The 46640-nt window shown below is 58.7% G+C and carries 38 protein-coding genes (1 of these 38 cut by a window edge); 19 read left to right on the top strand and 19 right to left on the bottom strand.

Annotation, left to right across the window (positions count from 1 at the left end):
* Positions 1–186: 186 nt before the first annotated feature.
* Positions 187–2853: a bifunctional acetaldehyde-CoA/alcohol dehydrogenase gene (adhE, locus tag G5287_RS10385; RefSeq protein WP_019446648.1), complete on the bottom strand. Its 2667-nt coding sequence runs from the start codon at positions 2851–2853 to the stop codon at positions 187–189.
* Positions 2854–3693: 840 nt separating this feature from the next.
* On the opposite strand from adhE, the gene G5287_RS10380 reads away from it, so the two are divergent.
* The 7 genes from G5287_RS10380 (at position 3694) to G5287_RS10350 (ending at position 11450) form a co-directional block, all read left to right on the top strand.
* Positions 3694–4329, top strand: a complete 636-nt coding sequence (locus G5287_RS10380) for a YchE family NAAT transporter (RefSeq protein WP_005337678.1) — start codon at positions 3694–3696, stop codon at positions 4327–4329.
* Positions 4330–4607: 278 nt separating this feature from the next.
* Positions 4608–6227, top strand: a complete 1620-nt coding sequence (locus G5287_RS10375) for an ABC transporter substrate-binding protein (protein ID WP_227342374.1) — start codon at positions 4608–4610, stop codon at positions 6225–6227.
* Between the two features lie 98 nt (positions 6228–6325).
* On the top strand, positions 6326–7246 hold the full coding sequence (gene oppB / locus G5287_RS10370; RefSeq protein WP_005337672.1) for an oligopeptide ABC transporter permease OppB: 921 nt from the start codon (positions 6326–6328) through the stop codon (positions 7244–7246).
* A 14-nt stretch (positions 7247–7260) separates the two neighbouring features.
* The gene (oppC, locus tag G5287_RS10365; protein WP_139407229.1) at positions 7261–8172 is read left to right on the top strand and encodes an oligopeptide ABC transporter permease OppC; all 912 of its coding nucleotides are present in this window, start codon (positions 7261–7263) and stop codon (positions 8170–8172) included.
* A gap of 54 nt (positions 8173–8226) precedes the next feature.
* Positions 8227–9207, top strand: a complete 981-nt coding sequence (locus tag G5287_RS10360) for an ABC transporter ATP-binding protein (protein ID WP_005337668.1) — start codon at positions 8227–8229, stop codon at positions 9205–9207.
* Positions 9208–10203: a murein tripeptide/oligopeptide ABC transporter ATP binding protein OppF gene (oppF, locus tag G5287_RS10355; RefSeq protein WP_005337666.1), complete on the top strand. Its 996-nt coding sequence runs from the start codon at positions 9208–9210 to the stop codon at positions 10201–10203.
* 302 nt (positions 10204–10505) lie between these two features.
* Entirely contained in the window at positions 10506–11450 is a 945-nt protein-coding gene (locus tag G5287_RS10350; protein ID WP_227342375.1) for a TerC family protein, read from the top strand.
* A gap of 64 nt (positions 11451–11514) precedes the next feature.
* Here the strand turns inward: G5287_RS10350 and alr are convergent, their stop codons facing one another.
* A complete protein-coding gene (alr, locus tag G5287_RS10345) occupies positions 11515–12741 on the bottom strand; it encodes an alanine racemase (RefSeq protein ID WP_103422279.1) in 1227 nt (408 codons plus the stop codon).
* A 173-nt stretch (positions 12742–12914) separates the two neighbouring features.
* Between alr and G5287_RS10340 the strand changes: the two genes are divergently transcribed.
* On the top strand, positions 12915–13364 hold the full coding sequence (locus G5287_RS10340) for a methyltransferase family protein (RefSeq protein ID WP_421231252.1): 450 nt from the start codon (positions 12915–12917) through the stop codon (positions 13362–13364).
* A 77-nt stretch (positions 13365–13441) separates the two neighbouring features.
* On the opposite strand, the gene tapW is transcribed toward G5287_RS10340, so the two are convergent.
* Together tapW and G5287_RS10330 are read right to left on the bottom strand one after the other, a co-directional pair.
* Positions 13442–14581, bottom strand: coding sequence for a type IVa pilus ATPase TapW (gene tapW / locus G5287_RS10335; RefSeq protein ID WP_421231251.1), 1140 nt, complete (start codon positions 14579–14581; stop codon positions 13442–13444).
* Positions 14582–14639: 58 nt separating this feature from the next.
* The gene (locus G5287_RS10330) at positions 14640–14996 is read right to left on the bottom strand and encodes a DMT family protein (protein ID WP_005337656.1); all 357 of its coding nucleotides are present in this window, start codon (positions 14994–14996) and stop codon (positions 14640–14642) included.
* Between the two features lie 112 nt (positions 14997–15108).
* On the opposite strand from G5287_RS10330, the gene G5287_RS10325 reads away from it, so the two are divergent.
* From G5287_RS10325 to G5287_RS10315, 3 genes are all read left to right on the top strand, one after another.
* The gene (locus G5287_RS10325) at positions 15109–15840 is read left to right on the top strand and encodes a substrate-binding periplasmic protein (RefSeq protein ID WP_421231250.1); all 732 of its coding nucleotides are present in this window, start codon (positions 15109–15111) and stop codon (positions 15838–15840) included.
* Positions 15841–15936: 96 nt separating this feature from the next.
* Entirely contained in the window at positions 15937–16944 is a 1008-nt protein-coding gene (gene btuC / locus G5287_RS10320) for a vitamin B12 ABC transporter permease BtuC (protein WP_227342376.1), read from the top strand.
* Positions 16945–16997: 53 nt separating this feature from the next.
* Positions 16998–17795, top strand: coding sequence for an ATP-binding cassette domain-containing protein (locus G5287_RS10315; protein ID WP_421231249.1), 798 nt, complete (start codon positions 16998–17000; stop codon positions 17793–17795).
* Between the two features lie 116 nt (positions 17796–17911).
* Here the strand turns inward: G5287_RS10315 and G5287_RS10310 are convergent, their stop codons facing one another.
* A complete protein-coding gene (locus G5287_RS10310; protein WP_421231253.1) occupies positions 17912–18112 on the bottom strand; it encodes a hypothetical protein in 201 nt (66 codons plus the stop codon).
* A 49-nt stretch (positions 18113–18161) separates the two neighbouring features.
* Entirely contained in the window at positions 18162–19229 is a 1068-nt protein-coding gene (locus G5287_RS10305; protein WP_139406994.1) for a 3-deoxy-7-phosphoheptulonate synthase, read from the bottom strand.
* 144 nt (positions 19230–19373) lie between these two features.
* Here G5287_RS10305 and G5287_RS10300 point away from each other — a divergent pair, with 144 nt between their 5' ends.
* Complete coding sequence (locus G5287_RS10300; RefSeq protein ID WP_005337641.1) at positions 19374–19754, top strand: diacylglycerol kinase; 381 nt, start codon at positions 19374–19376, stop codon at positions 19752–19754.
* A gap of 83 nt (positions 19755–19837) precedes the next feature.
* Here the strand turns inward: G5287_RS10300 and serA are convergent, their stop codons facing one another.
* The 4 genes from serA to G5287_RS10280 all read right to left on the bottom strand — a co-directional run bounded on the left by serA (position 19838) and on the right by G5287_RS10280 (position 24336).
* Positions 19838–21070 (bottom strand): phosphoglycerate dehydrogenase, encoded by a 1233-nt coding sequence (gene serA / locus G5287_RS10295; protein ID WP_005337639.1) that lies wholly within the window; start codon positions 21068–21070, stop codon positions 19838–19840.
* A gap of 324 nt (positions 21071–21394) precedes the next feature.
* Positions 21395–22048, bottom strand: coding sequence for a ribose-5-phosphate isomerase RpiA (gene rpiA, locus G5287_RS10290; protein ID WP_005353106.1), 654 nt, complete (start codon positions 22046–22048; stop codon positions 21395–21397).
* 161 nt (positions 22049–22209) lie between these two features.
* A complete protein-coding gene (locus G5287_RS10285; RefSeq protein WP_058059524.1) occupies positions 22210–22806 on the bottom strand; it encodes a 5-formyltetrahydrofolate cyclo-ligase in 597 nt (198 codons plus the stop codon).
* A 195-nt stretch (positions 22807–23001) separates the two neighbouring features.
* The gene (locus G5287_RS10280) at positions 23002–24336 is read right to left on the bottom strand and encodes a Na+/H+ antiporter NhaC family protein (protein ID WP_266135091.1); all 1335 of its coding nucleotides are present in this window, start codon (positions 24334–24336) and stop codon (positions 23002–23004) included.
* A gap of 333 nt (positions 24337–24669) precedes the next feature.
* On the opposite strand from G5287_RS10280, the gene dapB reads away from it, so the two are divergent.
* The 4 genes from dapB to G5287_RS10260 all read left to right on the top strand — a co-directional run bounded on the left by dapB (position 24670) and on the right by G5287_RS10260 (position 31988).
* Complete coding sequence (gene dapB, locus G5287_RS10275) at positions 24670–25482, top strand: 4-hydroxy-tetrahydrodipicolinate reductase (RefSeq protein WP_005347132.1); 813 nt, start codon at positions 24670–24672, stop codon at positions 25480–25482.
* A gap of 671 nt (positions 25483–26153) precedes the next feature.
* Positions 26154–27290: a glutamine-hydrolyzing carbamoyl-phosphate synthase small subunit gene (gene carA / locus G5287_RS10270; RefSeq protein WP_421231248.1), complete on the top strand. Its 1137-nt coding sequence runs from the start codon at positions 26154–26156 to the stop codon at positions 27288–27290.
* A gap of 20 nt (positions 27291–27310) precedes the next feature.
* The gene (gene carB, locus G5287_RS10265; RefSeq protein ID WP_005337626.1) at positions 27311–30535 is read left to right on the top strand and encodes a carbamoyl-phosphate synthase large subunit; all 3225 of its coding nucleotides are present in this window, start codon (positions 27311–27313) and stop codon (positions 30533–30535) included.
* A 301-nt stretch (positions 30536–30836) separates the two neighbouring features.
* Positions 30837–31988 carry a DUF1615 domain-containing protein gene (locus G5287_RS10260; RefSeq protein WP_421231247.1) on the top strand — a complete coding sequence of 384 codons (1152 nt, stop codon included), beginning with the start codon at positions 30837–30839 and terminating at the stop codon, positions 31986–31988.
* A 65-nt stretch (positions 31989–32053) separates the two neighbouring features.
* On the opposite strand, the gene G5287_RS10255 is transcribed toward G5287_RS10260, so the two are convergent.
* Positions 32054–32926, bottom strand: a complete 873-nt coding sequence (locus G5287_RS10255; protein ID WP_421231246.1) for an NERD domain-containing protein — start codon at positions 32924–32926, stop codon at positions 32054–32056.
* A gap of 257 nt (positions 32927–33183) precedes the next feature.
* Between G5287_RS10255 and katG the strand changes: the two genes are divergently transcribed.
* The gene (katG, locus tag G5287_RS10250) at positions 33184–35370 is read left to right on the top strand and encodes a catalase/peroxidase HPI (protein ID WP_421231245.1); all 2187 of its coding nucleotides are present in this window, start codon (positions 33184–33186) and stop codon (positions 35368–35370) included.
* Positions 35371–35476: 106 nt separating this feature from the next.
* Here katG and G5287_RS10245 read toward each other — a convergent pair whose 3' ends face one another.
* The gene (locus tag G5287_RS10245) at positions 35477–36394 is read right to left on the bottom strand and encodes an autotransporter domain-containing protein (RefSeq protein WP_227343024.1); all 918 of its coding nucleotides are present in this window, start codon (positions 36392–36394) and stop codon (positions 35477–35479) included.
* 292 nt (positions 36395–36686) lie between these two features.
* Between G5287_RS10245 and G5287_RS10240 the strand changes: the two genes are divergently transcribed.
* Positions 36687–38660 carry a methyl-accepting chemotaxis protein gene (locus G5287_RS10240; protein WP_421231244.1) on the top strand — a complete coding sequence of 658 codons (1974 nt, stop codon included), beginning with the start codon at positions 36687–36689 and terminating at the stop codon, positions 38658–38660.
* Between the two features lie 68 nt (positions 38661–38728).
* Positions 38729–39604 (top strand): flagellar protein MotY, encoded by an 876-nt coding sequence (locus G5287_RS10235; RefSeq protein WP_005337611.1) that lies wholly within the window; start codon positions 38729–38731, stop codon positions 39602–39604.
* An 85-nt stretch (positions 39605–39689) separates the two neighbouring features.
* Here G5287_RS10235 and gloA read toward each other — a convergent pair whose 3' ends face one another.
* The 7 genes in view from gloA to rsxB are tightly spaced (at most 56 nt apart) and all read right to left on the bottom strand, a layout consistent with a single transcriptional unit that may run on beyond the window.
* Positions 39690–40103 (bottom strand): lactoylglutathione lyase, encoded by a 414-nt coding sequence (gene gloA, locus G5287_RS10230; RefSeq protein ID WP_005337610.1) that lies wholly within the window; start codon positions 40101–40103, stop codon positions 39690–39692.
* 56 nt (positions 40104–40159) lie between these two features.
* Complete coding sequence (gene nth, locus G5287_RS10225) at positions 40160–40801, bottom strand: endonuclease III (protein ID WP_227342383.1); 642 nt, start codon at positions 40799–40801, stop codon at positions 40160–40162.
* Between the two features lie 13 nt (positions 40802–40814).
* Positions 40815–41576, bottom strand: a complete 762-nt coding sequence (locus tag G5287_RS10220) for an electron transport complex subunit E (RefSeq protein ID WP_374835452.1) — start codon at positions 41574–41576, stop codon at positions 40815–40817.
* A gap of 15 nt (positions 41577–41591) precedes the next feature.
* Positions 41592–42224 carry an electron transport complex subunit RsxG gene (gene rsxG, locus G5287_RS10215; RefSeq protein ID WP_005359614.1) on the bottom strand — a complete coding sequence of 211 codons (633 nt, stop codon included), beginning with the start codon at positions 42222–42224 and terminating at the stop codon, positions 41592–41594.
* Between the two features lie 43 nt (positions 42225–42267).
* Positions 42268–43320, bottom strand: a complete 1053-nt coding sequence (rsxD, locus tag G5287_RS10210) for an electron transport complex subunit RsxD (RefSeq protein ID WP_144712554.1) — start codon at positions 43318–43320, stop codon at positions 42268–42270.
* 11 nt (positions 43321–43331) lie between these two features.
* Complete coding sequence (rsxC, locus tag G5287_RS10205; protein WP_216953277.1) at positions 43332–46082, bottom strand: electron transport complex subunit RsxC; 2751 nt, start codon at positions 46080–46082, stop codon at positions 43332–43334.
* Between the two features lie 14 nt (positions 46083–46096).
* Positions 46097–46640, bottom strand: the 3' portion of a protein-coding gene (gene rsxB / locus G5287_RS10200) for an electron transport complex subunit RsxB (protein ID WP_005350799.1). It continues 35 nt past the right edge of the window; 544 of the gene's 579 nt are visible here — the last part of the coding sequence; its start codon lies beyond the right edge, outside the window; its stop codon occupies positions 46097–46099.

Genomic DNA, 46640 nt, shown 5'->3' with positions numbered 1-46640 from the left:
GTTGGTTGGTTGGTTGGTTGGTTGGTTGGTTGGTTGGTTGGTTGGTTGGTTGGTTGGTTGGTTGGTTGGTTGGTTGGGAAGTTAGGGGCTGCACTACCGCAATCGGCTGGAGAGAGGAGCTCTGTGATAAGTGGCAGATAAAAAAAGCCCGCGCAGTGCGCGGGCTTGTTATCTCAGGACTGGTTATCAGGCCTTGGATTTCTTCTTGCCTTCAACCTTGGCTTCAACCGGGGCAGCAGTTACCGGAGCGGCTTCGGTGAACGGACGACCGTAGTAGGAGTCCAGCAGAACCTGCTTCAGCTCGCTGATCAGCGGGTAGCGCGGGTTGGCGCCGGTGCACTGGTCATCGAAAGCTTCGATAGCCAGCTGGTCAACCTTGGCCAGGAAGTCAGCTTCAGTCACGCCAGCTTCGCGGATAGAGGCCGGGATACCCAAGGTAGCCTTCAGCTCGTCCAGCCAGGTCAGCAGCTTCTCGATCTTGGCGGCGGTGCGGTCACCGGCAGCAGTCAGACCCAGGTGGTCAGCGACTTCGGCGTAACGACGACGAGCCTGCGGGCGGTCGTACTGGGAGAACGCAGTCTGCTTGGTCGGGTTGTCGTTCGCGTTGTAGCGGATGACGTTGCTGATCAGCAGGGCGTTAGCCAGACCGTGCGGAATGTGGAACTCGGCACCCAGTTTGTGAGCCATGGAGTGGCACACACCCAGGAAGGCGTTGGCGAACGCGATACCGGCGATGGTGGCTGCATTGTGCACCTTCTCACGAGCGATCGGGTCGTTGGCACCGTTCTGGTAGCTGGACGGCAGGTACTCTTTCAGCATTTTCAGGGCTTGCAGCGCCTGACCGTCGGAGTACTCGTTAGCCAGTACGGAAACATAGGCTTCCATGGCGTGAGTCACGGCATCGATACCACCGAAGGCACACAGGGACTTCGGCATACCCATGACCAGGTTGGCATCAACGATGGCCATGTTCGGGGTCAGCTCGTAGTCAGCCAGCGGATACTTCTGACCAGACACTTCATCGGTTACTACCGCAAACGGAGTGACTTCAGAGCCGGTACCGGAAGTGGTGGTGATACAGACCAGTTCGGCCTTCACGCCCATTTTCGGGAATTTGTAGATACGCTTGCGGATGTCCATGAAGCGCATGGCCAGATCTTCGAACGCAGTGTTCGGGTGCTCGTACATCACCCACATGATCTTGGCTGCATCCATCGGTGAACCACCGCCCAGCGCCAGGATAACGTCCGGTTTGAAGGAGTTGGCCATCTCGGCACCCTTGCGAACCACAGCCAGGGTCGGGTCAGCTTCTACTTCGTAGAACACTTCCACTTCCATATTCTGTGCTTTCAGCAGGCTGACCAGTTCATCGGCGTAGCCGTTGTTGAACAGGAAGCGGTCAGTTACGACCATGGCACGCTTTTTACCTTCCAGGTCGCTCAGAGCGATCGGCAGGGAACCACGACGGAAGTAGATGGATTTCGGAAGTTTGTGCCACAGCATGTTTTCTGCCCGTTTTGCGACTGTCTTCTTGTTGATCAGGTGCTTCGGACCCACGTTTTCGGAGATGGAGTTACCGCTCCAGGAGCCGCAACCCAGGGTCAGGGACGGAGCCATTGCGAAGTTGTACAGGTCACCGATACCGCCTTGGGTAGACGGAGTGTTGATCAGGATACGCGCGGTCTTCATCTTGTCGCCGAAGTACTTGATGCGGTCAGCGTTGCGGTCCTGGTCGGTGTACAGACCTGAGGTGTGGCCGATACCACCGATGTTGACCATGTCACAGGCCATATCAACGGCGTTTTCGAAGCTGCTTGCACGGAACATACCGAGCAGCGGGGACAATTTCTCGTGAGCAAACTCATCTTCTGCACACAGCTTGACGCCTTCACCAATCAGGATCTTGGTATCAGCCGGTACAGTCACGCCTGCCATCTCGGCAATCTTGGTGGCTGGCTGGCCAACGATGTTGGCGTTCAGGGCACCGTTGATCAGGATGACTTTACGTACCTTGTCAGCATCTTCTTTGGAGAGCACATGGCCCTTGTGGGATGCAAAGCGCTCTTTAACCTGGTCGTAGATGGCATCAACAACGATGACTGCCTGCTCGGAAGCACAGACCACGCCGTTATCGAAAGTCTTGGACATCAGGATGGAGGCAACGGCACGCTTAACATCGGCGGTTTCGTCGATAACGATAGGCACGTTACCGGCACCGACACCGATAGCAGGCTTACCGGAAGAGTAGGCTGCTTTCACCATGCCCGGGCCACCGGTGGCCAGGATCAGGTTGATGTCTTCGTGCTTCATCAGGGCGTTGGAGAGCTCAACAGACGGTTGGTCGATCCAGCCGATGATGTCTTTCGGCGCACCGGCGGCAACAGCGGCATCCAGTACCAGCTTGGCAGCGGTATTGGTGGAGTTCTTGGCGCGGGGGTGCGGGGAGAAGATGATGGCGTTGCGGGTCTTGAGCGCGATCATGGATTTGAAGATCGCAGTGGAGGTCGGGTTGGTGGTCGGAACGATACCACAGATGATACCTACCGGCTCGGCGATGGTGATGGTACCCATCTGATCATCTTCGCTCAGAATGCCGCAGGTCTTCTCGTCTTTGTACTTGTTGTAGATGTATTCGGAGGCGAAGTGGTTCTTGATAACCTTGTCTTCGATGATACCCATACCGGATTCTTCCACGGCCATCTGGGCCAGGGGGATACGGGCGTTGTTGGCGGCCAGGGCGGCGGCACGGAAGATCTTGTCTACCTGCTCTTGAGAGAAGCTGGCGAATTCACGCTGGGCTTCCTTAACGCGGGCGACCAGTGCATCCAGTTCAGCCAAATTGGTTACTGCCATGTTTATCTCCTGATTATTTGAAAACTGTTTAGTAAGACGTTGGCAATGCCCGGCAATTATAGTCGCCCTGTCAAGACGGTATCGTTGCAACAGCTTTTTCACATGCCTTACTAAATCGCTTTCTGAGTCGATTATAGAGCGGGGCTGACTCAGAAAAACTTGATCTGGATCATGTGTAACAAAAGAACAAAAGAAATTTTATTTCACAATCCTTGTTTGACTGATGTTATCGGAATGTGCATCAAAGGGAAAGGTGAGAGACTTGTTAATGCGGAGTAATAAACCACATTTATCAAGTGGTTAATTGCACTCGGCCATAGTATTACAGAGCTATTTTGGCGGTATAGGTTAGCAAATATGAGTGAATTGGTTTCAAAATCACCGACAAACGCACTTTATTCCAGCGTTTGTTGCAAAAATGATTGTTGTTTTAATCCATGGCTAATCCGCTTTATTCCCCAAGGGGGCCATTTCTGCCCCCTTTCCCGGTTTTTGCATTGTGGCTCTCTTGCCGAGTCAATGAAGTGATGTCTGGCCTGAAATAGTGGGAAGGCAAAGCCTGGATCCTCTCGAGTCGCTTGGTCATTCGGTCAGTCATCGTCGTACTCTCCGGTTATGATTAAGCAGGTTTGCGCTCACTTTTCTAACGCGTGTCGGGCGGTAGAAAGGGCTTTTGGCATCGGTTTATGCCAGTTAGCGCGGATGCATTAGATGAACTAACTAAAAAACCCTCAAAATGGTGAGATTATTTGATTGGTGCCCGCTCTGGCTATGATGTAAATTTACGCACGAAATTAATGGACTGGCCCGCTGGGCCCGAAACTCTATTGGAAGGCGCCTATGGCAGCAATTGACGTCTCGTTGTATCTGAAGTTTTTTGTCGGTTTGTTCGCAATTATCAACCCGCTTGGTTTGTTGCCGGTGTTTGTCAGTCTGACCAGCCACCATACCCAGGCCGAGCGGATGAAAACCAATACCACCGCCAATATCGCGGTGATGGTGATCCTGCTGGTCTCCATGTATATGGGGCAGCTGATCCTCGATGGGTTTGGCATCTCGCTGGCGTCGTTCCGGATCGCCGGTGGGTCGCTGATTACCCTGATTGCCTGGTCGATGCTGCAGGGCAAGCTGGGCGAGGTGAAGCACAACAAACAGGAAAAGGGCGAACTGGCAGTGCGCGAGTCTATCGCCGTGGTACCGCTGGCGCTGCCGCTGATGGCGGGCCCCGGTGCCATCTCCTCGGTGATTGTCTATGCCAGCCAGAGCCACTGGCAGCAGCTGCTCGGCATGTCAGTGGTTGTCGTGGTCTTCTCCTTCTGCTCTTGGCTCATCTTCCGCGCCGCGCCGCTGCTGTTCAAGATCATGGGCAACACCGGCATCAACGTGGTGACCCGTATCATGGGTCTTATCATGATGTCGCTGGGTATCGAGATCATGGTGGCCGGTATCAAGGGGGTTTTCCCCAGCCTGATGTGAGCCAGCTCCGCTTTATGAAAGCCGGTCCTCGTGACCGGCTTTTTATTGGTTGCTTTTTGCCCGGTCTTTTCTAGAATCGGTCGTTTGTGTGAAAAATGAGCGTTTTGTTGGTGTTTTAATACTGAAAAAGCGCACCTCAGCTGATTTTTTGACCAGAAAATGACGATTACCCTGACAATATCTGTTGCATTATCGGAATTGGCAGGGAATTATGCTGGGAGCGGGTTTTAACCCCGTCACTTTAAAAACGCATGGAATGTTCTTGTTGGAGTAGGGAAATGACTCATAAAAAAACAATGATTAACACATTGCTGGTGGCTGCACTGTTTGGTGGCGTCAATGTGGCTCAGGCTGCCGATGTCCCGGCGGGAACCAAGCTGGCTGAAGTCCAGCAACTGGTAAAAGGCAACGGTTCCGAGCCTGCGACCTTGGACCCACAGAAAGTTGAAGGAACGCCTGAGTCTGCAATTTTGCGCGACCTCTTTGAAGGTCTCGTGACATCCGGTTCGAAAGGGGAAGTTGTTCCTGGTGTCGCAGAGTCTTGGGAAACCAAGGATAACAAGCACTACGTCTTCCACCTGCGCAAAGATGCCAAGTGGTCCAACGGTGAACCTGTCACCGCACATGATTTTGTATATGCCTTCCAGCGTGCAGTTGACCCCAAGACAGCCTCTCCTTACTCCTGGTATCTGGAGATGCCAACTATTGCCAATGCTACAGAGATCATTGCTGGCAAGAAGCCGGCTGATACGCTGGGCGTGAAGGCGACCGACGACTACACCTTCGAAGTGCAGCTCGAGAAGGCTATCCCTTATTTCGTAACCATGCTCTCTCACACCACCACCTACCCGGTACCGAAGAAGGTCATCGAGAAGTATGGTGAAAAATGGACCCAGCCGGGCAATATGGTAGGTAATGGTGCCTACGTATTGAAGGAGTGGGTTGTTAATGAGCGAATTGGCTTGGAGCGTAATAAAAACTACTGGAATGATGCGAAAACGGTGATCAACAAGGTTACCTATCTTCCGATTCAGTCCACCAACGCGGAGCTAAATCGCTTCTTGGCTGGTGAAATTGATATGACATGGAACGTGCCTATCGAACGTTTCAAGCAACTCAAGAAAGATTACCCGGCTGATTTGAAGGTTGAAGGTCTGGTTTCTACTTATTACTACCAGTTCAACATCAAGAAAAAGCCGTTTGATGACGTGCGAGTGCGAACTGCTCTTTCTTATGCGGTCAATCGTGACGTGATTGCAGATAAAGTCATGGGGCAAGGGCAAAAACCCGCATATGGGTTGACGCCTGACTATGTCGATGGTTTTAAACCGGTTGCCCCAGAGTGGTCAAAAATGACCCAGGCCGAGCGTGATGCCAAGGCCAAGGCGCTGCTTGAAGAGGCAGGTTTCGATGCCAGCAAGCCGTTGAAGTTCGAGCTGCTCTACAACACCGATGACAACCACAAGAAAGTGGCTGTGGCCGTTGCTTCCATGTGGAAAAAACTGGGTGCAGAGGTCAGTTTAGTGAACCAGGAGTGGAAAACTTACCTGGAAACCAAGAAGCAGGGCCAGTTTGACGTGGGTCGTGCCGGCTGGAGCGCCGACTACAACGAAGCCTCATCCATGCTGGATCTGATGCAGACCACTCACGGCAACAACGATGGCAAGTACTCCAATCCAGCGTTTGACAAGTTGATGACCGACTCTCGTGATCAGGTTGATGCGGACGCTCGCAACAAGCTCTATGTCCAGGCGGAAGAGATCCTGGCCAAGGACATGCCGATCATCCCGATATACCAATATGTTCAACCTCGGATGGTCAAAGCTTATGTTGGGGGTTACCCAAGCAACCCGCTGGATAACCTCTACAGCAAAGATATGTACATCATTGCTCACTGATTTAAAGCAACAAGTCGCATAACAAGCAGGGCCCGCCAGACGGTGGGCCTTTATTACAACCGCGACCCTTTGGAAGCAGTACAGGACAGGAAATGTCTATGTTGAAATTCATTTTTAAACGGCTATTGGAAGCGATCCCGACTCTGCTGGTCTTGATCACCGTATCTTTCTTCATGATGCGTTTCGCCCCGGGTAACCCCTTTACCAGCGAGCGTTCACTGCCCCCCGAAGTCATCGCCAACATCGAGGCCAAATATGGGCTCGACAAACCCATTGGCATGCAATATCTCACCTACCTGGGCAACCTGGTGCAGGGTGATTTGGGCCCCTCTTTCAAATACAAGGATTTCACCGTCAATGATCTGGTGAGCCAGGCGCTGCCTGTTTCCGCCAAGATCGGGACCACGGCCTTCTTCTTCGCCGTGCTGCTGGGGGTCACTTTCGGCACCATAGCGGCACTGAAACAGAACACCATCATCGACTATCTGCTGATGTCGTCGGCCATGGCCGGGGTGGTGATCCCGGGCTTTGTGCTGGCGCCCTTGCTGGTGCTGTTTTTCAGTATTCATCTGGGTTGGTTCCCTGCCGGTGGCTGGCAGGGTGGTGGCATCCAGTTTATGGTGCTGCCGGTGTTCGGCATGATGATGTACTACATCTCCGCCATCTCGCGGATCATGCGGGGCAGTATGATCGAGACCATGAACTCCAACTTCATCCGTACCGCCCGTGCCAAGGGCTTGCCGCTGCGCCATATCATCCTGAAACACGCGCTGCGTCCGGCTATGCTGCCAGTGGTCTCCTATCTGGGCCCGGCCTTTGTCGGCATCATCACAGGTTCCGTGGTGATCGAGACCATCTTCGGCCTGCCGGGGATCGGTCAGCTGTTCGTCAACGGTGCCCTTAACCGTGATTACTCCATGGTGCTCGGTCTGACCATTCTGGTCGGCGCCCTCACCATCACCTTTAACGCTGTGGTCGATATTCTCTACGCCTTTATCGATCCCAAGATCCGTTACTAATTCGGGAGTTCATCATGGTTGTTTCAACTGAAAAACGCGATGCCGTCGAGGCGTTCGCGCAAAAAGTGGAAGTGGTGGAGGGACGCTCCCTGTGGAAGGATGCCCGTCGCCGTTTCCTGCGCAACAAGGCGGCCCTGACCAGCCTGATCATTCTGACCATCATCGGTCTGGCGGTCATCTTTGGCCCCCATTTGTCCCAATACACCTTTGACGATCCGGACTGGGGCGCCATGCAGTCGCCGCCCGATATGGAAGCGGGTCACTACTTCGGTACCGACAGCCTGGGGCGCGATCTGTTCGTGCGCACTCTGCTGGGTGGCCGGATTTCCCTGATGGTCGGTATCATGGGCGCCATGGTGGCGGTCATCATCGGCACCCTGTATGGCGCGGCCTCCGGCTTTATCGGCGGGCGGGTCGACAGCCTGATGATGCGGGTACTGGAGATCCTCAACGCCTTCCCCTTCATGTTCTTTGTCATCATGCTGGTCACCTTCTTTGGCCGCAATCTGGCACTCATCTTTATTGCTATCGGGGCGGTGAGCTGGCTCGACATGGCGCGTATCGTGCGCGGCCAGACTCTCAGCCTCAAGAGCAAGGAGTTTATCGAGGCGGCCCACGTCTGTGGCGTCTCCAAGTGGAAGATCATCACTCGTCACATCGTACCGAACGTACTCGGTATCGTGGCCGTTTACGCCACCTTGCTGGTGCCGGGGATGATCATGTTTGAATCCTTCCTGAGTTTCCTGGGCCTTGGGGTTCAGGAACCGATGACCAGCTGGGGTGCCCTGCTGGATGAAGGCTCCAAGTCGATGGAAGTGGCCATCTGGCAACTGCTGTTCCCCGCCGGTTTTATGGTGGTGACCCTGTTTTGCTTCAACTTCCTCGGGGATGGTCTGCGTGACGCCCTCGATCCGAAAGATCGTTAATCGAGCATCGGGTCGACAGGAAAGCATCACGAAAGATCGATAAGGAGTTTTTATATGAAGTTACTGGATGTGAAAGATCTGCGGGTCGAGTTCAAGACCCCGGATGGCAATGTGGTGGCGGTCAACGACCTCAATTTTTCTCTCTCTGCGGGTGAAACCCTGGGGATCGTCGGCGAGTCCGGCTCCGGTAAATCCCAGACGGCCTTTGCCATCATGGGGCTGCTGGCCAAGAACGGCATTATTACCGGTTCCGCCAAGTTTCAGGGGGAGGAGATCCTCAACCTGCCGGAGTCCAAGCTCAACAAGATCCGCTCCGAGAAGATCGCCATGATCTTCCAGGACCCCATGACCTCGCTCAACCCCTACATGAAGGTGCAGGATCAGCTGATGGAAGTGCTGATGTTGCATAAGGGCGTCAGCAAGGCGGAAGCGTTCGAAGAGTCGGTGCGGATGCTCGATGCGGTGAAAATTCCCGAAGCGCGCAAGCGGATGGGGATGTATCCCCACGAGTTCTCCGGCGGCATGCGTCAGCGGGTGATGATCGCCATGGCACTGCTCTGCCGGCCGCAACTGCTGATCGCCGACGAACCGACTACCGCACTCGACGTGACCGTACAGGCCCAGATCATGACTCTGATGAATGAGCTCAAGCGCGAGTTCAACACCGCCATCATCATGATCACCCATGACCTTGGCGTGGTCGCCGGTATCTGCAACAAGGTGCTGGTGATGTATGCCGGTCGTACCATGGAGTACGGCAAGGTAGACGATATCTTCTATCGCCCGAGCCACCCCTACACCGAAGGCCTGCTGCGCGCCATTCCTCGTCTCGATACCGAAGGGGAAGTGTTGCCCACCATCCCGGGCAATCCGCCCAACCTGCTGCGTCTGCCGACCGGTTGCCCCTTCCAGGAGCGTTGCCACCGTGTGAGCGAGATTTGCGGCCAGCAGTCACCGATCCTGACCCCGTTCAACGACGGTCGGGAGCGTGCTTGCCACTGGGTTTCGGATGCCATGAACAAGGGGGCCAACTAAATGGGTGCCGACAAAAAATTGCTGTTGGAAGTGTCTGACCTCAAGGTCCACTTCAGTATCAAGAGTGGCAAGGCGTGGCCTTGGGCCAAGCCATCCGATTTGAAGGCGGTCGATGGCGTTACCCTGCGCCTCTACGAAGGGGAAACCCTCGGCGTGGTGGGTGAATCCGGCTGCGGCAAATCGACCTTTGCCCGCGCCATCATCGGTCTGGTACCGGCCACCGATGGCAAGGTGGTGTGGCTGGGTGACGATCTCACCAAGCTCGATCAGAATGCCCTGCGCGAGAAGCGCAAAGAGATCCAGATGATCTTCCAGGATCCGCTGGCTTCTCTGAACCCACGCATGACCATCGGCGACATCATCGCCGAGCCGCTCATCACCTTCTATCCCAACCTGCCACGGGAAGAGGTGAAGGAGAAGGTGCGCGCCATGATGAGCAAGGTGGGGTTGTTGCCCAACCTGGTCAACCGCTATCCGCACGAGTTCTCCGGCGGCCAGTGCCAGCGGATCGGGATTGCCCGGGCGCTGATCCTCGAGCCCAAGATGATCATCTGCGATGAGCCGGTGTCAGCGCTTGATGTCTCTATCCAGGCACAGGTGGTCAACCTGCTCAAATCCCTGCAAAAGGAGATGGGGCTGTCGCTCATCTTCATCGCCCACGATCTGTCGGTTGTCAAACATATCTCCGATCGGGTGCTGGTGATGTATCTGGGCAACGCCGTTGAGCTGGGGACTCGCAAGGAGATCTTTGCCAACCCGTTGCATCCCTACACCAAGGCGCTGATGTCCGCGGTGCCAATCCCGGACCCTGAGCTGGAGCGCAACAAGGTGATCCAGATCCTGGAGGGGGACTTGCCCTCACCGATGAACCCGCCGTCCGGTTGCGTGTTCCGCACCCGCTGCCCGGTGGCTGGCCCCGAGTGCGCCAAGACCCGCCCTGTGCTGGAGGGTAACTTCGATCATGCGGTCTCCTGCCTCAAGGTCGACCCGCTCTGATGGGGATGTGTTGAACCTGCTTGCGGGGCTCCTTGATGGGGCCCCGATTTATTTCTGGCGGTAGTGAAGATGCCTCTTGGCGTTATCTTTTACCGCTGCTACTATCCGCGCAACAAGGGGAGTAACTTCTCGCCGGTTTGTCGTCATTACGGTGCACCCATTTCCTGCAGTGCACCCGGCAGCCGGGCAGTCGATGCAAATCAGCTGTAAGTGAGACCTTGCCGAGAGGCAAGGTGTATCTGCTCCAAACGCAAACCCACGCCTCTCGGTCGTGGGTTTTGTCGTTTTTGGGAGAAGTGAACATGGGTGAATGGTGGATGTGGACCGGTTTCTTCAGCATAGTGCTGGTCCTGTTATGGATAGACATACGCTTTGTTGGTGGCGGCAAGTCACACAAGGTGTCCCTCAAAGAGGCGGGCGTCTGGTCCCTCATCTGGATCAGTGTTGCTCTGCTCTTCAACCTGGCCATCTGGTTTTGGCTGGACCACAGCGCTGGCCGTGACATTGCCAACCAGAAGGGATTGGAGTTCCTCACCGGCTACCTCATCGAGAAAGCGCTGGCAGTGGACAACGTATTCGTCTGGCTGATGCTGTTCGGTTACTTTGCCATTCCGGCCGAGCTGCAGCGCCGGGTGCTGCTCTATGGAGTACTGGGTGCCATCGTGATGCGTGCCGGTATGGTGTTCGCGGGTAGCTGGCTCATCGAGCAGTTCCACTGGATCCTCTATCTGTTCGGCGCTTTCCTGCTGCTGACCGGTGCCAAGATGCTGTGGGCGGCCGACAAGGAGCCGGACTTGGCCAACAATCCGCTGCTAGGCTGGATGCGCCGTCGTTTCAAGGTGACCGAGACCCTGGAAGGGGAGAAGTTCTTCGTCTGGCGTGACGGTGTGCGCTATGCCACCCCGCTGCTGCTCATTCTGGTGTTGGTGGAGGTGAGCGATCTCATCTTCGCGGTGGACAGTATCCCGGCCATCTTCGCGGTGACCACGGATCCCTTCATCGTGCTGACCTCCAACATCTTCGCCATCATGGGTCTGCGCGCCATGTACTTCCTACTGGCGGGTGTGGCTGATCGCTTCGCCCTGCTCAAATACGGTCTGGCGCTGATCCTGATGTTTATCGGGGTCAAGATGCTGCTGCTGGATATCTTCAAGATCCCGACCGGCATAGCACTGGGCGTAGTCGCGTTGATCCTGCTGGCATCCATGGGGCTGAGCCTGTTTGTGACCCGTAAAAAGGCCGCTTAAACGCAACATCATTTAATACCAAACAACAAGGGCTCCCGCGGGAGCCCTTTTTCATATCGTGTTATCAGCGTTTGATCTTCTTGGGGTTGGTGTAGCCCCAGATGGTGTACATGTCCGCCAGCAGGGCGCCGTTGTACTCCTCCAGATCCGCCTGTTTCACTTCGGCGTCACCCTGACGGCCAAACAGCACCACCTCGTCGCCGGGTTTCACCCCTTTCAGATCAGTCACATCCACCATGATGGTGTTCATGGAAGTCTTGCCGACCACCGGTACCTTCTGACCCTGGATCAGCACATAGGCTTTGTTGCTGAGGGCGCGGCGATAGCCATCGGAGTAGCCCAGCGGCAGGTTGGCGAGCCAGGAGTCACGCTTGAGAGTAAAGGTGCGGTCATAACCGACGGTGTTACCCGCTGCATAGTGGTTGACCGAGGCGACCTGGGTCTTGAATGCCATCACCCGCTTGTATTCGGTGTGGGAGGGGATGGAGTCACCGTAGAGCAGGCCACCCGGGCGCACCATGTCGAAGTAGGCGTCCGGCACGGCCAGAGTGGCGAAGGAGTTGGCGGCGTGGATGGTGATCTTGCTGCGATCCAGCTTGCCCGCTTCCAGCAGCCACTGGGAGTCCAGTTTGAACTGGGCCAGTCCCATCTTGACGTCCTCTTTCTCCTCAACCGGGAAGTGGGTCATGATGCCGACCGGGGTGATCCCCTTTAGCTTGAGCATGGCCAGCGCATCCTGCTTGGCATCGGCCAGACGCAGGTCGATGCCGTTGCGGCTCATGCCGGCGGAGTTGAGCGCGATATGCACCGGAATGGTGGTGTGGTGGCGCTGGGCGATATCGGCGATACCCTGGGCACTGACCAGACTGCCGATCAGCTCCTCCATCTTGTAGGGCAGGGCCTGCTCTACTTCATCCGGGGTGGCAGCACGCACCCGCATCAGACGGCCGGTAAAGCCCTTCTCGCGGGCGACGCGCGCCTCTTCGTTGCTGGCGATGCCGATGCAGGGGATATTGGCCTTGACCACGGAGGGGACCAGCAGGTCGATGCCATGACCGTAAGCGTCGGCCTTCATGATGGCGCAGATCTGCGGGCCCTTGTCACCGAGACGATCCTTGAGGGTCTGGATATTGTGCTCAAAGGCGCCCAGATCCACTTCCAACCAGGCGTTGCTGGCGGTTTGCTCCTGGCCGTTGCGATGATCTGTCGCAAGGGGCAGATAGGGAGCCGCAACGGCTTGGCCCGCGAGCAGGCCGAAGATCAGGGTAGCCAGCAGAGTTTTCTTGTGCATGGTGATTCCTTTTTGTTGGTCGCGTTGGATAGTTTGGACGGGGTCGGCCACATTGGTGGTGGTTTAACCACAACTTATTGTTATTATTATGATCTTTGTCACTCTCAACAGGCGCTGACTGGTTGGGAGTCTACCGCAACACGGGTTCGGCCGACACTCGTCAGGGGAAGAAAATGGTCAATCTTGAGTTACGTTTTCCACCACCGCTGATCTTCCTGCTCTGTGCAGGGGCCATGTGGTGGCTAAGAGGGGAGAGCCAGCCCGGTATCTGGGCAATGACGCTGATGGCTGTGCTGGTCGTGGCGGGGGCCATCATGGGCTTTGGGGCCCTGCAACGGTTTCGTCACCACCAGACCACGGTCAGCCCCACCAAACCGCAGCACACCAGCCGTCTGGTGACCTGTGGCGTCTATCGTGTCAGCCGCAATCCCATGTATCTGGGCTTGCTCTGCTGGCTGGCCGCCTGGGGCTGTTATCTCGGCGGGATGTGGGTCTGGGTTGGGCCAATCGTGCTGGTGGCCTGGTTAACTCGCTTTCAGATCATGCCGGAGGAGCGGCTGCTAAGCGCCCGCTTTGGTGACGAGTATGTGGCGTATTGCCAGCGCGTTCGCCGTTGGTGTTAAGTGGTCTGGAAGACACTTTGCGAAAGTGTGAGAGGGAGATAATGCCCCCGTGCCTGTTGAGGCACGGGAGGGAGCGATCAGAAGAGATCGTCCTTTTCATCCTTTGTTGGCTCCAGACTCCAGCCGGTGGCATCACTGCTGCTGGCTATCTGTCCCTTCTCCTTCCACAACTTGATCTTGAGGCGCAGGTTGTTGGCCGAATCGGCGTTCTTCACCGCCTCTTCTTCCTCAATTACCCCTTCCACCACCAGATCAAACAGGGCACTGTCGAAGGTGACCATGCCGAGGGCCTTGGATTTCTCCATCACCTCTTTGAGGCCGCCAAATTCGCCGCGCTTGATCATGTCGCGGATGGTGTGGGTGCCGAGCATGATCTCCACTGCGGCCCGGCGGCCGCCATCGGTGGTTTTCACCAGCCGCTGAGAGACAAAGGCCTTGAGGTTGTTGCCCAGATCGTTGAGCAGCTGTGGGCGGCGCTCTTCCGGGAAGAAGTTGATGATGCGATCCAGCGCCTGGTTGGCATTGTTGGCGTGCAGGGTGGAGATGGCAAGGTGGCCGGTTTCGGAGAAGGCCAGCGCATGCTCCATGGTCTCGCGATCGCGAATTTCGCCGATAAGAATGACGTCCGGCGCCTGACGCAGGGTGTTTTTCAGGGCGGCGTGGAAGCTGCGGGTATCCACGCCAACCTCCCGCTGGTTGATGATGCTCTTGCGGTGGCGATGAACGAACTCCACCGGATCCTCGATGGTAATGATGTGCCCGCCGCTGTTGCGGTTGCGGTGGTCGATAAGCGCCGCCAGCGAGGTAGATTTACCCGAGCCGGTACCGCCGACAAACAGTACCAGACCGCGTTTCTCCATGATGGTGTCGAGCAGCACAGGCGGGAGTTTGAGATCTTCAAAGCGGGGGATGTCGGTCTTGATGTTGCGGGCCACCAAAGAGACTTCGTTGCGCTGCTTGAAGATGTTGACCCGAAAGCGGCCGATCTGGGGCAGGGAGATGGCGAGGTTCATCTCTAGATCCTTCTCGAACTGCTGCTTCTGCTCGCCATCCATGATCTCGGCGGCGATCCGCGCCACTTCCCCCGGCTCCAGCGGCGTTTCGTTGAGGGGGCGCAGGCCGCCGTTAAATTTGGCGCAGGGGGGCGCGCCGGTCGACAGATAGAGGTCTGAGCCATCCTGCTTGGCCAGGATCTGTAACATGTCTCGCAATTCCATTTTTTTGCCTCGTCGATCAATGAGATGCCATGAGCGGGATGATATTGAGTGTACAGCCTCAGGCGCCGGTCAGTTTCTCGCGAAAGACAAAAAAGACCGCACCGAGAATGCAGAGCCCTGCCCAGAGATAGTCCCATTTCAGATCTTCTTTGAGATAGAAGATAGAGAAGGGGACGAATACGGTGAGGGTGATCACTTCTTGCAGGATTTTCAGTTGGCCCACGCTCATCACCGTATGGCCGATGCGGTTGGCGGGCACTTGTAGCAGGTATTCGAACAGAGCGATACCCCAGCTCACCAGGGCGGCAATGATCCAGGGTTTATGGTTCATGCTCTTGAGGTGAGCGTACCAGGCGAAGGTCATAAAGACGTTGCTGCAGAGCAGCAGACCGATACTGGTGAAAATCGGGTTCATAGGGTTCTCCTTGAAAATCCGGCGCATTTTATCCCTGAACCACGGGTTTTCATACGTGGTGCGGGAGGGTATTTTTAACCAACAGGATAAGCCGTGCGAGGTATGCGACGGGATGGGCAAGTTATGCGGGATTGTGTTGTTACTGTTATTTGCCATGCCGGTGTGTGCGACCCCGACGCTGACGGTGGCCACCGATCTGTGGCCGCCATTTCGCATCCTGCAAGCGGATGGCCGGTTGCAGGGGCTCGACATGGACATCCTGCGCCGGTTGCAACAGGCGAGCGGCATTGAGTTGCAGGTACGGCGGATGCCGTGGGGCAGGGCGCTCAAGCAGATGCAGACCGGTCAGGTCGATCTGATGATTGGCCTCGCCTATACCGCCGAGCGGGCGCAGTTTATCGACTATCTGCAGCCTGCCTACTACCAGTGCTGGCCCGCGTTTTATGGTCAGCCGGTCAATGTGGCCCGGATCCACCAATACCGCGATCTGAAGGGGGTGAAGGTGGGCTATGTGCTCAACTCCGCCTACTTTGAGCCCTTCAACTCTGACAGTCGCCTCGACAAGCACGGAGTAGCCACCGAAGATCAGCTGCTGCGCATGGTGCAGCGCGGTCACCTGCCGCTGATGATTGGCACCGACTGTCAGGTGGACTATGCCCTGAGTCAGGGAAATGCCAGCCGGATAGGCAAGGCGGACTACCGCCCTGCCACGCCGGTGACCCTCTATCTGGGGATGAGCAAGCACTCACCTCACCAGTCGCTGCGCCAGCCCTTACTGGTGGCGCTGCAAAACCTGGTGGCCAGCGGCGAGATAAGCGTGATGGCAAAGCGTTACCAGCCTTGACCTTGGGTGGCAAGCCACTGTTATCATGCCCTTTTCCTGCTTCTCCCCGGCGCTGCGACAGGGCCGGGGGGCTGCCTTGTTATTCGGGGATCATCCTTGTACCTCTCCCTTATCGCCCGCCAGCAGCGCTGGCAGCGGCGCTGGCTCGGTGGCCTGACCCTGCTGACCCTGCTGCTGTTTCTCTTATCCCTCGTCTGGGGCGAGTTTGTGCTGCTGCCCTGGCAGCCCCTTGGCGATCTCGAACAGCGCATCCTGCTGGAGCTGCGTCTGCCGCGCGCCTTGCTGGCCCTCTTGGCTGGTGCAGCGCTTGCCTGTGGCGGTGCCGTGCTACAGGTGATGCTGCACAACCCGGTGGCGGAGCCCGGGCTGCTTGGTGTCTCAAGCGGGGCAGGACTGGCTGCCATGGTAGCGATGGCGGTAGCCAAATCCCTCGGTGTCTATCTGCCAGGCTGGGGGCTGTCACTGGCGGCCTTCGGTGGCGCCCTGCTGGTGACCATGCTGCTCATTCGGCTGGCTCGCCGGGCGCGTCTCGGCCATGCCCGCTTGCTACTGTTTGGGGTGGCTATCGGTATTCTCACCAATGCCGCCATGACCTGGCTGATGTACTTTGCCGACGACGGCTCCTTGCGTGAATTCATGTTCTGGATGATGGGCAGCCTCTCTTACGGCAGCCAGCAGTTTGCCTGGTGGTGGCTGGTGCTGCCGCTCACCCTGGGCTGGCTCTGCTGGCAGGGCAAGGCGCTGCAACAGTTGCTGCTGGGGGAGACCCAGGCCCGCCTGATGGGGATGGATGTCGACAGGATGCGAGTACGGCTGGTGCTGGCGGTCTGTCTGCTGACCGGGGTGGCGGTATCCCTGTGCGGGGTGATCGGTTTTGTCGGGCTGGTGGTGCCCCATCTGCTGCGGCTCTGTGGCGGTAGCGATCAGCGTTTCCTGCTGCCTGCGTCGGCGCTCGGTGGCGGGGCCCTGCTGCTGGCAGCCGATCTGGTTGCTCGATCCACCCTGAGCGCGGGGGAGTTGCCTATCGGGGTCATCACCGCCTCGGTGGGGGCGCCGCTCTTTATCTATCTGCTATTGAGGCAAACTGCTGATGGTTCTGCATGATTTGGTCGGGGCGCGCAGTCACCTTATTTACCCGTTGTTGAGGCAAGATGCCGATGTCGCCCGCTGATCACATGCCGGTTTCTTCTGGTGCTACTGCGCCGCTGCTGGAGGCGCGCGAGCTCGCCATTGCCGGACGGCTCTCTCCCCTCAATATCCGTTGGCATGGCGGCCAGTTGGTGGCGCTGCTTGGCCCCAATGGCAGTGGCAAGTCGACCCTGCTCGGGGCGCTGGCGGGGATTTTACCCGCCGATGGCACAGTGCTGCTGGGGGGGGAAGTGCTTACTGACCTGAGTTGGCCCGAGCTTGCCAAGCAGCGTGCCATGCTACCCCAGCGTCAGCCCCAGCTGTTTCATATTCCGGTGTTTCAGGTGTTGAGCCTGGGGTTCGATGAGGCGGTTGCGCCCGCCAGACAGAATGAGGCGATAAACGCACTGTGCGAGGCATTGGAGCTGGAAGCCTTGCTGGCTCGTGACTTCAGCCGGTTGTCGGGGGGCGAGCAGCAGCGGGTGCTGATTGCCCGCACCCTGCTGCAGGTGTGGCCGAGCCTCAATCCGACCGGCAAGGTGCTGCTGCTGGACGAGCCGCTGGCGGGGCTCGACCTGCATCATCAGCTGGCGCTATTACGGCTGCTGAAAAAGCTGGCCGGGCAGGGATTGCTGGTGGTACTTGCCATCCACGATATCAATCTGGCTATCGACTGGGCCGACCGCATTCTCTGCCTGCAAGGGGGCGCTGTGGTGCGCGAAGGGGGTGTCGAGCTGGTGGATGAGGCACTGCTGGCGCAGGTATTCCAGATCAGCACCGATCGCATCGAAGCGGCAGGCCGGGTGTGGTTTATGCCCAGTTTATAAGTAGGGTGTATAGGAAAGAGCGCGCATGTAGGGTCGATTAGCGAAGCGTAATCGGCCGATAGCAAGAAGAAGGGGCCAGTATCAAAAATACCGGCCCCTTTGGTTTTATTCGCAGTTCAAGCCTGTTTGCTCAGGCGCACCTGCGCCGCCTCTGCCAGCATCGCCAGCAGGGTTTCGGAGTCGATCCACGACAGGCAGGCATCTGCGATGCTCTGGCCGAAGGGTGATGTCGCAGTCGTTACCGCAGGTTTGCTTTGTTCAATCGCACCAGCGCGGCTTAGGCCAGCATCGCCAGCAGGGTTTCGGTGTCGCTCCACGACAGGCAGGCATCTGTGATGTTCTGGCCGAAGGGTGATGACGCAGCCGTTACCGCAGGTTTGCTTTGTTCAACCGCACCTGCGCCGCCTCTGCCAGCATCGCCAGCAGGGTTTCGGTGTCGCTCCATGACAGGCAGGCATCTGTGATGCTCTGGCCGAAGGTGGCGGCGCAGCCGTTCTCCACATCCTGACGCCCTTCCACCAGGAAGCTCTCGGCCATGATACCGGCGATGCCGGTACGGCCGCGGCGCAGTTGATCGCAGATATCTTGCGCCACCAGCAGCTGACGGCGGTGATCCTTCATGCTGTTGCCGTGGCTGAAATCGACCACCAGACGCTCCGGCAGGCCCACATCGGCCAACGCTTCACACGCTTCATCGACACTGGCGGTGTCGTAGTTGGGTCGGTGGCCGCCACGCAGGATCACATGACCAAAGGGGTTACCGGCGGTGCGGTAGATGGTCATCTTGCCGTCCTTGTCCGGCGAATAGAAGATGTGGCTGTGACGGGCGGCGCGCACCGCATCGATGGCGATGCGGGTATTGCCGTCGGTGCCGTTCTTGAAGCCGACCGGGCAGGAGAGGGCCGAAGCCATCTCGCGGTGTACTTGGGATTCGGTGGTACGAGCGCCGATGGCGCCCCAGGTGATGAGATCGCTAATGTACTGGCCGGTCACCATATCGAGGAATTCGGTGGCGGTGGGCATGCCGATCTCGTTGATGTCGACCAGCAGTTTGCGCGCCAGTTTCAGCCCTTCGTTGACGTCGAAACTGCCATCAAGGCGCGGATCATTAATCAGCCCTTTCCAGCCGACGATGGTGCGCGGCTTCTCGAAATAGGTGCGCATCACGATGCAGAGGCTCTCTTTATACTGCTCGCGCAGGGCGTTGAGGCGCTGGGCATACTCGCGAGCAGCAGCGGGATCATGGATAGAGCAGGGGCCGACAATGACCAGCAGGCGCTGATCGTCTCCGGCCAGAATGGCTTCCACTTCGCGACGGGCATCCAGCAGATTCTGGGCAATGGTATCGGTGATCGGAAACGCGTGTGCAAGCTCGCTCGGAGTGATCAGTGACTCCAGGCGACGGGTGCGCAATTCATCTGTGTGAATGGACATACAACTCAAGTCTCGAGTGGGTGGTGTCAGCCGCAAGGGGCGAAAAAGCAAAGAGATAAAATAAAGCAAAAGTCCCCTGATTGAAACCTTGGGGGGCTCTGATAGGATGTGAGGCCAAAATCGATTCCAAATGAGGTAGTTAGCGTGGCAAAGCCAGGGGCAACCGGGGTCACCCGCATCATCAACGCAACCGGTTACAGCATGAAGGGGCTCAAGTCAGCTTGGATTAACGAGGCGGCTTTTCGGCAGGAGCTGATGCTGATCCTGTTGCTGATGCCACTTGCCTTCTGGCTGGGGGATTCTCTCAACCAGATCCTGCTGCTTATCGTCATCAGCTGGCTGGTGGTGATCGTCGAGATCCTCAACTCCGCCATTGAAGCTGTGGTAGACAGGGTTGGCTCCGAGCATCATGAGCTCTCCGGCCGCGCCAAGGATTTGGGCTCTGCCGCCGTCTTTATCGCGCTGGCCCTCAATGCCCTGGTATGGGGGGCGCTGGTGGGCCGCAACCTGTTGGGGTGGTGGTAAGCCACTACGCTGCCTTTAGGTTCTGCTTCATAAAAAAGCCCGTCATCATGACGGGCTTTTTGCTGCTTGGATAAACTGGTCTATCAGTGGAGGATGCGGGCTCGGATGGTGCCGTTGATCTCCTTGAGCTTGGCGAGCGCCTTCTCGCTGTGCTCGGTCTCCACGTCGATCACCACGTAACCGATATGGCTGCTGGTCTGCAGGTATTGACCGGCGATGTTGATCCCCTCTTCGGCGAAGATCTGGTTGATCTGGTTCATCACGCCCGGCTGGTTGCGGTGAATGTGCAGCAGGCGGCTGGAGCCCTTGTGGCCCGGCAGCGACACTTCCGGGAAGTTGACGGCGGAGAGTGTGGAGCCATTGTCGGAGTATTTGACCAGCTTGTTGGCTACTTCCAGCCCAATGTTCTCCTGCGCCTCATGGGTGGTGCCACCGATGTGCGGGGTCAGGATGACGTTCTCCAGCCCACGCAGCGGGCTTTGGAACTCCTCGTCATTGGACTTGGGCTCGACCGGGAAGACGTCGATGGCGGCGCCGGCAATATGGCCGCTTTTGATGACGTCAGCCAGCGCATCGATATCCACCACAGTACCGCGGGCGGCGTTGATGAAGATGGCGCCCGGCTTCATCATCCGCAGTTGCTCGGCACCGATCATGTTCTTGGTGGAGGCGGTCTCCGGCACGTGCAGGCTGATGACGTCAGACATATTGAGCAGCTCGACCATGCTCGGCACTTGAATGGCGTTACCCAGCGAGAGCTTGTTCTCGATATCGTAGTAATAAACTTTCATGCCGATGCTCTCGGCGATGATGCCAAGCTGGGTACCGATGTGGCCGTAGCCGATGATGCCAAGCTTCTTGCCGCGCGCTTCCACCGAGCGGTTGGCCAGTTTTTCCCACACGCCGCGATGGCACTTGGCATTCTTCTCGGGGATGCCGCGCAGCAGCAGCAGGATCTCGCCCAGTACCAGCTCGGCGACCGAACGGGTGTTGGAGAAGGGGGCGTTGAAGACCGGAATACCGCGGATCTGGGCCGCTTCCAGCTCGACCTGGTTGGTACCGATGCAGAAGCAGCCGATGGCGACCAGCTTGTTGGCGGCGTCGAGGACTTTCTCGGTGATCTGGGTGCGGGAGCGCAGCCCGATGAAATGGACGTCGCGGATCTGCTCGATCAGCTCCTCTTCGGAGAGCGAGGTCTTGAGATACTCCACACTGGTGTAACCTGCGGCACGAAAGGTCTCTACGGTGTTGGGGTGAACCCCCTCCAGCAGCAGAACCTTGATTTTATCCTTGTCCAACGAAAACTTGGCAGTCATGACGATCCCTCTGTATGTGCAAACGTAAGTGCAGATTTGGTGTGCGAAGAAAACCGTAAAGTAGCAAAAACGTTTGGGAGAGGGAATATTTGTGACGAAAGTCAAATTCTTTGAAGTTATCAACGAATGTTGTAAACATCCGTATGCAACTTGTTGAGGGATAAATAAAAACGGCGCCATCAGGCGCCGTCATTTATTCACAGTGCAATGTTTGGGTCATATCCCATCCCGGGGCTCAATCAACGCCGCTGCTGCGTCAGAGGTTGCAGAGTGGCGCTGGCGAGGGAGGGAGGATGCCGCTGCACTGTGCTACCGGTGTCGGGATTACTGGGTAATCACGCCGTCCGGCGTACCGATCAGGACAACATCGGCGCCGCGCGCGGCGAACAGGCCGTTGGTGACCACACCAACAATGGCGTTCAGTCGTACTTCCAGCGCCTTGGCGTCGGTAATGGCCATGCCTTTCACATCCAGAATGTGGTTGCCGTTGTCGGTGACCACGCCTTCACGCCACACCGGGTTGCCACCCAGTTTGCGAATTTCGCGGGCCACGTATTCGCGGGCCATCGGGATCACTTCCACCGGCAGCGGGAACTGGCCCAGCACGTCGACGGTCTTGGTGTTGTCGATGATGCAGATGAACTTGTCAGCGACGGCGGCAACAATCTTCTCGCGGGTCAGGGCTGCGCCACCGCCCTTGATCATGTCGCGGGTTGCGTTGATCTCGTCGGCGCCATCCACATAGACGGAGAGGGCGTCGATCTCGTTGAGATCATATACGGTGATGCCGAAGCCCTTGAGGCGCTCGGTAGAGGCCACGGAGCTGGATACCGCCCCCTTGATCTCGTCCTTCATGGTCGCCAGCGCGTCGATAAAGTGGTTGACGGTAGAGCCGGTGCCCACCCCGACGATGGTGCCGGGAACCACATACTTGAGCGCAGCCCAACCGGCCGCCTTCTTCATTTCATCTTGAGTCATGATCGTTCCTTAAGAAAAAAGCGGGCGCATTATATCCAACCCGGTACCCCGTCGCGACCTTGTTGCTCACGTTCCGGGGCAAAAAGAGGGACTTTGTAAATCGTTTGCCTGTTTATTCTGCGTTTGCGCGCACAAAGCAGGGGCTGCCTGCCAAAAACAGCTTATTCAAAGCGCCAGCAGTGGCTCGGGGTGATGATCTGGGGCAGCGGCACATCCCACTCCTCTTGCGGGACCGCATCCACCTGCTGGCAGTCGTGGGCAATGCCGAGCGGCTTGGGGCCCAGCTTGTGCTCATGCCAGATGGCGAGAGTGCGATCGTAGTAGCCGCCCCCCATGCCAAGACGATTGCCCTGGGCATCGAAGGCGACCAGCGGGGTGCAGATAAGATCGAGCGTGCTGTGGGGCACCACCTGCAGGATATCCAGCTCCGGCTCTTCGATGCCGTAGCGGTTGCGTACCATGGGGCTGGTGGCGGTATAGCGCAAAAAGAGCAGGTGACCCGGGGTAAAGGGGTGGAGCACCGGCAGGTAGACCTCTTTGTGCTGGGCCCACAGCCAATGGATGGTGGGCAATGGATTGATCTCCCCGTCATTGGCCAGATAGAGGGCAATGCGTTTGGCGGCGAGGATCTCGGGGTGTTGCTTGAACTGGGCCAGCAGCTGTTGGGCCGCCAATTGCTGCTCGGCCGGACTCAGATTTTTGCGGCGTTGACGAACCAGTTGGCGCAGGGATTGACGTTCGGGTTGGGACTCATGCATGGGGAACCTCTGGTATAGCTGCGCATCGATGGCTTGAACGCGCTCTACCTTAGCACATTCACTCTTGACGTTAAGGGGGGAAGGGGAACCCCGCCCGGGACGGTGGGATAAATGCTGGCGGATCCGATAGTGAGTCAACAAGGGCCAGGGTGTGGCCCCTGTTGATGGCATGTCGGCGCGCCAGCGTCTGGTCAGTTACTTGTCAGCCTTGCCGCGCATCTGGTGCTTCACAAACACTGCAATGAGTGCCGCTACCGCGAGTGCCATCGGGTAGAAACTCATGCTCACCACCGCCAACGGCGACAGGGCGAAGATGGATCCCAGCAGCAGCGCCTGTGCGCCCCAGGGGATCAGACCCTGTACCACGCAGGAGAAAATATCGAGCATGGAGGCGGCGCGGCGCGGGGTGACACCGTGGTGTTCGGCCAGATCCCGGGCCACCTTGCTCGCAACGATAATGGCGACGGTATTGTTGGCAGTGCAGAGGTTGGTGAGGCTCACCACCCCGGCGATGCCGAGCTCGGCCGCTTTCTCGTTCTGTTCACCATTGTGCTCGCGAGTGAAACGGGCAATCAGGGCGCTGATGCGATCGCTTATCCAGGCCAGACCACCCTGACGTTCCATCAGGGCGCCGAGACCGCCGATCAGCATGGAGAGCAGGAAGATCTCCTGCATGCCGGTAAAGCCCTGATAGATATCCTTGCTGAACTGACCGATGGCGTAGCCGTTGATCATGCCCACCACTCCGGCGGCCAGAATACCGATCCCCAGCACCACAAACACATTCACTCCGGCGAGCGCCAGCCCCAGGATCAGCAGATAAGGCATCACCTTGAACAGCTCTATGGCGCTGCCGCTGGCAGGGGATTCACCCACTGAGCCCAGGGTCAGATAGAGCAGGATCACCGCGATGGCGGCAGGGGCCGCAATCTTGAAGTTCTCGCGGAACTTGTCCTTCATCTCGCACCCCTGACTGCGGGTTGCTGCTATGGTGGTGTCGGAGATGATGGAGAGGTTATCGCCAAACATGGCGCCGGAGAGAATGGTACCTGCCATCAGCACCGGATCGATACCGGCAGCCTGTGCCACACCGAGGGCCACCGGCGCCACTGCACCTATGGTGCCCATGGAGGTGCCCATGGCGGTAGCAATAAAGGCAGAGATGAGGAACAGTCCGGGCAACAGCGCCCAGCCAGGGATGAGCGACAGGCCCAGCGCCACGGTGGCATCAACCCCGCCGGTGGCCTTGGCAACGCTGGCAAAGGCGCCCGCCAGCAGATAGATAAGGCACATCGCCATGATATTGCTGTGGCCAACCCCCTTGAAGAAGGTCTCCAGATTGCTGTTGAAGCTCTCTTTGCCAAGCAGCAGGGCCAGCATTACCGCAGGCAAGGCAGCAACCGGAGCGGGCAGCTGATAGAAGGCGAACTCGACCCCCTGCAGGGTCAGCCAGGTACCGGTACCGATAAAGAGTGCGAGAAAAACCAGAAGTGGCAGCAAGGCCCTGGCACTGGGTTGAGTCTGGATCATGTGTTCCTCTGAAATTGAACAATGACCTCCTGTCATGAACTGCTTTGTACCTGTATCGGATAGGGATAGGGGGAAAACAGGGCGGGCATCCTGCCGCATTGGGGTGCCCACAGTAGTGAGTCAACCCCACAAGGTCAAGATAGACGTCCAGATGGATAGGTGTTTTTATCTTTCGATTTTGTCACTCTGACTAAATCCGTTAAATGTTCGGATTAAATTAAATATTTCGTTTATTTGTCGGTTGTCTCTGCTGGCTCACTGTGGGCTTTTCAAAGCTGGCGCGGGCTGGTAAAACGGTCTCTTTCCATAATTAAAAGAGATGAGAGGGTGGAGATGGACAATCCGATCCGTGTGGCCGTGATGGGCTGTAATGGTCGTATGGGCAAGGTGCTGCTGGAGGCCATCACCAACACCGATGGCGTAGTGGTCGGGGCTGCATTGGAGCGGCCGGGTTCGGCGGTGATAGGTCTCGATGCCGGTGAGCTCAATGGGCTGGGCCATCTGGGTGTGGCGATCAGTGACAGTCTGGACAAGGTGCGTGACGAGTTTGATCTCATCATCGACTTCACCCGCCCCGAGGTGACCCTGGCCAATCTGGCTTTTGCGCTGGCCCACCACAAGCAGATGGTGATCGGCACCACCGGTTTTGACGATGCAGGCAAGGCCGCCCTGAAAGAGGCGGGCAAGCAGATTGGTATCGTGTTCGCCTCCAACTACTCGGTCGGGGTCAACCTGGTGTTCAAACTGCTGGAGCAGGCCGCCAAGGTGATGGGGGATTACACCGACATCGAGATCATCGAAGGCCACCATCGCCACAAGGTGGATGCGCCATCCGGTACTGCGCTCTCCATGGGGGAAGTGGTCGCCAAAACGCTGGGCCGGGATCTGAAAGAGTGCGCCGTCTATGGCCGCGAGGGGATCACTGGCGAGCGGGATCGCAACACTATCGGCTTTGCCACCATTCGTGCCGGCGATCTGGTGGGGGAGCATACCGTCATGTTTGCCGATATCGGCGAGCGGGTGGAGATCAGCCACAAGGCCTCCAGCCGCCTGACCTTCGCCAACGGTGCTGTGCGGGCGGGCAAGTGGCTTGGTCAGCAGGGGGCCGGTCTTTATGACATGCAGGATGTGCTCAATCTCAAGTGATGCCTCTGAGCGGCACTTTCGTACTACTGCTACCCCAGTGAAAAACCCCGGCTTGCCGGGGTTTTTGCTGTCAGTCAGCCAGAGTTTGTGTAAAAAGACGCGCTATCGGCAATTTTTTATCTGAATGCCTTATAAATCACACTATTGCGTTATCCACCAGATTTTCCCTTCCTGAATGTCATCACCAGGTAACAGATTTGAGCATCTTTATGGCTGATTAAGCCATTTTTTTACACCAACAAGAAAAGACTAAAAATTCAAACGAAGAAAAACGTTTTCCATTTTTCATGTTCACTCTTGTCATCATAAAAGCGTTAAATTTGTGATTAATGTTTTTCGTGTAAAAATAAATGCCATTGTTTTAATTAGTTTTTTTGTTTGTTTTTGTCGCTATTGCTGGCTTGGTGGCATCTTTTGGTGGTGGTTTTTCATTTTCTTTCATGGGAGGGGGTTGCAAAGCGGTTGAGTGCATAGATAATGGGTAATGTTGCTTTTTTATTGAATTTAGATGCATTTCATCTGAGAAAAGACGTTGAAATGCCACTTTTTTTAAGTAGAATGCGCCCAATTTGCCAGAAATCTGCCGGGTTCGAGTCCTGTCCAAGGCCGGAACCGAGCCCGCAACACCCAGGTAAATTGCTGAATTTAAAGCTAAATAACTGGAGGTTGTCTTGAATCACACTGCATTGCTAGTGCTGGAAGATGGAACTGTATTCAAAGGCGTGTCGATAGGCGCCGAGGGATGTTCCGTTGGTGAAGTGGTTTTCAATACGTCGATGACGGGCTATCAGGAAATCCTCACCGATCCCTCTTATTCCCGTCAGATAGTCACCCTCACTTACCCCCATATAGGCAACACCGGCACCAACAGCGAAGATGAAGAGTCCAGTCAAATCCATGCTCAGGGATTGATCATCCGGGACCTTCCGATACTTGCCTCCAATTTCCGCAATCAGCAATCCCTCTCCGAATACCTCAAGTCTCACAATATCGTTGGCATCGCCGACATCGACACCCGCAAACTGACCCGCATCCTGCGCGAGAAAGGCGCCCAGGCTGGCTGCATTCTGGCCGGCAAGCAAGTCGATGAGTCCTATGCCCTCGAGCAGGCCCGTGCCTTCCCCGGTCTGAAGGGAATGGATCTGGCCAAAGAGGTCACGGTTAATGAGGCGTACAACTGGACGACCGGGAGCTGGCAGCTTGGCAAGGGGCATGTCACCCCGGATGCCGACCAGCTGAAATACCACGTGGTGGCCTATGACTTCGGCGTCAAGCGCAACATCCTGCGGATGCTGGTTGACCGTGGCTGCCGCCTGACAGTTGTACCGGCCAAGACCCCGGCCGCCGAGGTACTGGCGCTGAACCCGGATGGCATCTTCCTCTCCAACGGCCCCGGCGACCCCGAGCCGTGCGACTACGCCATCGAAGCCATCAAGACCTTCCTTAATACCAACACGCCGGTGTTCGGCATCTGTCTGGGTCACCAGCTGCTGGGTCTGGCCTCCGGCGCCAAGACCGTCAAGATGAAGTTTGGCCACCACGGCGCCAACCACCCGGTCAAGAGTCTGGACGACAACACTGTGATGATCACCGCCCAGAACCACGGCTTTGCGGTAGATGAGAACAGCCTGCCGGATTGCCTGCGCGCCACCCACGTCTCCCTGTTCGATGGCTCCCTGCAAGGCATCCATCGCACCGACCGTCCGGCCTTCAGCTTCCAGGGTCACCCCGAGGCGAGCCCGGGCCCGCACGACTGTGCCGGTCTCTTTGACCACTTTATTGAATTGATTAAGCAGTATCGCGCCTAAGGAATAGAGGAAAGAGTTTCATGCCAAAACGTAACGACCTTCAGAGCATCCTGATCCTCGGCGCCGGCCCCATCGTCATCGGCCAGGCCTGCGAATTTGACTACTCCGGCGCCCAGGCGTGCAAAGCGCTGCGAGAGGAGGGCTACCGCGTCATTCTGGTCAACTCCAACCCGGCCACCATCATGACCGACCCGGAGATGGCGGACGCCACCTACATCGAGCCCATCACCTGGGAAGTGGTGCGCGAAATCATCAAGAAAGAGCGCCCGGACGCCATCCTGCCCACCATGGGCGGCCAGACTGCGCTTAACTGCGCACTGGCGCTGGAGAAGCATGGCGTGCTGGCTGAGTTCGGTGTCGAGATGATCGGTGCCACCGCCGACGCCATCGACAAGGCCGAAGACCGCTCCCGTTTTGACAAGGCGATGCGCAGCATTGGCCTGGAGTGCCCGCGTGCCGGCATCGCCCACAACATGGAAGAGGCGTGGGGTGTGCAGCAGATGGTCGGCTTCCCCTGCATCATCCGTCCCTCCTTTACCATGGGTGGCTCCGGTGGCGGCATCGCCTACAACACCGAAGAGTTCGTCGAGATCTGCGAGCGCGGTCTGGATCTCTCCCCGACCAAAGAACTGCTCATCGACGAGTCGCTGATCGGCTGGAAAGAGTACGAGATGGAAGTGGTGCGGGATCGCAACGACAACTGCATCATCGTCTGCGCCATCGAAAACTTCGACCCCATGGGTATCCACACCGGAGACTCCATCACGGTCGCGCCAGCCCAGACGCTGACCGACAAGGAGTACCAGCTGATGCGCAACGCCTCCATGGCGGTACTGCGCGAGATCGGCGTCGAGACCGGCGGCTCCAACGTCCAGTTCGGTATCAACCCGAAAGATGGCCGCATGGTCATCATCGAGATGAACCCGCGGGTGTCGCGCTCCTCTGCGCTGGCCTCCAAGGCGACCGGTTTCCCCATCGCCAAGATCGCCGCCAAGCTCGCCATCGGTTACACCCTCGACGAGCTGATGAACGACATCACCGGCGGCCGTACTCCGGCCTCCTTCGAGCCAGCCATCGACTACGTGGTCACCAAGGTGCCGCGCTTCAACTTCGAAAAATTCGCTGGTGCCAACGACCGTCTGACGACCCAGATGAAGTCGGTCGGTGAAGTGATGGCCATCGGCCGCAACTTCCAGGAGTCCCTGCACAAGGCGCTGCGCAGCCTCGAGACCGGAAAAACCGGCTTCGACCCCATGGTTGACCTCAATGCCCCAGACTCCCTGACCCGCATCCGTCACGAGCTGCAGGATGCAGGTAGCGACCGTATCTTCTACATCGCAGATGCATTCCGCGCCGGTCTCTCCATGGATGGCATCTTCAAGCTGACCAAGATTGACCCCTGGTTCCTGGTACAGATTGAAGACCTGGTGAAACTGGAAGAAGAGGTGAAAGAGCGCGGCATGGCCGGTCTCGATGCCGACTTCCTGCGTGCCCTCAAGCGCAAAGGCTTTGCCGATGCCCGTCTGGCCAAGATCCTCGGCGTGGCCGAAGGGGAAGTGCGCAAGCTGCGTGCCCGCCACAACATCTTCCCGGTCTACAAGCGGGTCGATACCTGCGCCGCCGAGTTCGCCACCAACACCGCCTACATGTATTCGAGCTACGACGAGGAGTGCGAAGCGGCCCCGAGCAACCGCGACAAGATCATGATCATCGGCGGCGGCCCGAACCGTATCGGTCAGGGTATCGAGTTCGACTACTGCTGTGTGCACGCGGCGCTGGCCCTGCGCGAAGACGGTTACGAGACCATCATGGTCAACTGCAACCCGGAGACCGTCTCCACCGATTATGACACCTCGGATCGTCTCTACTTCGAGCCGGTGACCCTGGAAGATGTGCTGGAAATCGTGCGCATCGAAAAACCCAAGGGCGTGATTGTCCAGTACGGTGGCCAGACCCCGCTGAAACTGGCCCGTGCACTGGAAGCCAACGGCGTACCGATCATCGGTACCAGCCCGGATGCCATCGACCGCGCCGAAGACCGTGAACGCTTCCAGTCTGCCGTCGAGCGCCTCGGCCTCAAGCAGCCGGAAAACGGCACCGTCACCGCGCTGGAGCAGGCCGTGCTGCTGGCCGAGCGCATTACCTACCCGCTGGTGGTTCGTCCCTCCTACGTGCTGGGTGGCCGCGCCATGGAAATCGTCTATGACGAGCAGGATCTGCGTCGCTACTTCGCCGAGGCGGTAAGCGTCTCCAACGAATCGCCTGTACTGCTGGACCGCTTCCTGGACGATGCGACCGAGCTGGACGTGGATGCCATCTGCGACGGCACCGATGTAGTCATCGGCGGCATCATGGAGCACATCGAGCAGGCCGGTATCCACTCCGGTGACTCCGGTTGCTCCCTGCCTCCCTATACCTTGTCCAAGAAGATTCAGGACGAGATCCGCGAGCAGGTGCGCAAGCTAGCGCTGGAGCTCGGCGTTATCGGCCTGATGAACGTGCAGTTCGCGGTCAAGGGCGATGACATCTACCTCATCGAGGTGAACCCGCGTGCCGCCCGTACCGTGCCGTTTGTCTCCAAGGCGACCGGCGCCCCGCTGGCCAAGATTGCCGCTCGTGTGATGGCTGGTCAGTCGCTGCAAGAACAGGGCTTCACCAAAGAGATCATCCCGCCCTACTACTCGGTGAAAGAGGTGGTACTGCCGTTCGCCAAGTTCCCGGGGGTTGACCCGCTGCTGGGGCCAGAGATGCGCTCTACCGGTGAGGTAATGGGTGTGGGCAGCAGCTTTGCCGAGGCCTATGCCAAGGCGCAGCTGGGTGCCAACCACGCCGTACCGAAAGAGGGTCGTGCCCTCTTGTCAGTGCGTCACAGCGACAAGGCGCAGGTGGTCGACTTGGCTGCCAAGCTGCTGGAGCTGGGCTACGAGCTGGATGCCACTCACGGCACCGCCGTCGCGCTGGGTGAGGCGAGCATCAACCCGCGTCTGGTCAACAAGGTGCACGAAGGTCGCCCGCACATTCTGGATCGCATCAAGAATGGCGAGTACACCTACATCGTCAACACCGCCGAAGGGCGGGTGGCGATCCAGGACTCCAAGCAGCTGCGTCGCGCCGCCTTGCAGAACAAGGTGGCGTATACCACCACCATGAACGAGGCGTTTGCCACCTGCATGGCCATCAGCGTGGATGCCACCGCCAACGTCAACTCGGTGCAGGAGCTGCACCAGAAGGTGAAAAACCGCTAAGAGTTTGCAACGGGCATCAGCCCGACTTGCCAGACGACCAACCCCTGCCAGCGATGGCGGGGGTTTCTTTTTATCTGTCGCTAAGCGTTCGGTTCAGGGCGGGTGAGCCATTGAGGAAGGTCATGAGTTCCGCATCGCAGACAACGGATGGCGCGTGGGGTGGTAAAAGCTGGCAAGGGGAGGGGATGCTGCGAGCGCGGGTTTCAACTGCAGCAGGCAATCCTCTACAATGGCCCCACTTTGCTTGTCAGTGCAGTGCCAGCGGCGCTGCCTGTAGGGCCTACAAAAAATGGACATGCTTATGACCGCTTTGCCTTCCTGTCGTCTTCTTGCCTTCTGCTCTGTCTTGCTGCTAGCCGGTTGTGCCAGTGATCCCGCCTCCGCGCCTGCCAAAGAGGCAAGCGTGAGCAACCCCAAAACGCCGCCTGCCATGCAGCCGCGCAAACCGGCGGATATGAAGAGCCGCATCGTGCGCTTCTTGCCCCGTCAGGTGCCTGATAAACAGGGGTGGGCCAACGACGTGGTGACGGCGCTCACCACCCAGGGGGTGACGGTTAATGATCACAATGTCTGTAGCGTGCTGGCGGTGGCGGAGCAGGAAGCCACTTATCAGGCCGACCCCGTGGTGCCTGGCCTTGGCAAGATCGCCTGGAAAGAGATCAACTCACGGGCAGCCAAGCTGCTGATCCCCGAATTTATGGTGCGGGCCGCGCTCTCCATCAACTCGCCCACCGGCAAGAGCTACGCCGAGCGGATCGACAAGTTGCGTACCGAACGGGAGATGAGTGAAATCTTCGAAGATATGATCAGCATGCTGCCGATGGGCAAGACGCTGTTTGGCAACCTCAACCCGGTGCATACCGGCGGCCCGATGCAGGTGAGCATCGCCTTTGCCGAGGCCAACGCCCGTGGCTACCCCTATCCAATCAAGGATTCCATCCGCCACGAAGTCTTTACCCGTCGCGGCGGCATCTGGTTTGGCACCAAGCATATCTTCGGTTATCCCGCCGACTACCCGGATACCCTCTACCGCTTTGCCGATTTTAACGCCGGCTGGTACGCCAGTCGCAATGCCGCTTTTCAGGCCGCCGTCAGCCGCCTGAGTGGCAAAACTCTGGCGCTGGACGGGGATCTGATCCGTTATGACTCGGATCTACCGGGCAACACCGAACTGGCCGTCTACACCCTCGCCAACCGGGTCAATATGAGCAAACAGGCGATCCACCAGAGCCTGCGCAAAGGGGATACCGGCGAATTTGCCGAGACCGATCTCTACCATCGCATCTTTACTCTGGCCGACAAGCAAGCGGGCAAGCGACTGCCCCGCGCCATCCTGCCAGGCATTCAGCTAAAGAGCCCGAAAATTACCCGCAACCTCACCACCGCCTGGTTTGCCAAGCGGGTGGATGACAGGGAGCAGCGATGCGTGCGGCAGATGGCGACGATTCGCTAAAAAACATCAAGGGCGGCCAATTGGCCGCCCTTGATGTCAGGGGACGTTTGCCCTTGTGTGGCAGTTCATGCCTTGCTGTTCCCTGTGAGATTTACAATGAATCTGCATTTGGGGTATCCATTGCATCCCCAAAACCGATTGCCTCGGTTATCCCCACGTTTGGCGGCACGCAATACCATCAGATTGCCGCATCTGGGGCATAGTGGATTTGCTTGGGTGAGCGATTCGGTGATGATTGGTGCGGCGTTCACCACCTGATTGACGACAGACATTGCAGCTACGGATAAAGGTGGGCGGGGAACCTCGCTGTGACGGGCTTTCAACTGCGCCACATGCTGTTTATGGGTCTGCCAATTGGCGGCCAGTCGTCCTCGCTGGATGGTGTCGATCACTCTGGTGACTTCGGCAGGGGTCAGCTCCTGAGTGGTTTTACTCTTGATATAGCGAATAAGCCCGCGGTTCATCACGTTATCCGGCATGGGGGTTTTAAAGGTGCAGTCGCCAGTAAAGTAGATAATCGAATGGAGCTGATGATCAGCAAGACCCAGCAAGGATTTGAGCGTCATCAGGTGCAGATAGTTTTGGCGCAGGGGATTTTGAAAGGTATGTCTGCGGCGATAGAGCTGCTGGGTCCAGCTCTTGTGGGCTGGATTGCCAAATATCCACCCCTTGATGTTCTTGGTTTCGATCACAAATAGCCCGAAGCGCGAGATGATCACATGGTCGATCTGGGTAGTGCCCTGCGGGGTTGGCAGCGTCACATCCTTGAGCAGGTGGTACTCCCGCTGGTCGAGAAAAAGCCGGATGCCCAAGTTGATAAATGCCTCCCCAACCATCCCCTTGAACCTGGGCGTTTTGATCAGGGTGGCAATCAACAACAGGGGCAGCAGATACCAGAACTGGCCCAGTAGAATCGCAATAACGGGTGTGAAGTCCATTTCAACGCTGTCGTCTGATGTGCAATGGCAACATGTTAACAGTGGGTTCAACAAGCGTGTGTGATCTATGCCACTACTACTCTGCCAGCGCCTGCATTGTTCTGTTTGTTACCCGGTGACGAGATAGTTCAATCGCAAAACCAGATTGAATTGAACTTTTTTATTCGGTTTTTTAAGTGACTGGTGGGGGGTAGGCTAGTCTCTACTGCGAAGCGAAGGGTTTCGCCGTCATTATGACCACAATGAGGATCTGATAGATGGACAAACACGCTAGCGGGGCCGGTCAGTGCCCCTTTGCCCACGGTGCCAATACCTCTGCCAGCCAGGAGCATCAAGTCTGGTGGCCCAATGCCCTTAACCTCGACATCCTGCACCAGCATGACAGCAAGACCAATCCGATGGATGAGACTTTCGATTATGCCGATGCCTTCAACAGCCTCGATTACGATGCCCTCAAAGCCGATCTGCATGCCCTGATGACCGACAGCCAGCCCTGGTGGCCGGCAGACTGGGGTCACTATGGCGGCCTGATGATCCGCATGGCCTGGCACTCCGCCGGCAGCTATCGCGCTACCGACGGACGCGGCGGTGCCAACACCGGCAACCAGCGCTTCGCTCCCCTCAACAGCTGGCCAGACAACGGCAACCTCGACAAGGCGCGCCGTCTGCTGTGGCCGATCAAACAGAAGTACGGCAACAAGATCTCCTGGGCTGACCTGATGATCCTGGCGGGCAACGTCGCCTATGAATCCATGGGGCTCAAGACCTTCGGCTTTGCCGGTGGCCGCGAGGATATCTGGCATCCGGAAAAAGATGTCTATTGGGGCTCCGAGAAGGAGTGGCTGGCACCGAGCGGTAGCGAAGGGAGCCGTTACAGCGGCGAACGGGATCTGGAGAACCCGCTGGCCGCGGTGATGATGGGGCTGATTTACGTCAACCCGGAAGGGGTGGATGGCAATCCCGATCCCCTGAAAACCGCCCACGACATGCGCGTCACCTTTGCCCGTATGGGGATGAATGACGAAGAGACCGTCGCCCTCACCGCCGGTGGCCACACCGTCGGCAAGGCCCACGGCAACGGCAGCGCAGCCAAACTGGGACCAGCCCCCGAAGGGGCGGATGTGCACGAACAGGGGCTTGGCTGGATCAACCACGAGAGCCGCGGTATCGGCCGTGATACGGTGACCAGCGGGATCGAAGGTGCCTGGACCAGCAACCCGACCCACTGGGACAACGGCTACTTCAAGATGCTGCTGGGCCACGACTGGTGGCTCAAGAAGAGCCCGGCCGGTGCTTGGCAGTGGGAGCCCGTCGCCATCAAGGAGGAAGATCGTCCGGTGGACGTGGAAGACCCCTCTATCCGCTGCAACCCCATCATGACCGATGCGGACATGGCGCTGCGTTTTGACCCCGTCTATCGGGAGATCTCCGAGCGCTTTGCCGCGGATCAAGCGCTCTTCTCCGACGCCTTTGCCCGCGCCTGGTTCAAGCTTACCCACCGCGACATGGGGCCGCGCAGCCGCTATCTGGGGCCAGAAGTGCCGAGCGAAGTCATGGTGTGGCAGGATCCGGTTCCGGCGGTGGATTACCAGCTCTCTGACAAAGAGGTTAGTGAGATCAAGGCCAAACTGCTGGCCTGCGGCGTGGCGCCAACCGATTTGATCGCCACCGCATGGGACAGTGCCCGCACCTTCCGCGGCTCCGATTATCGCGGTGGTGCCAACGGTGCTCGCATCCGTCTCGCGCCGATGAAAGAGTGGGAAGGCAACGAGCCCGCTCGCCTCGAGAAGGTGCTCAACGCCCTGATCGCCCTGCAGGCCTCCCTGAGCAAGCCGGTCAGCATCGCCGACCTGATTGTGCTGGGTGGCAGCGCAGCGGTGGAGCAGGCGGCCAAACTGGCTGGCGTCGATATCGTCGTTCCCTTTGCGCCGGGCCGCGGCGATGCCAGCGCCGAACAGACCGATGCTGAGTCGTTCGCCTTCCTCGAGCCGGTTCACGATGGTTTCCGCAACTGGCAGAAGGGGCACTACAAGGTGCAGCCGGAGGAGATGCTGCTCGACCGTGCCCAGTTGCTGGGGCTTACCGCCCGCGAGATGACTGTGCTGGTCGGCGGTATGCGGGTGCTTGGCACCAACCATGGCGGGTCGGCCCACGGCGTCTTTACCGACCGGGTCGGTGTGCTCAGCAACGACTTCTTCGTCAACCTGACCGACATGGCCTATAGCTGGCAGCCGACTGGCCGCAACAGTTACCAGATCGTGGATCGCCAGAGTGGTGCGGTGAAGTGGACTGCTACCCGGGTTGATCTGGTGTTTGGCTCCAACTCGGTGCTGCGTGCCTACGCCGAGGTCTATGCCCAGCAAGATGGCAAGGAGAAGTTCGTCCGAGACTTCGTCAAGGCCTGGGTCAAGGTGATGAACAATGACCGTTTCGATCTGAAATAAGTCACTTCAACCCCAATGAGAACGCCAGCCGCAAGGCTGGCGTTTTTTATGGTGGCGGTGATAGCTGCATGATGCGACTCGGAGGATGCCCCTCTGGCAGCCCGGGTTAGAAGCTCATGGCCAGCCCGATGGAATAACCGCTGGTGTTGTGGCTGAACATGTAGCGGGCAACCAGCCGGGTACGGGTGACAATGATGTCGTACTTGCTGCTGTCCAGCTCCAGACCGGCGCCGATGGAGTTGAGGGAGTCAAAGCCAAGCAACCCCCGTTGCTCCCCCAGATATGCGGTATGAGCCCCCTCCAGTACATAGCGCACCGGTCTGTCGAGCAGGGTCCAGTGGAACAGCGGGGCGCGGCGGCGCAGATAGAGGCCGAGGTTCTCCGCCTCGGCGTGACCACGGACGCTGGTCGAGGTGCCGCCAAAGCTCTGCAGGTGCTGATAGGAGTAGCGCAGTTCGGCATCTATGTCCTGGGCCGGTGAAAAGAGTTCGTAATCGAGCATCAGCGAGCCACCCAGCCCGTACATATTGAGCTGACCCCCATCGAGAAAGTCCAGCGAGTAGCCCTTGGTACGATCCAGCAGCCAGTTGCCGATCCGCAGGTCACTGGCCATGGTACCGAGCGAGACGTTGGCTATGGGGCGCAGCACCCAGTGGCCGCCACGCGGATCTTTGTGAAGGGTGACATCCCAGCCGATCCCGCCCGAGGCGGTCAGGCTATTCCACTTGGTCGGTATGGTGCGACTTTCGGTACCATTGCTTATCACAAACTGGGGGTCGTAGCGGCTGTAGCCCAGCGCCCCCTCCAGATAGATGGGCACGGCTTCGCTCAGGGTTGCGCCGCCTCCCAGTTGCCCCATGTTGAGCGCAGAAGATTGGCCAGTGCTGCTGCCGATGTCCAGGTTGCTGGCGGTGATGTCCGGCACCACGCTGAAAGTCATCAGCGAGATCACCGCATTGGCCCGTTTTTGCGCCCAGTCCTCCTCCTGATCGTCAAGGTTGTTACTGGCCGCGAGTGACGCCATGGGCAGGGTCGCCGCGAAGAGGGCGCAACCCAGACGGTAAAGCGGGCAGAGCGGGTGTTTCATGGCTGGATTCCCCAAACAAGCGACCTCCTGTCGCCCTGATCTACTGTAGCGAGTTTCTCTCTGGCTGTCTCGACCTGACCATTGGGCTGGGCTATGGGGGGGCTGCGTGGCCATCTACAGAAAATGGTTGATGCAGCTCATGGTTCTGGCCAATGGCAGATGTCGTCAGCGGCATAAGCGAGCAGGCCGGATATAATCAACGCGTTGATAAAAATGACAGGAGTGCGGGATGAACAGACTCGGATTGGCCGGCAAGATGTTGCTGGCAATTTGCCTGCCGTTATTGGCGCTGCTGTTTTTCGCCAGCCACTACGCATACGACAGATATCGGGTGACCCATGAGATGACGCAAGCCCTGCAGCAGCTGACTGTGGTCGAACGCAGCGCCCAGTTGGTGCACGAGCTGCAAAAGGAGCGTGGCATGTCGGCGGGGTTTATCGGCTCTGAAGGGCGCAAATTTGCAGATGCCCTGCCACGTCAGCGGCAACAGGTTGATGAAGCCATTCATCGCTTTCAGGGGTTGGAGAGGGGGGTTGCCCACGAGCAGGTGGATCTGGCTTTGCGCGAGTTGATGGGGATCCGCAATCAGGTGGACAAACTGGCCATAGAGGCCCCGCGTCAGGTCGCCTTTTATAGCCAGTTGATTGCTTCTCTGCTCAAGGTCGTGGATGAGATTAGTCTGCGTAGCCAGGATGCCGCTATTGCCTTGCAGACCAATGCCTACGCCGCATTTTTGCAAAACAAGGAGCGTATGGGGATGGAGCGGGCGACCCTCAGCAATGTCTTTGCCAAAGGGAGTTTCACCCCGGCTACCTTGCAGCAATTTATGTCCCTGCTCGCTGCCCAGCAGAGCTATCTGGAGCGTTTTCGCGCCGTGGCAAGCGAGCCGCAGCGACGCCTGCTTGAGCAAATTGAGAAGAGTCCGGTGATGGCAGAGGTCGCGAAATATGAGCAGCTCGCCCTGGGCAAGATGACCGAGGGGAGCTTTGGCGTCGATCCGGAGCGCTGGTTTGCCGTGAGCACCGAGAAGATCGACCAGCTCAAACAGGGCGAAGATCAGCTCTTCCAGCAGTTGTTCGAACGGGTTGAGCAGATGCAGGGAGAGAGTCAGCGCAACTTCTGGTGGGGGGCTATGGCGGTTCTGTGCTGCCTGCTGTTGACTACCCTCATCAGTTGGAAGGTGCTGCGGGATGTGCATCTGGGCTTCGTCGCTCTGCATCGCACCTTTTCACGGCTCGTCAATGACAATGATCTGACGGTGAGGGTCAACTGGCAATCGGGTGACGAGCTTGGGGCATTGGCGCGGGATCTCAACCACTTTCTGCAGCATCTGGAAGGCTTGTTGCTGGAGGTGCGCCGCTCCTGTGAGATATTGACCCGTAGTGCCAGCAACTCCAGCGAGGTGATTGCCGAAGTGAATGAAGGTGTGGTGCGTGGCGTCGGTCAGGTTGAACTGGTTGCCACCGCCGCAACGGAAATGGCTTCGACGGTGGCCGAAATTGCTCGCAATGCGACCCAGACCTCACTGGCGACCCAGCAGGCCATTGGCCGTGCCCGGCAGGTGGACAAGGAGGTGGATCAGACTATCGCCGCCATCGAGCAGGTGGCCGGCACCCTCGACGAGACCCGGCTGTTGGTCAACAACCTGCATCAGGATACCGAGTCCGCCGTCGAGGCACTCAACCTCATCAAGCAGATCTCCGATCGCACCAATCTGTTGGCCCTCAATGCCGCCATTGAGGCAGCCCGTGCCGGTGAGTCGGGGCGCGGCTTTGCCGTGGTCGCCGATGAGGTTCGTTCACTGGCTGCCCGTACCCAGCAGGCGGCAGATGATATCGAACAGATGCTCTCCCGTTTGCGGGCTGGAGCCCTTCAGGCGGTGGTGGCCATGCAGTCGGGCAGCGAGCAGGCGGGCCTCAGTGTCAGTGAAGCGCAGCGGGCGGGTCACGAGCTGACCGACATCGTCAATGAGGTGCGCAAGGTGAGTGACATGACGGCACAGGTGGCTACCGCAACCGAGCAGCAGCGCTACGTAACGGACGATATCCAGCACAACGTAATGACCATCCGCGAAGTGTACGAGGCCCATCGCCAGCACTCGGTCACCCTGCAGCAGAATAGTGTCGAACTGGATCAGTTGGCACGGGAGCTGGCTGGACGAATTGCCAGCTTCAAGTTGCTGGAGAGAGCCTCTCCCCACTGATCCATTTGCGCTAAAGCTTGTCCCTCCCTGGCCGATACCCCTTGTGAGATCGTGTGGAGGACAAGCAATTGAACGCTTGGGTGTTGGGGTTGGTCAGCATATCCGTGAGTATGCAGTTACAGGCTGGGGTCACCGAATTTGGTGCCGGTCTGGATCAATCCGTCTGGCGTTTGACCTCCGATACCCAGATTGAGTGTCGCCTCGAGCACCCGATCCCCAACTGGGGAACGGGGGCCTTTGTCAGCCGTGCCGGGCGCAAGATCAACCTCGACTTTGAGCTCAAGGGCAAGCGGCCACAGGCCCAGACCCAGACGGTGAGTCTTGGCATCATGCCGCCGGTATGGCGCCCAGGGATTGCCGGGCGAGAAGTGAGCCAGCTGCGCTTCTATCAGCAGTTCGATGGGCTTGTGGAGGGGCAAACCGCCTGGACCATGCTCGACGAGCTGGAGGGGGGGCGGATGCCGACCTTCCAGTATCGGGACTGGTATCGCCAGAACCGCGCGGTGCGAGTGTCCCTCTCGTCGGTCAACTTTCGGGTGAAATATCAGGCATTTATCGACTGTCTGAGCGGGCTCTTGCCCTACAGCTTCAACGACATCGCCTTTAGCGTGCTCACCTACGACAAGAACAGCGATCAGCTCTCCATCCCCTCCAAGCGGCGGCTGGCGATGATCAGCGAGTTTATCAAGGCGGACAAGAGCATCGACGTGGTGGTGATCGACGCCTACAGCGACAGCTATGGCGGCCGCTGGCCGAACCTGAAACTCTCCGAGAAGCGGGCCGATGCCATCAAGAAGGTGTTTGTCGATCTGGGGATTGATCCCGGCAAGATCTCGGTGGAGGGGCATGGCGAGAAGCAGCACGTCGCCTCCAACGAAACGGAGCAGGGTCGTGCCAAGAACCGGCGGGTGGTGATCAGCATGGGGCGCAATGGCGAGATCTAGCGCCGTCCCCGGTCAGAGAAGCATAAAAAAGAGCGCATCTGCGCTCTTTTTTGATCCTGCCATTCGGCAGCGGGATTAGGGCAGCTTAGAAGCTGTCACCCAGCCCTGTACCGGCATCTTTCTTGGCAATCAGTTCAATCTTGTAACCGTCCGGATCTTCGACGAAGGCGATGACGGTGGTGCCACCCTTGACCGGGCCCGGCTCGCGGGTGATCTTGGCACCGGCGGCGCGCAGCGCTTCGCAGGTGGCATAGATGTCGTCTGCTTCCAGCGCGATGTGGCCATAGGCAGAGCCCAGTTCGTACTCGCTCACCCCCCAGTTGTAGGTCAGCTCGATCACCGCTTCATCCTTCTCGTCACCGTAACCGACGAAGGCCAGGGTGTACTTGTACTCGCTGTTCTCGCTCTTGCGCAGCAGCTTCATGCCAAGGACACGGGTGTAGAAGTCGATGGAGCGTTGCAGATCGCCGACACGCAGCATGGTATGCAGAATTCTCATTGCTCAGTTCTCCGGGTTGGTGATGTGTACTGCTTTCAATCTCGGTTGCGAGGCCATCAGCTTTCTGGATAGACCTTCTCTTTGTATTCGCACAAGTTCTCGATGATACAGGAACCACAACGGGGCTTGCGAGCCAGACAGGTGTAACGCCCGTGCAGGATGAGCCAGTGGTGGACATCCAGCTTGAACTCGGCGGGTACCACTTTGAGCAGCTTCTCCTCCACCTGATCTACGTTCTTGCCTACCGCAAAGCCGGTGCGGTTCGATACCCGGAAGATATGGGTATCGACGGCGATAGTGGGCCAGCCAAAGGCGGTGTTGAGCACCACGTTGGCGGTCTTGCGGCCGACGCCGGGCAGGGCTTCCAGCGCTTCGCGGTTCTCTGGCACCTCGCCTCCGTGGCGCTCCAGCAAGATGGCGCAGGTCTTGATGACGTTCTCGGCCTTGGTATTGAACAGGCCAATGGTCTTGATGTACTCCTTGAGCCCGTCCACCCCGAGATCCAGCATTGCTTGCGGGGTGTTGGCCACCGGATAGAGTTTGTCGGTCGCCTTGTTGACGCTGACATCGGTTGCCTGCGCCGAGAGCAGCACGGCGATCAACAGCTCGAATGGCGAGTTGAAATTGAGCTCTGTGGTGGGGTGGGGGTTGTTTTCCCGCAGTCGCTCGAGGATCTCTCTGCGTTTCTGGTTATTCATGCCTTGCGTCCGATCATAGTTCGGTCGCCCGGACGCGAGCCGGGGCAACGTTGCAGTGGGCCACTGTGGATGCTTGTTTGCGGTCCCGCCAGTCGTTGATGGCGTTCTTGGCGGCGATCAGCAGTCCCAGCCCGATAAAACCGCCCGGCGGCAAAATCGCCAGCAGCAGACTGGCATCGGCGTGGAACAGCTCGATGCGCAGGGATTTGGCCCACTCGCCCAGCAGCAGCTCGGCGCCATCAAACAGGGTGCCCATGCCGATGATCTCGCGCATGCCGCCCAGTACCAGCAGCACCAGGGTAAAACCAAGGCCCATCATCAGGCCGTCGAGGGCCGCCAGCAGCGGCGGATTCTTGGAGGCATACGCCTCGGCGCGGCCGATGATGACGCAGTTGGTGACGATGAGGGCGATAAAGATGCCGAGTGCCTGATAGAGGCCATAGGTGTAGGCGTTCATCAGCAGCTGCACGCTGGTCACCAGCGAGGCGATGATCATCACATAGACCGGGATGCGAATATCTTTCGGCACCCAGTTGCGCACCAGCGAGACGGCAAGGTTGGAGCAGACCAGCACCGCCATGGTGGCAAGGCCCAGCCCCAGCGCATTGGTAAAGGTGGAGGAGACGGCGAGGGTCGGGCAGAGCCCCAGCACCTGCACCAGCGAGGGGTTGTTCTTCCAAAGCCCCTGACTCATCAGCTCCTTGAGCTCGCCCTTGCGGCTTTCCAGCTCGGCAATCGGGGTCGCGCCCGTTTCAATCTGTTCCATCTGGTTCATGATGGCTCGACTCCGTTAGTTCGCCGCCGGACAAGCCGGGGCGTTGCTGAGCAGTTCGGGTTGCTCCTGCTGCAGTTTCAGCAGGTTCTTCACCGCCTTGACCACGGCTCGCGGGGTGATGGTGGCGCCGGTAAAGGCATCGAACTCGCCGCCATCCTTCTTAACCGCCCACTGGGGCTCGTTGTCATGGGTCAGGAATTTTCCGGCAAAGCTGTTGATCCAGTCAGATTTTTTCAGCTCGATCTTGTCACCGAGGCCAGGGGTCTCGTTGTGAGCGAGCACGCGCACGGCGGTGATGGTGCCCTTGGCATCAAAGCCCGCCACGATGCGGATCGCCCCGCTGTAGCCATCCGGCGCGATCGCCTCCAGCGCATAGCCGGTCACCACGCCATTTTTGCTGGCGGTATAGAGGGCTTGCGGCTGATCGCTGCCGAGATACTTCCTGCTGGTCACCTGCTTGCAGCTGGCCACCAGATCGTTGTCATAGCTCCCCTCCGGCAGCAATACCGAGAGAGTCTGCTGTTTCTCCAGCTGCTGCTGGTGGGCGATTTTATCCTTGGTCAGCTCGTTGGTCAGTACCACCAGCGCGGTACAGCCCAGCGCGAACATCGCCAGAATAAGGCCGTTCTTGCGCATGCTCTTTAACATGTCCGGGCTCCGTCAGCTGTGATGGGGGAAAAGGGCAGAAACATCATTGGCGACGGGCTCCATACACTTTCGGGCGAGTCAGGCTGTCTATAAACGGCACACAAAGGTTGGCCAGCAGCACGGCGAAGGCGAACGCATCCGGATAGCCGCCAAAGCGGCGAATGATGTAGACCAGCACGCCGATCAGCACGCCATAGACCAGTCGGCCGCGCGGCGTGGTGCAGGCGCTGACCGGATCGGTGGCGATAAAGAAGGCCCCCAGCATGGTAGCGCCGCTAAAGAGATGGAACATGGGCGTGGCAGTCGCATCCGGGCTTACCAGATAGCCGACGGTCGAGGCCGCCAGCAGGGCACCGAGAATGGCGGTGGGAATGCGCCAGTTGATCACCTTCTGTTGCAGCAGGAAGAGGCCGCCCAGCAGATAGCCGAGGTTGACCCAGCTCCAGCCGATGCCGCCCCAACCCTCGAACAGCGGGCCGCTCAGGATCTCGCCGGTGGTGAGCCCCTGAGTCAGGCCTGTTTTCAGGGTATCGAGGGGGGTCGCCATGGTGAGACCATCCACCCCCTGCTTGAGCTGGGTCATGCTGTAGCCGTCGAGACTAAAGCCGGTGAAGATCACCGACGCCGCATCACCAAAGCCGAGGCTGTAGGCGCGCACGCTCTCCGGTGGCAGCCAGCTGGTCATCTGCACCGGGAAGGAGACCAGCAGCAGCACATAGGCGACCATGGCCGGGTTGAACAGGTTCTGACCCAGTCCGCCGTAAAGGTGTTTGGCGACGATGATCGCAAAGGCTGTGCCCACTACCAGCATCCACCACGGCAGCAGCGGCGGCAGGGAGAGACCGATCAGCACGGCGGTGAGCGCCGCACTGCCATCCATCAGGGCTGGCTTGATGGCGCGGCCACGGAGCTTGAGCACCAGCGCCTCGCACAGCAGCGCGGTCACCAACGCCAGCAGGATCTGGATAAAGGAGCCCCAGCCGAAGAACCAAGTCTGGGCCAGCAAGCCCGGCACGCAGGCCAGGATCACCAGCAGCATCAGGGTTCGGGTCTGTTTGCGGTTATGGGCAAACGGCGCAGTCGCAATATTGAACATGAGTCTGTCGATTACCTTGTGGTTGTTCGGTCGGCTGACGGGGCATCTTCAGCGGCTGTCTCTGCGGCTCTGGCTGCCTCGGCCGCCAGCTTCTTCGCCTTGGCGCGGGCCACTGCGGCTGCAATGGCCGCTTTTTTCGGATCAACCGGGGCGTCAGCCACAGGGGCGCTCGCTTCAGGAGCCTCTGTGACGGCAAGTGGTTGCTCACTGCTGGCAGCATCGCTTTGCATCGGCTCAGCCGGTGCGCGCTCACCCTCAGTTCCGGCACTCTCTACCTGAGTACCGGCACTTTCTACCCCAGCACCGGCATTTTCTACCTCAGCACTGGTACTTGCGCTCTGCTGGGCCAGCTTTTTGGCCTTGGCCCGGGCGATGGCTGCGGCGATAGCGGCCTTCTTGGGATCGACCGCTTCACTTGCAGCCGTATCGCTTTGGCTGGTGGTTACTTCGCTCTTGGCTACCGTCATGTCGCGGGTCTGTGCGCTGGCAGCTGGCTCACTCTTCGCATCCTCAGCACCGGCACTTTCACCCTGCTGGGCCAGCTTTTTGGCCTTGGCGCGGGCAATGGCAGCGGCGATAGCGGCTTTCTTGGGATCAACCGCTTCGCTGGCCGCAGATGGCGCATCGCTTTGGGTTGCAGCGGATTCGCTGGTGCCTGTGTTTGCAGTCAGATCGCCCTCAGCGCTGTCACCCTGCTGGGCCGCCTTTTTGGCTTTGGCCCGGGCGATGGCAGCAGCAATAGCGGCTTTCTTGGGATCAACTGCTTCGCTGGCAGCAGATGGCGCATCGCCTTGCGAGCCTGCGTCGGCTACCGCGCTGTTGGCTGCGCTTACCGGCTCGCCACTGGCCTCGGCCTTTTTGGCTTTGGCACGGGCAATGGCGGCGGCAATCGCCGCTTTTTTCGGATCAACCTCTGCCTTTTGCTGATCAGCATCTACCTCAGGCGCAGCAACGGCTTCGGCAGTCACAGGCTCGGCGATATCGCCAGCCTGAGCGGCCTTTTTGGCCTTGGCGCGGGCCAGTGCGGCGGCGATGGCCGCTTTCTTGGGATCGCTGGCGGGGTCAACCGCCTCGGCGGGTTGCGCCGCAGCGGCTGTTTCGCTGTTTGCGCTCTCCGCCAGCTTGGCGGCGCGGCGCGCCTCCGCTTCCCGTTTGCGGGCTTCGCGGGCGGCAATCACCGCGCTGTTGTCAGGCAAGCCCTCGGCGGTGGCGGTAATGGCAGTGATGGGCGCATCCTGCTTGGCCTTGATGCGGGCCAGTGCCGCTGCCACCGGATCTTCCCCGCCTGCGGCCGTCATGGTCTGACGGCGCTGGGCGGCGGCTTCGGCGTGGCGCGCTTCACGGGCCGCTTTCTCCCGCTCGAAACGGGCCTGCTTGGCCTCGAAACGCTGCTTGGCACGCTCGGCTTTTTCGGCCTCGGCACGGGCTTCGCGAATGTCGTCTTTGGCAATCTTGTAGTACTGCACCAGCGGGATCTCGCTCGGGCAGACCCAGGCGCAGGCGCCGCACTCAATGCAGTCCATCAGGTTGAGCTTCTCGGCCTTGTCATACTCCTTGGCCCGGCTGTACCAGTAGAGCTCTTGCGGCAGCAGAGTGGCCGGGCAGGCATCGGCACAGGCGCTGCAACGGATGCAGGGCTGCTCCGGGCCGGGGGCGGGCAGTTCGGCCTGCGTCGGCGCCAGCAGGCAGTTGGTGGCCTTGACCACAGGCACCATGGCGTGGGGCAGGGTAAAGCCCATCATGGGGCCACCCATGATCACCCGCTGCTCCGCTTCCGGTTGCAGCTCGAAACGCTGCAACAGCCAGCGCACCGGCGTACCCAGGCGTACCCAGGCGTTGCCGGGTTTCTTGAAGCTGTCCCCGGTGAGGGTGACGATCCGCTCGATCAGCGGTTCGCCGTCGATAATGGCGCGCTTGATGGCAAACACGGTGGCGACGTTGAGCACCATGATGCCGATATCGACCGCGCGGCCCCCCTTGGGCACCTGACGGCCGGTGAGCAGTTCGATGGTCTGCTTGGCACCGCCCGAGGGGTACTTGGTCGGCACCGTCTTGACCAGCACATCTTCATCGGTGGCGTGGCGGGTCAGCTGCTCGATCGCCTCGGGCTTGTTGTCTTCCACTCCGATCAGGGTGAGTTTCGGTTTGAGCAGGTGCTTGAGCACCCGGATGCCATCCATGATTTCGTCGGCGTACTGCTGCATCAGCCGATCGTCGGTGGTGATATAGGGTTCGCACTCCAGCCCGTTGACGATCAGGATCTCGGTGAGCTGGCCGCGGCCGTCGAGCTTGCTGTGGGTCGGGAACACGGCGCCGCCAAGGCCCGCTACCCCCGCCTGCTGAATGCGCTCGAGCAGCTCGCCCCGCTCCAGATTCCAGTAATCGGCTTTGCCATTGCGCTCGCCCCATTCATCTTCCCCATCCGGGGTGAGGATGACGCAGAGATCGCCGAGTCCGGAGGGGTGGGCAACCGTGTGGTTGCCAATCTCGGTGATGGTGCCCGAGGTGGAGGCATGGACAGGGACGACCCGCCCCTTGGCATAACGGGTCAGCGGCTGCCCTTTTTTGACCTTGTCGCCCACCTGCACCAGCAGATCGCCGGCGGGGCCTGCGTGCTGGCGCAGCGGAATGATGAGGCGTGGCGGCAGACCGGCGTCTACCACCGGGCTCTGGCTTGATTGCAGCTTGTTGTCGGCGGGGTGAATGCCACCGTGAAAGTCCCAGAGCGTGCCGGCTTTGATACGTTCGAGTAAGGAATGCATGGTTGCTCCGCTGTTTATTCCACTATCTTGACCGGAATCTTGCCCGGAACATGCACGTTATTAAGATCCCACTTCCAGTTATCGACCGTGGTGGGCACCGGGATCATCTCGATGCAGTCGGTCGGACAGGGATCGACACAGAGATCGCAACCGGTGCACTCGTTGGCAATCACGGTATGCATCGCCTTGGTGGCGCCGACGATGGCATCCACCGGGCAGGCCTGAATGCACTTGGTGCAGCCGATGCACTGATCTTCGTGGATAAAGGCGACCTTCTTGACCGGCACGGCGGCCTCGTCACTGCCCCCCAGCGGCTGGGGCTCGACCCCCATCAGATCGGCAATCTTGCGCATGGTGGCCTCGCCACCGGGTACGCACTTGTTGATCTGATCGCCGTTGGCGAGCGCCTCGGCGTAGGGTTTGCAGCCGGGATAGCCGCACTGGCCACACTGGGTTTGCGGCAGCAGGGCATCGAGCTGGTCGACGATGGGGTCTGCTTCCACATGAAACTTGACGGCGGCAAAGCCCAGGATAATCCCGAACGCCAGCGCCAGCAGG

This window comes from Aeromonas sp. 603079, assembly GCF_049172135.1.
Classification (GTDB): domain Bacteria; phylum Pseudomonadota; class Gammaproteobacteria; order Enterobacterales; family Aeromonadaceae; genus Aeromonas; species Aeromonas veronii.
Note: the sequence above shows the minus strand (reverse complement) of the source record. Positions and strands in the feature narration are given on the sequence as shown.

Excerpts from the sequence above, each read along its gene's own strand:
- nth (WP_227342383.1), bottom strand. The coding sequence starts at position 40,801 with ATGAATAACCAGAAACGCAGAGAGATCCTCGAGCGACTGCGGGAAAAC.
- tapW (WP_421231251.1), bottom strand. The coding sequence starts at position 14,581 with ATGGAATTGCGAGACATGTTACAGATCCTGGCCAAGCAGGATGGCTCA.
- G5287_RS10360 (WP_005337668.1), top strand. The coding sequence starts at position 8,227 with ATGAAGTTACTGGATGTGAAAGATCTGCGGGTCGAGTTCAAGACCCCG.
- katG (WP_421231245.1), top strand. The coding sequence starts at position 33,184 with ATGGACAAACACGCTAGCGGGGCCGGTCAGTGCCCCTTTGCCCACGGT.
- G5287_RS10255 (WP_421231246.1), bottom strand. The coding sequence starts at position 32,926 with ATGGACTTCACACCCGTTATTGCGATTCTACTGGGCCAGTTCTGGTAT.
- G5287_RS10280 (WP_266135091.1), bottom strand. The coding sequence starts at position 24,336 with ATGATCCAGACTCAACCCAGTGCCAGGGCCTTGCTGCCACTTCTGGTT.
- G5287_RS10260 (WP_421231247.1), top strand. The coding sequence starts at position 30,837 with ATGACCGCTTTGCCTTCCTGTCGTCTTCTTGCCTTCTGCTCTGTCTTG.
- alr (WP_103422279.1), bottom strand. The coding sequence starts at position 12,741 with ATGCACAAGAAAACTCTGCTGGCTACCCTGATCTTCGGCCTGCTCGCG.
- G5287_RS10350 (WP_227342375.1), top strand. The coding sequence starts at position 10,506 with ATGGGTGAATGGTGGATGTGGACCGGTTTCTTCAGCATAGTGCTGGTC.
- rsxD (WP_144712554.1), bottom strand. The coding sequence starts at position 43,320 with ATGTTCAATATTGCGACTGCGCCGTTTGCCCATAACCGCAAACAGACC.
- rpiA (WP_005353106.1), bottom strand. The coding sequence starts at position 22,048 with ATGACTCAAGATGAAATGAAGAAGGCGGCCGGTTGGGCTGCGCTCAAG.
- gloA (WP_005337610.1), bottom strand. The coding sequence starts at position 40,103 with ATGAGAATTCTGCATACCATGCTGCGTGTCGGCGATCTGCAACGCTCC.
- adhE (WP_019446648.1), bottom strand. The coding sequence starts at position 2,853 with ATGGCAGTAACCAATTTGGCTGAACTGGATGCACTGGTCGCCCGCGTT.
- G5287_RS10340 (WP_421231252.1), top strand. The coding sequence starts at position 12,915 with ATGGTCAATCTTGAGTTACGTTTTCCACCACCGCTGATCTTCCTGCTC.
- G5287_RS10380 (WP_005337678.1), top strand. The coding sequence starts at position 3,694 with ATGGCAGCAATTGACGTCTCGTTGTATCTGAAGTTTTTTGTCGGTTTG.
- rsxC (WP_216953277.1), bottom strand. The coding sequence starts at position 46,082 with ATGCATTCCTTACTCGAACGTATCAAAGCCGGCACGCTCTGGGACTTT.
- oppB (WP_005337672.1), top strand. The coding sequence starts at position 6,326 with ATGTTGAAATTCATTTTTAAACGGCTATTGGAAGCGATCCCGACTCTG.
- G5287_RS10325 (WP_421231250.1), top strand. The coding sequence starts at position 15,109 with ATGGGCAAGTTATGCGGGATTGTGTTGTTACTGTTATTTGCCATGCCG.
- G5287_RS10240 (WP_421231244.1), top strand. The coding sequence starts at position 36,687 with ATGAACAGACTCGGATTGGCCGGCAAGATGTTGCTGGCAATTTGCCTG.
- G5287_RS10245 (WP_227343024.1), bottom strand. The coding sequence starts at position 36,394 with ATGGCGTCACTCGCGGCCAGTAACAACCTTGACGATCAGGAGGAGGAC.
- G5287_RS10220 (WP_374835452.1), bottom strand. The coding sequence starts at position 41,576 with ATGAACCAGATGGAACAGATTGAAACGGGCGCGACCCCGATTGCCGAG.
- oppF (WP_005337666.1), top strand. The coding sequence starts at position 9,208 with ATGGGTGCCGACAAAAAATTGCTGTTGGAAGTGTCTGACCTCAAGGTC.
- G5287_RS10315 (WP_421231249.1), top strand. The coding sequence starts at position 16,998 with ATGTCGCCCGCTGATCACATGCCGGTTTCTTCTGGTGCTACTGCGCCG.
- dapB (WP_005347132.1), top strand. The coding sequence starts at position 24,670 with ATGGACAATCCGATCCGTGTGGCCGTGATGGGCTGTAATGGTCGTATG.
- G5287_RS10375 (WP_227342374.1), top strand. The coding sequence starts at position 4,608 with ATGACTCATAAAAAAACAATGATTAACACATTGCTGGTGGCTGCACTG.
- rsxG (WP_005359614.1), bottom strand. The coding sequence starts at position 42,224 with ATGTTAAAGAGCATGCGCAAGAACGGCCTTATTCTGGCGATGTTCGCG.
- oppC (WP_139407229.1), top strand. The coding sequence starts at position 7,261 with ATGGTTGTTTCAACTGAAAAACGCGATGCCGTCGAGGCGTTCGCGCAA.
- serA (WP_005337639.1), bottom strand. The coding sequence starts at position 21,070 with ATGACTGCCAAGTTTTCGTTGGACAAGGATAAAATCAAGGTTCTGCTG.
- carB (WP_005337626.1), top strand. The coding sequence starts at position 27,311 with ATGCCAAAACGTAACGACCTTCAGAGCATCCTGATCCTCGGCGCCGGC.
- G5287_RS10330 (WP_005337656.1), bottom strand. The coding sequence starts at position 14,996 with ATGAACCCGATTTTCACCAGTATCGGTCTGCTGCTCTGCAGCAACGTC.
- G5287_RS10285 (WP_058059524.1), bottom strand. The coding sequence starts at position 22,806 with ATGCATGAGTCCCAACCCGAACGTCAATCCCTGCGCCAACTGGTTCGT.
- G5287_RS10305 (WP_139406994.1), bottom strand. The coding sequence starts at position 19,229 with ATGTCCATTCACACAGATGAATTGCGCACCCGTCGCCTGGAGTCACTG.